General features: G+C 55.0%; 67 protein-coding genes (2 of these 67 running past the window's edge). 27 read left to right on the top strand and 40 right to left on the bottom strand.

The window, feature by feature from the left end:
• The 3 genes in view from GGR95_RS01465 to parC are tightly spaced (at most 31 nt apart) and all read right to left on the bottom strand, a layout consistent with a single transcriptional unit that may run on beyond the window.
• Positions 1–374: the 5' end (the start) of a M48 family metallopeptidase gene (locus GGR95_RS01465; RefSeq protein ID WP_246423249.1), read on the bottom strand. The gene continues 781 nt to the left of window position 1, outside the view; only the first 374 of its 1,155 coding nucleotides appear in the window; it begins with the start codon at positions 372–374; its stop codon lies off the left edge, out of view.
• Positions 371–1,636 carry a DUF898 family protein gene (locus tag GGR95_RS01460; RefSeq protein WP_184562052.1) on the bottom strand — a complete coding sequence of 422 codons (1,266 nt, stop codon included), beginning with the start codon at positions 1,634–1,636 and terminating at the stop codon, positions 371–373. The genes GGR95_RS01465 and GGR95_RS01460 overlap by 4 nt, the downstream gene beginning before the upstream one ends.
• A 31-nt stretch (positions 1,637–1,667) precedes the next feature.
• Positions 1,668–3,971: a DNA topoisomerase IV subunit A gene (parC, locus tag GGR95_RS01455; protein ID WP_184562050.1), complete on the bottom strand. Its 2,304-nt coding sequence runs from the start codon at positions 3,969–3,971 to the stop codon at positions 1,668–1,670.
• Positions 3,972–4,172: 201 nt separating this feature from the next.
• On the opposite strand from parC, the gene GGR95_RS01450 reads away from it, so the two are divergent.
• The 6 genes from GGR95_RS01450 to GGR95_RS01425 all read left to right on the top strand — a co-directional run bounded on the left by GGR95_RS01450 (position 4,173) and on the right by GGR95_RS01425 (position 8,366).
• Positions 4,173–4,745, top strand: coding sequence for an SH3 domain-containing protein (locus GGR95_RS01450; protein ID WP_184562048.1), 573 nt, complete (start codon positions 4,173–4,175; stop codon positions 4,743–4,745).
• Positions 4,746–4,820: 75 nt separating this feature from the next.
• Positions 4,821–5,648 carry an SDR family NAD(P)-dependent oxidoreductase gene (locus GGR95_RS01445; protein WP_184562046.1) on the top strand — a complete coding sequence of 276 codons (828 nt, stop codon included), beginning with the start codon at positions 4,821–4,823 and terminating at the stop codon, positions 5,646–5,648.
• Positions 5,649–5,706: 58 nt separating this feature from the next.
• The gene (locus GGR95_RS01440) at positions 5,707–5,904 is read left to right on the top strand and encodes a twin transmembrane helix small protein (protein WP_184562044.1); all 198 of its coding nucleotides are present in this window, start codon (positions 5,707–5,709) and stop codon (positions 5,902–5,904) included.
• 5 nt (positions 5,905–5,909) lie between these two features.
• The gene (locus tag GGR95_RS01435) at positions 5,910–6,482 is read left to right on the top strand and encodes a cob(I)yrinic acid a,c-diamide adenosyltransferase (RefSeq protein ID WP_184562042.1); all 573 of its coding nucleotides are present in this window, start codon (positions 5,910–5,912) and stop codon (positions 6,480–6,482) included.
• A gap of 199 nt (positions 6,483–6,681) precedes the next feature.
• Positions 6,682–7,440: an electron transfer flavoprotein subunit beta/FixA family protein gene (locus tag GGR95_RS01430; RefSeq protein ID WP_184562040.1), complete on the top strand. Its 759-nt coding sequence runs from the start codon at positions 6,682–6,684 to the stop codon at positions 7,438–7,440.
• A complete protein-coding gene (locus GGR95_RS01425) occupies positions 7,440–8,366 on the top strand; it encodes an electron transfer flavoprotein subunit alpha/FixB family protein (RefSeq protein WP_184562038.1) in 927 nt (308 codons plus the stop codon). The genes GGR95_RS01430 and GGR95_RS01425 overlap by 1 nt, the downstream gene beginning before the upstream one ends.
• 70 nt (positions 8,367–8,436) lie before the next feature.
• Here GGR95_RS01425 and GGR95_RS01420 read toward each other — a convergent pair whose 3' ends face one another.
• Positions 8,437–9,267: a DUF6473 family protein gene (locus tag GGR95_RS01420; RefSeq protein ID WP_184562036.1), complete on the bottom strand. Its 831-nt coding sequence runs from the start codon at positions 9,265–9,267 to the stop codon at positions 8,437–8,439.
• Between the two features lie 156 nt (positions 9,268–9,423).
• Between GGR95_RS01420 and GGR95_RS01415 the strand changes: the two genes are divergently transcribed.
• Complete coding sequence (locus GGR95_RS01415; protein ID WP_184562034.1) at positions 9,424–10,299, top strand: 3-hydroxybutyryl-CoA dehydrogenase; 876 nt, start codon at positions 9,424–9,426, stop codon at positions 10,297–10,299.
• 30 nt (positions 10,300–10,329) lie between these two features.
• Here GGR95_RS01415 and GGR95_RS01410 read toward each other — a convergent pair whose 3' ends face one another.
• From GGR95_RS01410 to GGR95_RS01380, 7 genes are all read right to left on the bottom strand, one after another.
• Positions 10,330–11,199 (bottom strand): lysophospholipid acyltransferase family protein, encoded by an 870-nt coding sequence (locus GGR95_RS01410; protein ID WP_343042045.1) that lies wholly within the window; start codon positions 11,197–11,199, stop codon positions 10,330–10,332.
• 61 nt (positions 11,200–11,260) lie between these two features.
• The gene (locus tag GGR95_RS01405; protein WP_184562030.1) at positions 11,261–11,530 is read right to left on the bottom strand and encodes an HPr family phosphocarrier protein; all 270 of its coding nucleotides are present in this window, start codon (positions 11,528–11,530) and stop codon (positions 11,261–11,263) included.
• Positions 11,531–11,542: 12 nt separating this feature from the next.
• Positions 11,543–11,935, bottom strand: a complete 393-nt coding sequence (locus tag GGR95_RS01400; protein WP_184562028.1) for a PTS sugar transporter subunit IIA domain-containing protein — start codon at positions 11,933–11,935, stop codon at positions 11,543–11,545.
• A complete protein-coding gene (gene rapZ, locus GGR95_RS01395; protein ID WP_184562026.1) occupies positions 11,932–12,828 on the bottom strand; it encodes an RNase adapter RapZ in 897 nt (298 codons plus the stop codon). The genes GGR95_RS01400 and rapZ overlap by 4 nt, the downstream gene beginning before the upstream one ends.
• Complete coding sequence (locus GGR95_RS01390) at positions 12,828–13,256, bottom strand: HPr kinase/phosphorylase (protein ID WP_184562024.1); 429 nt, start codon at positions 13,254–13,256, stop codon at positions 12,828–12,830. The genes rapZ and GGR95_RS01390 overlap by 1 nt, the downstream gene beginning before the upstream one ends.
• Before the next feature lie 3 nt (positions 13,257–13,259).
• A complete protein-coding gene (locus GGR95_RS01385) occupies positions 13,260–14,984 on the bottom strand; it encodes a sensor histidine kinase (protein ID WP_184562022.1) in 1,725 nt (574 codons plus the stop codon).
• A 7-nt stretch (positions 14,985–14,991) separates the two neighbouring features.
• On the bottom strand, positions 14,992–15,693 hold the full coding sequence (locus GGR95_RS01380) for a response regulator transcription factor (protein ID WP_184562020.1): 702 nt from the start codon (positions 15,691–15,693) through the stop codon (positions 14,992–14,994).
• A gap of 390 nt (positions 15,694–16,083) precedes the next feature.
• Here GGR95_RS01380 and GGR95_RS01375 point away from each other — a divergent pair, with 390 nt between their 5' ends.
• Positions 16,084–17,682: a phosphoenolpyruvate carboxykinase gene (locus tag GGR95_RS01375; protein WP_184562018.1), complete on the top strand. Its 1,599-nt coding sequence runs from the start codon at positions 16,084–16,086 to the stop codon at positions 17,680–17,682.
• Positions 17,683–17,810: 128 nt separating this feature from the next.
• Here GGR95_RS01375 and GGR95_RS01370 read toward each other — a convergent pair whose 3' ends face one another.
• Positions 17,811–18,707, bottom strand: a complete 897-nt coding sequence (locus GGR95_RS01370) for a LysR family transcriptional regulator (protein ID WP_184562016.1) — start codon at positions 18,705–18,707, stop codon at positions 17,811–17,813.
• 177 nt (positions 18,708–18,884) lie between these two features.
• Between GGR95_RS01370 and GGR95_RS01365 the strand changes: the two genes are divergently transcribed.
• Entirely contained in the window at positions 18,885–19,253 is a 369-nt protein-coding gene (locus tag GGR95_RS01365) for a helix-turn-helix domain-containing protein (RefSeq protein ID WP_343042025.1), read from the top strand.
• Here GGR95_RS01365 and GGR95_RS01360 read toward each other — a convergent pair whose 3' ends face one another.
• A complete protein-coding gene (locus GGR95_RS01360; protein WP_184562012.1) occupies positions 19,254–20,021 on the bottom strand; it encodes a sulfite exporter TauE/SafE family protein in 768 nt (255 codons plus the stop codon). It lies immediately after the preceding gene.
• 181 nt (positions 20,022–20,202) lie between these two features.
• Between GGR95_RS01360 and GGR95_RS01355 the strand changes: the two genes are divergently transcribed.
• The 3 genes from GGR95_RS01355 (at position 20,203) to GGR95_RS01345 (ending at position 22,832) form a co-directional block, all read left to right on the top strand.
• Entirely contained in the window at positions 20,203–21,852 is a 1,650-nt protein-coding gene (locus GGR95_RS01355) for an acyl-CoA dehydrogenase family protein (protein ID WP_184562010.1), read from the top strand.
• Between the two features lie 63 nt (positions 21,853–21,915).
• Positions 21,916–22,437 carry a TetR/AcrR family transcriptional regulator gene (locus GGR95_RS01350; protein ID WP_184562008.1) on the top strand — a complete coding sequence of 174 codons (522 nt, stop codon included), beginning with the start codon at positions 21,916–21,918 and terminating at the stop codon, positions 22,435–22,437.
• Positions 22,434–22,832, top strand: a complete 399-nt coding sequence (locus GGR95_RS01345) for an META domain-containing protein (protein WP_184562006.1) — start codon at positions 22,434–22,436, stop codon at positions 22,830–22,832. The genes GGR95_RS01350 and GGR95_RS01345 overlap by 4 nt, the downstream gene beginning before the upstream one ends.
• On the opposite strand, the gene recO is transcribed toward GGR95_RS01345, so the two are convergent.
• The 11 genes from recO to folK form a co-directional block, all read right to left on the bottom strand.
• Positions 22,816–23,541 carry a DNA repair protein RecO gene (recO, locus tag GGR95_RS01340; protein ID WP_184562004.1) on the bottom strand — a complete coding sequence of 242 codons (726 nt, stop codon included), beginning with the start codon at positions 23,539–23,541 and terminating at the stop codon, positions 22,816–22,818. The two genes, GGR95_RS01345 and recO, sit on opposite strands and share 17 nt — an antisense overlap.
• The gene (locus GGR95_RS01335; RefSeq protein WP_184562002.1) at positions 23,541–23,870 is read right to left on the bottom strand and encodes a DUF1491 family protein; all 330 of its coding nucleotides are present in this window, start codon (positions 23,868–23,870) and stop codon (positions 23,541–23,543) included. The genes recO and GGR95_RS01335 overlap by 1 nt, the downstream gene beginning before the upstream one ends.
• A 64-nt stretch (positions 23,871–23,934) precedes the next feature.
• On the bottom strand, positions 23,935–24,852 hold the full coding sequence (gene era / locus GGR95_RS01330; protein WP_184562000.1) for a GTPase Era: 918 nt from the start codon (positions 24,850–24,852) through the stop codon (positions 23,935–23,937).
• Positions 24,849–25,535, bottom strand: a complete 687-nt coding sequence (gene rnc, locus GGR95_RS01325) for a ribonuclease III (protein WP_184561998.1) — start codon at positions 25,533–25,535, stop codon at positions 24,849–24,851. Before rnc ends, era begins: the two co-directional genes overlap by 4 nt.
• Complete coding sequence (gene lepB, locus GGR95_RS01320) at positions 25,532–26,368, bottom strand: signal peptidase I (RefSeq protein ID WP_184561996.1); 837 nt, start codon at positions 26,366–26,368, stop codon at positions 25,532–25,534. The genes rnc and lepB overlap by 4 nt, the downstream gene beginning before the upstream one ends.
• A 74-nt stretch (positions 26,369–26,442) precedes the next feature.
• Positions 26,443–26,847 (bottom strand): holo-ACP synthase, encoded by a 405-nt coding sequence (gene acpS / locus GGR95_RS01315; protein WP_184561994.1) that lies wholly within the window; start codon positions 26,845–26,847, stop codon positions 26,443–26,445.
• 28 nt (positions 26,848–26,875) lie between these two features.
• Positions 26,876–27,628: a pyridoxine 5'-phosphate synthase gene (locus tag GGR95_RS01310; RefSeq protein ID WP_184561992.1), complete on the bottom strand. Its 753-nt coding sequence runs from the start codon at positions 27,626–27,628 to the stop codon at positions 26,876–26,878.
• Positions 27,621–28,274, bottom strand: coding sequence for a DUF2062 domain-containing protein (locus tag GGR95_RS01305; protein WP_221384661.1), 654 nt, complete (start codon positions 28,272–28,274; stop codon positions 27,621–27,623). The genes GGR95_RS01310 and GGR95_RS01305 overlap by 8 nt, the downstream gene beginning before the upstream one ends.
• Before the next feature lie 26 nt (positions 28,275–28,300).
• A complete protein-coding gene (locus GGR95_RS01300; protein WP_184561988.1) occupies positions 28,301–30,454 on the bottom strand; it encodes a RelA/SpoT family protein in 2,154 nt (717 codons plus the stop codon).
• A gap of 43 nt (positions 30,455–30,497) precedes the next feature.
• Positions 30,498–30,851 (bottom strand): DNA-directed RNA polymerase subunit omega, encoded by a 354-nt coding sequence (rpoZ, locus tag GGR95_RS01295; protein WP_184561986.1) that lies wholly within the window; start codon positions 30,849–30,851, stop codon positions 30,498–30,500.
• Between the two features lie 70 nt (positions 30,852–30,921).
• Positions 30,922–31,482 carry a 2-amino-4-hydroxy-6-hydroxymethyldihydropteridine diphosphokinase gene (folK, locus tag GGR95_RS01290; protein WP_184561984.1) on the bottom strand — a complete coding sequence of 187 codons (561 nt, stop codon included), beginning with the start codon at positions 31,480–31,482 and terminating at the stop codon, positions 30,922–30,924.
• Between the two features lie 153 nt (positions 31,483–31,635).
• On the opposite strand from folK, the gene GGR95_RS01285 reads away from it, so the two are divergent.
• The 5 genes from GGR95_RS01285 (at position 31,636) to GGR95_RS01265 (ending at position 35,046) form a co-directional block, all read left to right on the top strand.
• Positions 31,636–32,196 (top strand): LabA-like NYN domain-containing protein, encoded by a 561-nt coding sequence (locus GGR95_RS01285; RefSeq protein WP_184561982.1) that lies wholly within the window; start codon positions 31,636–31,638, stop codon positions 32,194–32,196.
• A 227-nt stretch (positions 32,197–32,423) separates the two neighbouring features.
• Entirely contained in the window at positions 32,424–33,374 is a 951-nt protein-coding gene (ispH, locus tag GGR95_RS01280) for a 4-hydroxy-3-methylbut-2-enyl diphosphate reductase (RefSeq protein WP_184561980.1), read from the top strand.
• A 10-nt stretch (positions 33,375–33,384) separates the two neighbouring features.
• Positions 33,385–33,978, top strand: a complete 594-nt coding sequence (locus GGR95_RS01275; protein ID WP_184561978.1) for a class I SAM-dependent methyltransferase — start codon at positions 33,385–33,387, stop codon at positions 33,976–33,978.
• Positions 33,971–34,426: a ribonuclease HI gene (gene rnhA, locus GGR95_RS01270; RefSeq protein ID WP_184561977.1), complete on the top strand. Its 456-nt coding sequence runs from the start codon at positions 33,971–33,973 to the stop codon at positions 34,424–34,426. The genes GGR95_RS01275 and rnhA overlap by 8 nt, the downstream gene beginning before the upstream one ends.
• A complete protein-coding gene (locus tag GGR95_RS01265; protein WP_184561975.1) occupies positions 34,423–35,046 on the top strand; it encodes a trimeric intracellular cation channel family protein in 624 nt (207 codons plus the stop codon). The genes rnhA and GGR95_RS01265 overlap by 4 nt, the downstream gene beginning before the upstream one ends.
• A 2-nt stretch (positions 35,047–35,048) precedes the next feature.
• Here GGR95_RS01265 and GGR95_RS01260 read toward each other — a convergent pair whose 3' ends face one another.
• The 5 genes from GGR95_RS01260 to def (GGR95_RS01240) are packed head-to-tail and all read right to left on the bottom strand — an operon-like array spanning position 35,049 to position 37,712.
• The gene (locus GGR95_RS01260; RefSeq protein WP_184561973.1) at positions 35,049–35,285 is read right to left on the bottom strand and encodes a hypothetical protein; all 237 of its coding nucleotides are present in this window, start codon (positions 35,283–35,285) and stop codon (positions 35,049–35,051) included.
• A gap of 4 nt (positions 35,286–35,289) precedes the next feature.
• Positions 35,290–36,204, bottom strand: a complete 915-nt coding sequence (gene fmt, locus GGR95_RS01255) for a methionyl-tRNA formyltransferase (protein WP_184561971.1) — start codon at positions 36,202–36,204, stop codon at positions 35,290–35,292.
• A 4-nt stretch (positions 36,205–36,208) separates the two neighbouring features.
• Complete coding sequence (gene def / locus GGR95_RS01250) at positions 36,209–36,706, bottom strand: peptide deformylase (RefSeq protein WP_184561969.1); 498 nt, start codon at positions 36,704–36,706, stop codon at positions 36,209–36,211.
• The gene (gene def / locus GGR95_RS01245) at positions 36,703–37,197 is read right to left on the bottom strand and encodes a peptide deformylase (RefSeq protein WP_184561967.1); all 495 of its coding nucleotides are present in this window, start codon (positions 37,195–37,197) and stop codon (positions 36,703–36,705) included. The genes def (GGR95_RS01250) and def (GGR95_RS01245) overlap by 4 nt, the downstream gene beginning before the upstream one ends.
• On the bottom strand, positions 37,194–37,712 hold the full coding sequence (gene def / locus GGR95_RS01240) for a peptide deformylase (RefSeq protein WP_184561966.1): 519 nt from the start codon (positions 37,710–37,712) through the stop codon (positions 37,194–37,196). Before def (GGR95_RS01240) ends, def (GGR95_RS01245) begins: the two co-directional genes overlap by 4 nt.
• Before the next feature lie 97 nt (positions 37,713–37,809).
• On the opposite strand from def (GGR95_RS01240), the gene GGR95_RS01235 reads away from it, so the two are divergent.
• Positions 37,810–38,979: a MalY/PatB family protein gene (locus GGR95_RS01235; RefSeq protein WP_184561964.1), complete on the top strand. Its 1,170-nt coding sequence runs from the start codon at positions 37,810–37,812 to the stop codon at positions 38,977–38,979.
• A gap of 80 nt (positions 38,980–39,059) precedes the next feature.
• Here the strand turns inward: GGR95_RS01235 and GGR95_RS01230 are convergent, their stop codons facing one another.
• A complete protein-coding gene (locus tag GGR95_RS01230; RefSeq protein WP_184561962.1) occupies positions 39,060–39,392 on the bottom strand; it encodes a hypothetical protein in 333 nt (110 codons plus the stop codon).
• Positions 39,393–39,577: 185 nt separating this feature from the next.
• Between GGR95_RS01230 and GGR95_RS01225 the strand changes: the two genes are divergently transcribed.
• From GGR95_RS01225 to GGR95_RS01205, 5 genes are all read left to right on the top strand, one after another.
• The gene (locus GGR95_RS01225) at positions 39,578–40,552 is read left to right on the top strand and encodes a glutathione S-transferase family protein (RefSeq protein WP_184561960.1); all 975 of its coding nucleotides are present in this window, start codon (positions 39,578–39,580) and stop codon (positions 40,550–40,552) included.
• Between the two features lie 97 nt (positions 40,553–40,649).
• Complete coding sequence (cobD, locus tag GGR95_RS01220) at positions 40,650–41,597, top strand: threonine-phosphate decarboxylase CobD (RefSeq protein WP_184561958.1); 948 nt, start codon at positions 40,650–40,652, stop codon at positions 41,595–41,597.
• Complete coding sequence (cbiB, locus tag GGR95_RS01215; RefSeq protein ID WP_184561956.1) at positions 41,594–42,505, top strand: adenosylcobinamide-phosphate synthase CbiB; 912 nt, start codon at positions 41,594–41,596, stop codon at positions 42,503–42,505. The genes cobD and cbiB overlap by 4 nt, the downstream gene beginning before the upstream one ends.
• A gap of 20 nt (positions 42,506–42,525) precedes the next feature.
• Positions 42,526–43,698 carry a lytic murein transglycosylase gene (locus GGR95_RS01210; protein WP_184561954.1) on the top strand — a complete coding sequence of 391 codons (1,173 nt, stop codon included), beginning with the start codon at positions 42,526–42,528 and terminating at the stop codon, positions 43,696–43,698.
• Between the two features lie 9 nt (positions 43,699–43,707).
• Positions 43,708–44,094 (top strand): rhodanese-like domain-containing protein, encoded by a 387-nt coding sequence (locus tag GGR95_RS01205; protein WP_184561952.1) that lies wholly within the window; start codon positions 43,708–43,710, stop codon positions 44,092–44,094.
• 83 nt (positions 44,095–44,177) lie between these two features.
• Here GGR95_RS01205 and GGR95_RS01200 read toward each other — a convergent pair whose 3' ends face one another.
• Positions 44,178–44,639, bottom strand: coding sequence for a hypothetical protein (locus GGR95_RS01200; protein WP_184561950.1), 462 nt, complete (start codon positions 44,637–44,639; stop codon positions 44,178–44,180).
• Between the two features lie 208 nt (positions 44,640–44,847).
• Between GGR95_RS01200 and GGR95_RS01195 the strand changes: the two genes are divergently transcribed.
• Positions 44,848–45,318, top strand: a complete 471-nt coding sequence (locus GGR95_RS01195) for a methyltransferase family protein (protein WP_184561947.1) — start codon at positions 44,848–44,850, stop codon at positions 45,316–45,318.
• 73 nt (positions 45,319–45,391) lie between these two features.
• Here the strand turns inward: GGR95_RS01195 and smc are convergent, their stop codons facing one another.
• Together smc and GGR95_RS01185 are read right to left on the bottom strand one after the other, a co-directional pair.
• Positions 45,392–48,847 (bottom strand): chromosome segregation protein SMC, encoded by a 3,456-nt coding sequence (smc, locus tag GGR95_RS01190; RefSeq protein WP_184561945.1) that lies wholly within the window; start codon positions 48,845–48,847, stop codon positions 45,392–45,394.
• Positions 48,848–49,001: 154 nt separating this feature from the next.
• Complete coding sequence (locus GGR95_RS01185) at positions 49,002–49,298, bottom strand: hypothetical protein (protein WP_184561943.1); 297 nt, start codon at positions 49,296–49,298, stop codon at positions 49,002–49,004.
• Positions 49,299–49,348: 50 nt separating this feature from the next.
• Between GGR95_RS01185 and GGR95_RS01180 the strand changes: the two genes are divergently transcribed.
• The 3 genes from GGR95_RS01180 (at position 49,349) to GGR95_RS01170 (ending at position 50,946) form a co-directional block, all read left to right on the top strand.
• Positions 49,349–49,651, top strand: coding sequence for a hypothetical protein (locus tag GGR95_RS01180; protein WP_184561941.1), 303 nt, complete (start codon positions 49,349–49,351; stop codon positions 49,649–49,651).
• A gap of 72 nt (positions 49,652–49,723) precedes the next feature.
• Positions 49,724–50,485, top strand: a complete 762-nt coding sequence (locus GGR95_RS01175) for a FadR/GntR family transcriptional regulator (RefSeq protein WP_184561939.1) — start codon at positions 49,724–49,726, stop codon at positions 50,483–50,485.
• A 248-nt stretch (positions 50,486–50,733) separates the two neighbouring features.
• Complete coding sequence (locus GGR95_RS01170; RefSeq protein WP_184561937.1) at positions 50,734–50,946, top strand: hypothetical protein; 213 nt, start codon at positions 50,734–50,736, stop codon at positions 50,944–50,946.
• Here GGR95_RS01170 and GGR95_RS01165 read toward each other — a convergent pair.
• From GGR95_RS01165 to GGR95_RS01135, 7 genes are all read right to left on the bottom strand, one after another.
• Positions 50,943–51,437 (bottom strand): DUF2867 domain-containing protein, encoded by a 495-nt coding sequence (locus GGR95_RS01165; RefSeq protein WP_184561935.1) that lies wholly within the window; start codon positions 51,435–51,437, stop codon positions 50,943–50,945. The two genes, GGR95_RS01170 and GGR95_RS01165, sit on opposite strands and share 4 nt — an antisense overlap.
• A 74-nt stretch (positions 51,438–51,511) precedes the next feature.
• Positions 51,512–52,072, bottom strand: coding sequence for a F0F1 ATP synthase subunit B (locus GGR95_RS01160; RefSeq protein ID WP_184561933.1), 561 nt, complete (start codon positions 52,070–52,072; stop codon positions 51,512–51,514).
• A gap of 4 nt (positions 52,073–52,076) precedes the next feature.
• Positions 52,077–52,637, bottom strand: coding sequence for a F0F1 ATP synthase subunit B' (locus GGR95_RS01155; RefSeq protein ID WP_184561931.1), 561 nt, complete (start codon positions 52,635–52,637; stop codon positions 52,077–52,079).
• A gap of 86 nt (positions 52,638–52,723) precedes the next feature.
• On the bottom strand, positions 52,724–52,948 hold the full coding sequence (locus GGR95_RS01150) for a F0F1 ATP synthase subunit C (RefSeq protein WP_025059377.1): 225 nt from the start codon (positions 52,946–52,948) through the stop codon (positions 52,724–52,726).
• A gap of 59 nt (positions 52,949–53,007) precedes the next feature.
• Positions 53,008–53,757, bottom strand: coding sequence for a F0F1 ATP synthase subunit A (locus GGR95_RS01145; protein ID WP_184561929.1), 750 nt, complete (start codon positions 53,755–53,757; stop codon positions 53,008–53,010).
• Between the two features lie 61 nt (positions 53,758–53,818).
• Positions 53,819–54,163: an AtpZ/AtpI family protein gene (locus tag GGR95_RS01140; protein WP_343042024.1), complete on the bottom strand. Its 345-nt coding sequence runs from the start codon at positions 54,161–54,163 to the stop codon at positions 53,819–53,821.
• A 172-nt stretch (positions 54,164–54,335) separates the two neighbouring features.
• Positions 54,336–54,653 carry the 3' portion of a LysR family transcriptional regulator gene (locus tag GGR95_RS01135; RefSeq protein ID WP_184561928.1) on the bottom strand. Its footprint extends 594 nt past the window's final position, so 318 of the gene's 912 nt are visible here — the last part of the coding sequence; its start codon lies off the right edge, out of view; it ends in the stop codon at positions 54,336–54,338.

Here is a 54,653-nt window from a genome sequence, read left to right as displayed (position 1 = left end):
GCGAAGGCCCATGCCGCCAGCCGCCCGCGCCCTTTGGGGGGTGCGCCCCGCTTCAGATGGGGCATGTGCTGGAGGATGTATGGATCAGCCAGATGTAACCGCGCCAGCGGATCGCCCATCCAACGCAGGATCACACCTTCCTGCCCTGCAGTGTCTTCTAGTTGGCGAATCTCATCCAGAGACCAACACACGCCAGCAACAGCACTGCCCGGCAGGCCAATCTCTAACACCTGTGCAGCGTGATCAACCATCAGCGTGACCGTTTGAGGCACAGGCGTATCGCCGTCGAAATAGGTGCTATCAATGCCGCTAAAGAGCTGTCTCATTGGTCGCGGCCCTGCGACATGGCTCTCAAGATCGGGTGGCATGCTCATATTGCAGCCCCCAGATCCAGTGCTTCGGCAAATCCTTCGGCCTCGGCAAATTCATCACGGGCCCGTTGGCTAACCTGTGCCAGCCCGGCAACGTTAAGCAAACTCAAGGTCAACGCCATATGGCGCATCAACGGATAGGTGACAAAAGCATGATGCAACACGCCCCAGAACAAAAACACCGATAGATACAATGCCGCCAAAACCCCGATCGACAACCAGCGCGGTAAATCTCCCAAGGGATCACTGGTGCCCAGCTGCGATTGCACCAGTGCCTCGGACCCCATCAAAGCAAATGCAACACCTGCAATCGCCATAATGCCAACAACCAGAATCGCGTAAGCAATCGTTGTGCCCAGCACATAGATCATGGAAACACGCAACGCATTTAGGCTCGAGTTAAGCTGAACACCTGCGCTGTGTTTATGATTAGCCAAGATGCGCTTGCTTGCGAAACGATAATGCACAGCGCCGTAAATCATCATCAAGAGTACGGGTAATATCAGGAACAGCCGGAAGGGGCGCTGCCAATCAAGGATGTCAAACATCAAATCAATATCTGCTTCAAATCCCCCGACAACCTCCTCAAAAGATTTGGCCCCTTGGGGCACCAAAGGCTCAAGCCAAACCAACCAGAACACCAGAAGCGCTGCCAATCCCACAGCCAAGGCAAATGGCCCCGTTGCACGGTACAGCATCGTCCACCGCCCGCCCTGCATCAGTGTGGCCGAGCCAAAATAGGTGCGGTCGGTTTTGTATTTTTCGAGATAGAAGGTCATCCGAGGCCAGAGCAGCCCCAGCGTGCAGATCGTGATGACCCAATGCAGCAAAGCACGCCACGCATAGCCCCACGCCCCTTTTTCCAGACCAAACCGCACGCCACGCCAGCGCGTTCGCCCCAAGACGTAGCGCCGCGCGCGGTATTGCGCATAAAACCAGATGGGAATGACGCCAAGAAAACTAGAAAAATACCCTATGAACGAGCTTTGAAAGACGGAAAAGCTGACAAACATCAGCGCAAGGTTCACGATGCCGATGTAGAAGGTGAGAATAACGACGGCGATGAAAAAGCCGAGAAGCTTCTCCCATGGGTCGCCCACATATTCCAGAGGATGCCCCCCCGGCCTGATCGATGACCAATACCAGCGCCGCAGCCTTGTTTTCATCCAGAAACGGTAGAAACCCAGCGTCAGAACTGTCCAAAAGCCCGATTTCAGGGCGAGCCAAAACAGCGCCGAGCGCCCCCCGACAAACCACACGTCCATCCCCTGTTTAGGGATGGGCGGTGGTGCGTTATCAGTTAAATTTATTGTCACGCGGGAAACCACGAGGCGCCATGCGGCCAGTGCCTGCGCGCTTTCCAGTCCATTCTTCCAGCTCGGTCTCGGTCCGCGTACGGCCGGCAGGATCAAGCCAGCTCAGGCCTTCGGCGCGGGCGAAGGTCGTAGCATCAGACAGGCCGCCGTCCTTGTACTTTTGCAAACGCACCCCTTTACCGCGGGTCATCTCTGGCAGTTCTTCCAATGCAAATACCAGAACTTTGCGGTTTTCACCCACTGCCGCCACGGCATCCCCTGTCACGGTTTTACAGACCAAGGCCCGTACTTCACCGCGCACGTTGAGGACTTGTTTGCCCGAACGTGTTTGCGCCACGACATCTGCCTCTGGCACGATGAAACCATCCCCCGCTGAGGACGCCAGCAATAATTTGCCTTCGGGCTTGTGAATAAACAGGTCAACAATTTGCACTTCGTTCGGCAGATCAACGATCAAGCGTAACGGTTCACCCATGCCGCGCCCACCGGGCAGGTTAGCGGCTGAGATGGTATAGAAACGGCCATTGCTGCCAAAGGCCAGCAGGCGATCAGTTGTTTCAGCATGGAACACAAAGCGCGATGCGTCGCCGTCTTTGAATTTCAATTCCCGCGTCAGATCAATGTGGCCAGTCATCGCCCTGATCCACCCCATTTGCGAACAAACCACGGTGATTGGTTCACGGTCGATCATGGCCTCCAGCGGTACATCCTCAATCACGCCTGCCTCGGCAAATGTGCTGCGGCGCGCGCCGCCTGCGTATTCCTTGCCGAATTGTTTTTTCGTCTCACGCAACTGGTCGGTGATGCTATCCCATTGCAGGTGTTCGTTTTCCAGCAAATCTTCAAGGCCCGCACGCTCTTCCATCAATTCGGATTGCTCGCGCAGCAACTCAAGTTCTTCCAGACGGCGCAAGCTGCGCAGGCGCATGTTCAGGATCGCTTCGGCCTGCACCTCGGAGAGTTCACCCTCCCCTTCGGCAGGCGGAACATAGTCTTTCTCGTCCATCGCACGGACGTGGCTGATGCCCCAATCCTCACGCATCAAAGCGGCTTTGGGTTCGTCATCATAGCGAATAATGTCGATCACACGGTCCAGATTGAGGAAAGCAATGATAAAGCCTTCCAAAACCTCCAAACGATGGTCAATTTTCTCAAGACGGTGACGCGAACGGCGTTCAAGTACGTCGCGGCGGTGATCAAGGAACGCCCGCAGCACTTCCTTCATCGAGCACACTTTGGGTGTCACGCCATCAATCAACACGTTCATGTTGAGCGAGAATCGTACTTCCAGATCGGAAGAGCGGAACATCATGCCCATCAGTACTTCGGGGTCTACGTTTTTGGAACGCGGCTCCAGCACCATACGCACATCTTCGGCGCTTTCATCGCGCACATCGGCGAGAATCGGTATTTTCTTGGTCTGGATGGCCTCGGCGATTTTTTCGATCAGCTTGGACTTTTGAACCTGATAGGGAATTTCGGTGATCACAATCTGCCACTGGCCGCGACCAAGGTCTTCGACCTCCCAACGACAACGCAGACGGAATCCGCCTTTGCCTGTGCGGTAGGCCTGCGCGATATTCTCAGGCGGCTCTACAATCACACCGCCTGTGGGAAAATCAGGGCCGGGCACATATTTGAGCAGCGTATCATCGCGTGCATCAGGTGTTTTGATCAGATGGATACAGGCGTCGCATAGCTCAGAAATATTATGCGGCGGGATATTTGTCGCCATCCCCACAGCAATCCCGCTAGAACCATTGGCCAACAGGTTTGGAAATTGTGCGGGCAAAACAGATGGTTCTGTCAAACGGCCGTCATAGTTATCGCGGAAATCCACGACATTCTCGGACAGCCCTTCCAGCATCGCCTCGGCAACCAATGTCATGCGGGCTTCGGTGTATCGGCTGGCAGCGGGGTTATCGCCGTCAATGTTGCCAAAGTTACCCTGACCATCAACCAGCGGATAACGGACGTTAAAATCCTGCGCCAGACGCGCCATCGCATCATAAATCGCGGCGTCGCCGTGCGGGTGGAAATCACCCATCGTGTCGCCGCTGATCTTGGCGGACTTCAGAAAGCCCCCTGTTGAGTTCAGCCGCAAACGGCTCATCGCGTATAGAATTCGGCGGTGCACAGGCTTCAGCCCGTCGCGCGCATCCGGCAGCGCGCGGTGCATGATCGTGCTCAGCGCATAGGTCAGATAGCGATCCCCTAACGCACGGCGCAAAGGTTCGGAGGTTTCCTCAAAGCGAGGCGGGACTGGTTTTTTGATATCTGACATAAGCGCTGTCTAGCGACATCAGAGATAGGCGACAAGCGTGTGCTTTTCGAATCCACACCCATGCAGAATAAATCGTGGCATTCCTGTGACGCGCAGGTTTTCTTAACTTTTCCCCCTAAAACGGAATCAACAGACTTGCTATGAAGGCAGCGGGGGAAGCTGGACCAACAGCTTCAAAGACATTCTGCTGGAGCTGCCACAATGAAAACATTTATCCTTTTGACCTTTGGCTTCCTGACGTTTGCCTTTTACCAACTCAGCGGTGGTGCCGATTTCGAACCCGCCAGCGCGCAAATTGCCGAAGAGACTGAAGCCCCTGCCGTCCAAACGCGCCCCGTAGTTGAACCCGTCATCGCAGCCGCGGCCATTGACACTGCGGTCATCGCGGCACTGGAAGACAGTGATGCGACAGTTACCCGCGTTTCCATGGACCTGACCAATGTGGAGGCTGCAGCCGCCACACAACAGACACAGCCCAGCAGCACCGCACAAATCATAGACAGTTCCGATACGCCGCAGATCATTCTGCCCAGCCTTATCGCAACAACAAACACCAGCGCCCCCGCAGCAAATGACAGCAATGTGCGCTTGGTTTCAGGAAACCGCGTAAATGTACGCGGCGGCCCTTCCACTGACTACGGCGTTATCAGCCGGTTGAACCGCGGTGACGAAGTCCGCATCCTTGAGGACAACGGCAATGGTTGGGTTCTGATGCAGCCCCTAGATGGCGGTGAATCGGGCTGGATGGCCGATTTCTTGCTCACCTCGGGCTGATACCCCTGAGAGAGATTGTCAATTCAGTAAAAAAGGCGCATTTGGTCGCAGCTAATCAGTGAGGCTACCTTCATGATGACCAAACGCACAATTCTGATCACAGGCTGTTCATCCGGAATCGGCTATGCCGCAGCTTATGGGCTGCGCGAACGGGGCTGGCATGTCTACGCCGCCTGCCGTCAGGAACTGGATTGTGCCCGCATGCGCGATGAGGGTTTTGACAGCCCGCGCATAGATTACACCGACCCCGATAGTATTATCATCGCCCTTGCCGATATTCTTGAGGACACGGGAGGCACCTTGGATGCCGTATTTAACAACGGTGCACATGCAACACCCGGCGCGGTAGAAGACCTGCCCACCGAAGCGCTGCGCGAGATATTTGAAGCCAACTTCTTTGGCTGGCACACCCTGACACGTGAACTGATCCCAGTGATGCGCGCACAGGGCCATGGCCGCATTGTTCAATGCTCCTCGGTGCTGGGGCTTGTCGCGCTGCCATGGCGGGGCGCGTATAATTCGACCAAGTTTGCGCTAGAAGGTTTAACAGACACGCTGCGCCTTGAGATGCGCGGCACAGGTGTTTACCCCATCCTGATTGAACCCGGCCCGATCACATCAAAAATTCGTGCCAACTCAATCCCTCACTTTGAGCGGTGGATTGATTGGGAAAATTCTGCCCGAGCTGAACAATATGAATCCGATCTGGGTGTACGCCTGTACGCCGAAAACGGGCCCGACAAGTTTGAACTACCGCCCACAGCCGTGGTCAAAAAACTGATCCATGCGCTGGAATCCAAGCGCCCACGTGCGCGGTATTATGTCACAACCCCCACCTATCTGGCTGGTATTTTACGTCGTATCCTGCCAACGCGTTTACTAGACCGCGTCATGAGTCGCTAACAGGTGGCGGGGGCCGCCTTTTGCGCTACCTCATCTGTCTGAACGAAAGGGAGAGTCCATGTCTGATCCGTTTTTCACTCTGATCATCATCGCCGTCATCGCCGTCGTCATCGTCCTGATGATGGGCCTCGGCGGATTTGCCAGCGGCGGTGCCTTTAACAAGGCCAATTCGAACCGGTTGATGCGTTACCGCATTATCGCGCAATTTATCGCTGTGATGTTAATTGTCGTCTATGTTACGTTCTTCAAAGGATAAGCGGCATGGTTGTTCTCAATAAAATCTACACCCGCACGGGTGATAAAGGTGACACCGCTTTGGGCAATGGCGCACGTGTTGCCAAACATGACGTACGGGTAGAAGCCTATGGCACCTCGGACGAGTTGAATTGTTTTGTTGGCGTCGCGCGCCTACATGCCAGCGCCGAAACCGATACTGCACTGTCCTTGATCCAAAACGATCTTTTTGATTTGGGCGCAGACCTGTGCCGCCCCGATATGGAAAAAGACGCCACCGCCGAATACCCGCCCCTGCGCATGACCCCCGCACAAGTTGAACGGCTGGAGGCGGAAATTGACGTAATGACCGCCACGCTGGAACCCTTGCGCAGCTTTATCCTGCCCGGAGGAACGGAATTGGCCGCGCATTTGCACGTGTGCCGCACAGTTGCCCGCCGCGCGGAACGTCTGGCGACCCAGCTTGCCACACAAGAAACCGTCAATGATGCTGTAGTACGCTACCTCAATCGCCTGAGTGACTGGTTCTTTGTGGCTGCCCGCATGGCCAACAACGCAGGCAAAGACGATGTCTTGTGGGTGCCCGGCGCAAACCGCTAAGCTGCTTCGCAGTTCCACAGAGCGAGACACCGCGAAATATAATTGCGAAAATCCAGCCAAAAACTATATAACGTGACGTGCCCAACGACCCATGATGCGATTTTACCCTGTTTCACAGCGGAGTGCTTCGTTAGACATGGCTTAGATTCATTGACTGGCCCACTCTGGGCCTGAGTCGCAACCAAGGAGATAATCGCTCATGAAGGTGCTCGTACCTGTCAAACGCGTGATCGACTATAACGTGAAAGTGCGCGTAAAAGCGGACGGTTCCGGTGTCGATCTTGCCAACGTCAAAATGTCCATGAACCCATTTGACGAGATTTCAGTTGAACAGGCGATCCGCCTGAAAGAAGCAGGTCAGGCGGACGAAGTCGTCGTTGTTTCTATCGGCGTAAAGCAAGCCCAAGAAACCCTGCGCACAGCGCTGGCGATGGGTGCGGACCGTGCGATCCTTGTGGTTGCGACAGATGATGTCCACAACGACATCGAACCGCTGACCGTTGCGAAAATCCTGAAAGGGATCGTCGACGAAGAGCAGCCGGGCCTTGTGCTCTGCGGCAAGCAAGCGATCGACAACGATATGAACGCAACGGGCCAAATGCTGTCCGCGCTTCTGGGCTGGTCACAAGCGACATTCGCTTCTGAAGTTGGCATTGAAGGCGACAAAGCTGTTGTCACACGCGAAGTTGACGGTGGTTTGCAAACCATCAAGGTGAACATGCCAACTGTTGTCACAGTTGACCTGCGCCTGAACGAGCCACGTTACGCATCGCTGCCGAACATCATGAAGGCAAAGAAAAAGCCACTGGATGAAAAGACACCTGCCGATTACGGCGTGGAAGTGTCTAACCGTCTGGAAATCATCAAAACGGTTGAGCCAGCAGCACGTGCAGCGGGTATCACAGTTGCGTCGGTTGATGAACTGGTCGCAAAACTCAAAGAAGCGGGGGCTGTGTAATGGCTGTTCTACTCCTTGCAGAAGTTAACAATGGCGAATTGGCAATGGACGCCACAGCAAAAGCTGTGACCGCTGCCAAAGCATTGGGTGATGTGGTTGTACTGGCCTGTGGCGGTTCTGCTGCTGCCGCTGGTGAAGCTGCCGCCAAAATTGACGGTGTGTCCAAGGTTCTTGTGGCCGAAGACGATTCACTGAGCCACCGCTTGGCCGAATCCACTGCCGCGCTGATAGTATCTCTGGCCGGTGATTACGATCACATCGTAGCGCCTTCTACCACAGATGCGAAAAACGTTATGGCACGGGTCGCAGGCCTGCTGGACGTTATGATCATCTCTGATGCAACAGCCGTCGTTGACGCAGATACATTCGAACGCCCGATTTATGCGGGTAACGCGATGCAAACTGTCAAATCTTCGGATTCGAAAAAGGTCATCACCTTCCGTACGTCAACATTTGACGCTGCTGGTGAAGGCGGCTCTGCCTCGGTTGAGACGGTTTCGGCTGCTGCAAACCCTGGTTTGTCCGAATGGGTCGAAGACAAGGTCGCAGAAAGCGACCGCCCCGAGTTGACATCGGCCGGTGTTGTTGTTTCCGGTGGTCGTGGCGTTGGATCGGAAGAGAGCTTTGCCTTGATCGAGCAGCTGGCAGATAAACTGGGTGCCGCAGTTGGCGCATCCCGTGCTGCTGTTGACTCAGGCTATGCGCCAAACGACTGGCAAGTTGGCCAGACGGGCAAAGTTGTTGCGCCGAACCTTTATGTTGCTGTTGGTATCTCCGGTGCGATCCAGCACTTGGCCGGTATGAAAGACAGTAAGATCATTGTCGCCATCAACAAAGACGAAGAAGCACCTATCTTTCAGGTTGCCGACTTCGGTTTGGTTGCCGACCTGTTCGAAGCAGTACCAGACCTGATTTCCAAGCTCTGACCCCTAAACGGGAACAGCTTGAGCTGATGACACTTAAAGGCCCGCCTCTTACGGCGGGCCTTTTGCATATCTACATCAGTCTGTCCAAGACGGGGAGCAATGCGCGCGCGGCAGCATTGTGAACTTGCGGAGGCGCCACCGCCCGCGCCGCTTCTATTTCAAGCTCACCAAAACCCATGCCCGACACCGAAAAACCGCCCCCCCCTATCTCCATCGGGACATGAACAATCGCACTAACTACGTCATGCAAGCTGTCGACCATAGCATCCGTCACTAAAACCGGCTCCCCTTTTACACCAATCAGTCTGTTCTGATCTAAATCATGATCTGGCGCCGCGACCTTTAACAACACCGTTTTAGTGTCTAGTTTTTTCAAATATGAACGCATCTTGCGCACCCATGTACGTTGCAGGTTCCGCCGCACAACGGAAAATCGGTCCTCGTCTGCCAAATACAAATGCGACAACAAGTGCCGTGTGAAATTGAATTGCGTGAAGTCTATCTCAGGATACAACCTGAGCAGTTCGGCTGTGCAGCGCATCAATCTATCGTTCCGACGCGCATGAACTGTGAAAAGACGATTGGTCAAATTAGCAGCCCCAAGCACCTCTACCACAGCAACACGCGCTTTGCGTGCCGCATCCGATACAACAGCATCCTTAGAGAACACATCAATTCCGGCATTTACCTGCCCGAAGTTGACAGATGGCAGCCCCGTCAGATGCTCCACCTTCAAGGGGAAAGGTTGTTCGATGAACTTGCCAAACGTTAATGTCCCCCCAATGAAGGCCACATATGGCGACGTCAAATCGCGCCTTGGCCCGCGAAATAGCAAATCAGAAGTGCCATAGCGACACGGAAAATAGTCCAGAGCCCCCGGCCCCAGTGTATCGTAACTCATTATACTCACCTTTTTCTCACCCAAGACGAATATGCAAATTGCCCAGTTACGATTCGTTTAATGCGCAGCTTTGCGTTTATTTTTCCGCAAAAGCGGCCCTTGCGGCGCACCGACACTCCACTTTAAAGTACCGCAACTTCATCAAAGGAACGCATCATGGATATCCAGACAATCGGCATCGTCGGCGCAGGGCAAATGGGCAATGGTATTGCACATGTTATGGCAATGGCAGGATATGACGTGATGCTGAATGACATCAGTCAGGACGCGCTAAACAACGCCATGGAAATCATGCGCGGGAATATGTCCCGTCAAGTTGGCCGTGGTAAAATCAGCGAAGCGGACATGGAAAGCGCATTGGCGCGGATCACAACCACAACAACCCTGACAGACCTCGGCCCCTCTGATCTGATCATCGAGGCGGCGACCGAACGTGAAACGATCAAGCAAGCCATCTTTGAAGACCTGATCCCACATCTGAAACCCACAACGATCCTGACGTCGAATACGTCTTCAATCTCGATCACCCGTCTGGCCAGCCGCACAGACCGCCCTGAGAAATTCATGGGTTTCCACTTTATGAACCCCGTTCCGGTGATGCAGCTGGTTGAACTGATCCGTGGGATCGCCACCGATGAAGAGACTTTCGCCGCCTGCAAAGCAGTGGTTGACCGTCTTGATAAAACCGCTGCCACAGCAGAAGATTTTCCAGCCTTCATTGTGAACCGTATCCTGATGCCGATGATCAACGAGGCGGTCTACACGCTCTATGAAGGCGTGGGGAACGTACAGTCTATCGACAGCTCTCTCAAGTTGGGTGCGAACCATCCTATGGGTCCGCTGGAACTGGCGGATTTCATCGGCTTGGATACATGTCTGGCAATTATGAATGTGCTGCACGACGGGCTGGCTGATACCAAATACCGCCCCTGCCCGCTGCTGACTAAATATGTCGAAGCAGGTTGGCTGGGCCGCAAAACCCAACGCGGGTTTTATGACTATCGTGGGGATGTTCCCGTCGCAACACGCTAACCCTATGGGTTAGCGGCCTAAGGCGGCCGGCTATGCGTCCAATGACAAAGTGTGTTCGCGCAGCCATTCCATAAAGCCGCGTGGATCACCCTCACGTGCTTCGATCTCGGACTTGGGGATCGGCGCACCGACAATCGGAGCTTGCGGCTTGTTACAGCTGTGCACGATTTCATGCAGCAGCAATCCCTGCCGCAACATCGGCGACAGCTTGTTTGCAATCTGATAGGCGCGGCTGTTTGCACCTGGGAATTTCATTGGCACAACCTGCGCCCCTGAACGGCGGATCATCTTGGCTGTGAAAACATTCCATTCCGCCTCTACGGCAGGCCCCCAATAGGTTTCCGACGTGGCGACAACACCCGACGGAAACAGGGCAACAACGCCCCCATCTTTCAAATGCGCCATCGCTTTGGCCCGCATTTCAACGCCTTTGCGCTGCGCATCGGGATCATGCGGGAAAGGCACGGGAATCATGTAACTGCCTGCAACCTCATCAATCGAGGTCAACAAAGAGCGGGTCAAAATACGGTAATCAGGGCGCACCCGACCGATCAGGTCGGCAAAAATCATGCCATCAACCATGCCATGCGGATGGTTTGCCACAACGATAACAGGGCCTTCCTTGGGGATCAGATCAAGCTGCTCTTGCGGCGTGGTCAGGTCGATCCCCATCGTATCAAGGGCTGCACGCCAAAAGGCTTGGCCGCTGGGCGTACCACGCTTTTCGAACTTGCGGATCATGCGCAGGATTTTCAGCTTGCCTGTCAGTAATTCCATCGCCGAGATCATCCGCGATTTCCACGGATCGTCAAAGGTTGACGCGTAGGACAAGCTGCTACGGTCATAATGGTGAAAGCTCACCTGTTCCGTCTCACTTGTGGTGGAAGAACTAGAAGCAATTTCTTGCGTATTATCTGGCACGCGCGGCGACCTCGCTTAAACTCAGTGTATGGCGGGCGGCCTACATGCCCTCGCCAAATTTGTCTGCCACCAAAGCTGTGAGAGCGCTCGCAAGCGCTTCTGCGTCTGGTCCGGACGTTTCGATGTCAATAAAGCTTCCAATGCTTGCTGCCAACATCAAAAGACCCATGATGCTGTCACCCGATGCATTCATGCCATCCTTCGATACTTCGGCGCTGGCATCAAAGCCTTCGACCACTTCAACCAGTTTGGCTGAAGCACGGGCATGCAAACCTTTAACGTTCACGATTTCTAGAGTGATTTTGGTCATCTGCTGGCCTTGCTATTCTTTGCTGACGTTTTGAGCGTCGATATATTTCTTTCCCGCCTCAAGCGCTGCGCGAACAGCATCGGGGACAGGTTTATGACGGCTTTTGGCCAGTTTAATAAGCATGGGCAGGTTCGCCCCATATACGATCCGGCGGCCCGCTGGTTGACAGGCCATCAGGCTAAGATTGGATGGAGACCCCCCAAAAAGGTCCGTCACCACAACCACCCCCTGCCCCGTATCCACAGCGTCTGCAGCTTCGCAAATCTCGGATTGTTTCGCAGTGCGGTCATGATCGGCATAGATTTCAATTGCGCGGACGCCGTTTTGCGACCCGACAACATGCTCAATGGCCGCGAGATACTCGCGCGCCAGCCCACCATGTGCGACAATCACAATCCCAATCACGTCGTTTGCGTCCCTATCCGTTGCCGAGCGTTAATCTCTCGGTGTCTAATTGACACTTGCCAGCCCTGCTCTGCAAGCTGCAAAGCATGGCTTTCCGCCAGAGTAACGGAACGGTGTTGCCCTCCCGTACACCCGAAAGCAATGGAAAAGTGACTTTTCCCTTCTTCGCGGCATGCAGGTAAAACAAGAAGGCTCAGGTCTAGGACCTTTTGCGAGAAGTCGGCAAATCGCGGATCGGTAGCAACATGGGCCGCCACCTGCTCATCCATTCCATTCAGCTCGCGCAGGGCAGGCTCCCAGTAAGGGTTCTTCAAAAAGCGGCAATCATACACCATGTCGACCGATCGCGGCAGACCCCGTTTGTAGGAAAAGGATTGTACCGTCACTGTTAATTTTCGTTTACCTTCGGGCGCAAACCAATGCTCTACCTCGGCACGTAATTCATGCACGTTGAGATCAGTCGTATCGATCAACACATCTGCACGCGCGCGCAAAGGGTCCAGTAAATCCTGCTCTGCCTGAACGCCATCAGCAGGGCGGTCTGCCGGCGCCATCGGGTGGCGGCGGCGCGTTTCCGAGAAGCGGCGCAAAAGCACTTCGGTGCTGCAATCAAGGAACAGCATCTCGGCCACTGTCCCGGGGCGGGTGGCCAAAGCTCCCAACAGGTCGATAACCGTGTTGGTGGAAAAATCACGGTTCCGCGCATCAATCCCCAGCGCAAGCGGGCGTGTCTGTTCCGTTTCGCTAAACAGCATGGGCAGTAACCGCATTGGCAGATTGTCGATCACCTCAAAGCCCGCATCCTCTAACACATTCAAAGCCGAAGACCGTCCCGCACCTGAGGGGCCTGTAACAAAAACAATGCGGCGGAGCGGGTAATCAGGGTCAGACATCATGCCTCTTGTGCTTGGCCAGTAAGATAGGCGTGTATTGCCGCAGGAAAATACGGCGCTTCAACCTTGTGCAGAGATGGCAGGGATATGTCCAGCATTGTAATGCTGTGCCGCAGCGGAAGCCGCTCGGCCTCCTTGCGGGACATATCCACACAAAGCACCAAAGGCACCTTAGCGACATGTCGAACGGGCAATATCCCCACGCCGCGCGCCTCAATCAGCCCCTTGATGGCAGCGGGAGGCGAAGCAATCAGCCGTCCCTCCTCCACCGAAAGAATAGTTCTGTCATCCGCAACGAGTATAGCCCCCAGCGCAATGAGTTGAAGCGCCAGTCCCGATTTCCCACTGCCCGAAGGGCCGATGATCAGCACACCCTGCCCAGCAAGAGAAACACAGGTCGCGTGAACAGTCTCGCTATAATCTGTCATAGCTTAAAGCGGTAAACCCACAACAAATCGCGCGCCCAGCGGATCGGACGTGATATCAGCGTCTGTCGGGCGAATGTTTTCTGCCCAGATCACCCCGCCATGCGCCTCTACAATTTGCTTTGAAATCGCAAGGCCGAGGCCGGAGTTATTGCCAAAGTGCTTTTCGGGACGTTCCGAATAGAAACGCTTAAACACCTTGCTCAGTGCTTGGTCAGGAATACCCGGCCCTGTGTCTTCGACAACAACTAGAACACGATTCTCACGTTTACGCGCCCAGACACGGATCGCATCACCATCTTCACAGAATGAAATCGCATTGGTAATCAGGTTTACAAACACCTGCGCCAGACGGGCCTCAAGGCCCTGAACGACAATAGGATCAGGCGGTAAATCGACGATAAAATCGATACCTTTACCCTTGGCATCCTCACCCAGATACTGCCCAAGGTTACCGATCATATGCATTAGATTGAACGGCTCTTCCTCTTCCTTCACCAACTCACTGTCGAGCCGTGAGGCATTGGAAATATCGCTTACCAATCGGTCGAGACGTCGAACATCGTGTTCAATCACATCCAACAGCTTTGCACGCTGGTCGTCACGTTTTATCACCCGCAACGTACCAACAGCAGACCGCAACGAAGCGAGCGGATTTTTGATTTCATGGGCAACATCTGCGGCGAATTGTTCATTGCCCTCGATACGATTGTAAAGCGCGGAAACCATCCCGCGCAGGGCACCGGACAAGCGGCCAATTTCATCAGGGCGGGCCGTAAGATCAGGGATACGGATGCGGCCAGGGTTCATTTTGCGCGCATCTTTATCACGACCAAGTTCGGCAGCAGCGGCCAAATCGGCCAGCGGATTAGCAATGGTTGACGCCAGAACGAGGCTCAACCCAATCGATACCAGCGTGGCAATGATGAACATTTGCAAAACACGCTCACGCTCTGCACGGACAAGCCTGTCAATTTCACCATCAACACTTACAATAGCCACCACACCAACAGCAGTGCCATCATGTTCAATGGGCGTCGCAACAGACAGCAGGGTGGTCCCTTCATCGTCGCGTTCTTCTTTGCTTTGGGTGCCAATTACCAGCGCTGCAGAAACGATAGCCTTAAGCCGGTCATCTATTTTCGTAGGCTCAGTATGACGATGAAACGGCGAAGACACCATATTCCACAGCCAATCCAGCCCGTCCGTGAGAACAGTCCTCTTACCAGTGCTATTGTCTGCACCCCGACCAACCGGCCGTATGCCAGTGGCGCCATCCAATTGTGAAATTAGTACACCGTCTGTATCAAATACATAGACTTGAATGCCGCTGCGCAAATCCAGACCAGCAAGAGTTTTCGGAACATCAACACCTTCACCGACAGACAGATCAATTGTCTGACCTTCAGGCAGCTGCGCTTCCAACACATCTGCAGTCAGCTCGACCTCTGCCATCAAGGAAGCCGTGCGCTGCACAGCCAAGCTTTCTCGTGAGGAATTTAGATACAAAATACCTGCGACCAACACATTCAACGCAATCAGGTTGAACGTGATGATCTTGCGCGTAAGGGGCGAAGCACGCAACGAGAATAGGCCACGCTTTTCACGGCGGGCTCTAAGCTCGTTAGGTGCGGCACTGTCTGGCGCGACCCAATCGTCACCCAGAACAACATCACCGTCACGTCTATTGGGGGTCGACTCGCGCACGAAGTTCCTCTCAACAACCGCCATTTAGCGATTAATCTTCATTATAGCGGTAGCCAATCCCGTAAAGTGTCTCAATTGCTGAGAACTCATCATCTGCGGTGCGCATTTTTTTGCGCAGGCGTTTGATGTGGCTGTCGATTGTGCGGTCATCAACATAAACCTGATCATCATACGCCACGTCCATCAGTTGGTCGCGCGACTTAACAAAACCCGGGCGTTGGGCCAATGCCTGCAGCAACAAAAATTCAGTGACGGTAAGAGAGACATCTTTCCCCTTCCATGCAACAGCATGGCGCAACGGGTCCATCCGCAGATCCCCGCGCTCCATCACTTTGGTCTCTTCGGTCTCTCCCACTTCATCCGTGGCCACCGCATCCTGACGGCGCAGCAAGGCGCGGATACGCTCAACCAAAAGGCGCTGAGAAAACGGTTTCTTCACGTAGTCGTCCGCGCCCATGCGCAAACCCAGCACTTCATCAATCTCGTCATCTTTCGACGTAAGGAAGATCACAGGCATAGCCGATTTTTGGCGCAGGCGCTGGAGAAGGTCCATCCCGTCCATACGCGGCATCTTGATATCCAGAACCGCCATATCCGGCATCCGCTTGTTAAAAGCGTCCAATGCTGCCTGACCGTCATTATATGTTTCCACCTCAAAGCCCTCGGCTTCGAGTGTCATCGAGACCGACGTCAGGATATTCCTGTCGTCATCTACCAATGCAATTTTAGACATTGCCTGTTTCCTTGTGCTGCTCAACGTGTTTTTAGTTTTTCATACATTGATCACTCCTTGTGCAGTCGAATCAATCCCTAACTGCGAATCTGCAGTGCCTACAGTCTCATTTCAGCCATAATTTGTTTACGAATGGCTAAATTGCCTCACATTCCTCCCTAAAACGCCATTTCAAATCGCCTAATGCGAAACAATCCGTGCAACAAAGTGCCATTCCAAAACCTGCTGCTGCAATTGGTCTTGTGGTGGCGCTAACTATAGAAACACGGCTGTTCAAGCCACAAATCATCGTGCTAAGAGGCCAATATTCCACATATGCCCGCGCGCATTCTGTCTCGGGCATTTCCCATTTCGCTGTGTCATTCGCGCAGTTTCCAAAGGAGTCATTGCATGCAAACCGGACGGGTCAACCCGAACTTCAGCCTCGACGATCAAGGGATCAAAGGGCTGGGCAATGTATATTACAACCAAATGGAGCCTGCGCTGATTGAAGCGGCGCTCAAACGTGACGAAGGCTCTTTGGGCAAAGGCGGCTCATTCCTTGTTACCACCGGGAAATTCACCGGACGGTCCCCAAAGGACAAACATGTCGTCATGTCCGATAGTGTCAAAGACACGATCTGGTGGGAAAACAACGCTCAAATGTCCGAAGAGGGCTTTGACGCCTTATACAATGACATGCTGACCCACATGGAGGGCGGCGACTATTTCGTTCAGGACCTCGTCGGCGGCGCAGACCCTAAACACGCGATTAACGTACGTTTCGTAACCGAGCTTGCTTGGCATGGCCTGTTCATCCGCAACATGATGCGTCGCCCCGACCGCGACCAACTGGATGACTTCATCGCCGACTTTACGGTTATCAACTGCCCTAAATTCCAAGCTGACCCTAAAAAGCACGATTGCCGTTCCGAAACCGTCATCGCGATGAATTTTGATCGCAAGATGATCCTGATCGGCGGCACCGAGTATGCTGGCGAAAACAAAAAATCCGTTTTCTCGCTGCTGAACTACTTGCTGCCAGAAAAAGGCGTGATGCCGATGCACTGCTCGGCCAACCACGCTGTTGGCAATCCCGTAGACACCGCGATCTTCTTTGGTCTGTCAGGCACGGGTAAAACGACACTGTCTGCTGATCCGGAACGCACTTTGATCGGCGATGACGAGCACGGCTGGTCAGACACAGGTACCTTCAACTTTGAGGGCGGCTGTTATGCTAAAACAATCAACCTCAGCGAAGAAGCTGAACCAGAGATTTACGCCACAACCGAGAAATTCGGCACTGTGATCGAAAACATGGTCTATGATGAAGAAACCAAAGATCTGGATTTCGATGACGATAGCCTGACAGCCAATATGCGCTGCGCCTATCCACTGCACTACATCTCTAACGCCTCCAAGAAGGCCGTTGGCGGGCACCCCAAGAACATCATCATGTTGACATGTGATGCTTTCGGCACGCTACCTCCCATCGCCAAACTGACCCCAGCACAAGCGATGTATCACTTCTTGTCCGGCTTCACTTCCAAAGTGGCTGGCACAGAGCGTGGCGTAACTGAGCCAGAGCCCACATTCTCCACATGCTTTGGCGCGCCTTTCATGCCGCGCCGTCCAGAAGTTTACGGCAACCTGCTGCGCGAAAAAATCGCCCAGCACGGCGCAACCTGCTGGTTGGTGAACACCGGCTGGACTGGTGGCGCTTATGGCACGGGATCACGTATGCCGATCCGCGCCACACGCTCGCTGCTCACAGCTGCGCTTGACGGGTCCCTTCTTGCTGGCAAGTTCCGCACCGACGAAAATTTTGGCTTCGAAGTACCCGTTGCTGTAGCCGGCGTTGCTGACATCTTGCTTGATCCGCGCCGCACATGGGACAATCCAGAAGCCTATGACCGTCAGGTTGCAAAGCTGGTTGCCATGTTCGCTGAGAACTTTGAGCAATATATGCCCCACATCGACGATGAAGTAAAAGCAGCCAAAATCGGCTAAATTGCCAACGTCGCCAAGATTTAGGGCCGCCGCATTGTAATGCAGCGGCCCTAATTTTTTGCAAAACCTATGCGGCGCTAAGGAGGTCCCAGCCGACGCAACAGTAAACCTTGATTGCAGATTTGCGATCAGCGCGTCAGCCTGAAATCAACCCAGAGTTTATCGGGAATTTCATTGATCAGATTTGCATCCAACGCATCGATCTTCATTTCGGTGGGGCGATCACATACCGAAATGATCGCAGGCGTGCCATCCGGCATCTGCACCCCCATCAACAATCGGTCGTACAGCAGACATTCGAGCGGATCGTCAGCATTTTTGCGTATCCACATCGCAGTCTGATCCAGCCGGACCCCCTGCCCCGCTTCAACATCCCTGAAAGACGAATCCGCAATGCTCGAAAATTCCTGAGTGAAGGCGAATTCGCTCAGATTTCGCCCTACGCTGCTTCTGGCATTGGCCCAGCCGAACCAGTTTGAATAGAGCGACTTTTCGCCTACCTCCATACAGATCAAATCGTCCTTTGCTGCACGGAATGCCAAAATGTAAGGGCGAATATCCTTGTTGTAGAGGCTTTCCAATTTCCCTTCGCTCAAAGTCCATGCCTTTAGTGCCGCACGCAACAGGTCGGACTTACCTGACCAAACACCAGACATAGGGATTTGCTGTTGGTAAAAAGCCGCCCCCGCGGGCCCCTCATAAGAGATGCGGGACATGCCGTCTATGCTCTGGAAGTTCCCTTGGTGCCAAACACCCCCCTTGGTTAACAACCATTGCGCGGGGCCAACGGCCCGTGCTCCCTGATCTGTCAAAGTATAGCGGCGCTGTTCAACAGCAAACAACTTACACCCCATCGCGTCTTCCAGCTGGCCGATATGGCGCCGGACTGTCTGCCGCGTACTGCCCAGCTCCTCAACAGCCACGCTCAAATTCAGGGTTTTCGCCAGTACCGTGAACGATCGCATCATCTCAAAGAGAAGCGCTGGGACCTCGGTAGATCGAGCCAGAGGTGCATCCGTGTTCACATTTTGATCCATAACCATTACCCACCACAAATCATACACTGAAGTTAAATCAATCACTCACTCAATGGTCAATAATCGTTTCTAAACTGCAAACAATTATTTCAAAAGTAAAAATGGGTTTGCAGTTGATCAAATGTCGAAATTTTCGCAAAACTTCAGCCACACAACCTAAGGTTAATGATTATGGCACACCCTGTTGACGTCCATGTTGGACAAAAGCTTAAACAAATCCGAACTCTTCGCAGACATTCTCAGACTGATATTGCACAGCGGCTTGGCTTGTCCTTTCAGCAAATCCAAAAGTACGAGATCGGCTCAAACAGAATTGCGGCCAGCCGCTTGTTCGAACTGGCCCAGATTTTTGATGTTTCGCCCGCCTATTTCTTTGAGGGCGTAAACGGAGCTAACGACTCAGAAGTAACTCCGTGCAACACAAGTACTACAATTTCAAAGGCTCTGGCTGCCATCGAAGACGAAACGGTCAAAACCAGAATCGTGACGTTTATCGAAGATATTTCGGGGATGGCAGTCGGGCGTCAGGGGTAATCACCCCATCCACGCCCGCCGGATCAAATTAAGTCCGGCCACCAACAACACAAATAGTGTAGCGCGCTTAAAGACGATTTGATTTATTCGATCCATGGCAGACAGACCAATCCGCATACCCAAGTAGGCGGTCGGCACCAACGCCAGTGAAAATCCAATCGTCTCAGCGCGCAGCACACCAGAACCAATATGTGCAAACAGCAGCACAACAGCACCAAGGCCGTAAATAACGCCTTGTATCCTAATTTGGTCATGCTTAGGCGTGTTTAATGCTGTCAGATAGGCAACCGTAGGTGGCCCCCAAATACCAGACACGCCCCCCAGCCCGCCTGCGATTGCCCCTGCAACAACTTCTATGCTGCGACTACGGCCGGACAATTGAAACTGATGACCGCCAAGTTGCAGCAATGCGAAAAATGTAACGGGCACGCCAATCACAGCCATCATCACCTGATCGGGAAACACCCGCACCATTTGCGCGGTTGCAAGTAAGGCCAACAGCCCCGCCAACAGAAACACCTTAAAATCCACCACAGATTTTCTTGCCGCGGGGATTCCTTGGCGCAAAGCCTGATGCGCATTGGTGATCACAGTAGGGACAATCAACCCTGCGAGCGCAAGCTCTGGCGACATAAAGGTCGTAAGGCCGGACACCAGCACCAAAGGCATGGCAAAGCCCACCACCCCCTTAACGAAGCCCGCCAGAACGGCGATCAGGCATGCAATCAAAAGTTCATTCGGGGTGAGCAGCGGGAAAATTATGTCCATGCTGCTTCATAACAAACGAAAAGAAAGTAGCACGTCAAATCTGGTTTTCAACCTGCACGAAAACAGTGCGGCCACGCCTCCGAGAAATTTTAAACCAAATCTAAACAACCAAACGTATCTTTGTTGCGCTGCACCTGCAAAGTGATTATGCTTTCCGCCAAGTTATAAAGGATTTTGATAGATGGCACTTCTGGACAATCTTCTGGAGCAAACGGCAGCAACTCTTGCGCCGGTCGAGGCAATTTTAACGCGAGCAACGGACACAGTCCGCGCCATGGTCACCGACAGTGGCCGCGTCTCCAATCCGCTGGTAGAAGCAAACCAAACAGCCGCGCATGGGCTGGCATGGCTTGCCACTTACGCCCAAGCACTGCGCCAGATGCAATCTTGGGCAGAAGCCCTGCAAAGCGAAGGTAAGTTCGGCGAGACCGAAGCCTTGATCCACCAGATCGCCTTTGGTGAATACCTGTGGCAGATCTACGGCGGCATCCAGATGAACCAAGGCGAAATCGTACGCCTTCAGGACCTCGGCCTATCCCAAGACGACCAGCGCGGCCTGATGGAGCCTGCAATTCAGGCTCTAACGCAAGGCGGCAACACCCAAGCTGCCCGCACCCGCTTGGTTGAGTTGATGCAAGAACACTCCGCCAATGTCACAGTCGGTGCGACCGGCCTCGACGAAGAGTTGGAGATGATCCGCGAGCAGTTCCGCCGCTATGCTGTGGAAAAGGTAGAGCCCTTCGCCCATGAATGGCACCTCAAGGATGAGCTGATCCCGATCGAGATCATCAACGAACTGGCAGAAATGGGTGTGTTCGGCCTGACCATCCCAGAAGAATTCGGCGGCCTCGGCCTGTCCAAAGCATCCATGTGTGTTGTTTCCGAAGAGCTCTCACGCGGCTACATCGGCGTCGGGTCTCTCGGCACGCGCTCCGAGATCGCGGCGGAACTGATCATCGCCGGTGGCACAGATGAGCAAAAACAAAAATGGCTGCCCAGAATCGCCTCTGCTGAAACCCTGCCCACAGCGGTATTCACAGAACCAAACACAGGTTCCGATCTGGGGTCGCTGCGCACGCGTGCGGTGAAAGAAGGCGAAACATATAAGGTCACGGGCAACAAAACATGGATCACCCATGCCGCACGTACCCATGTCATGACCCTGCTGGCCCGCACCGATCCGGCAACGTCGGACTACAAAGGCCTGTCCATGTTCTTGGCCGAAAAAACGCCCGGCGACGATGAAAATCCCTTCCCAACTGACGGCATGACGGGCGGCGAGATCGAAGTTCTCGGCTACCGTGGCATGAAGGAATATGAATTGGCATTTGACGGCTTTGAGGTCAAAGGCGAAAACCTGCTGGGCGGAAAAGAGGGCAAAGGCTTTAAACAGCTGATGGAAACCTTTGAGAGCGCACGCATCCAAACCGCCGCACGCGCCATTGGTGTGGCCCAATGCGCCCTCGACATATCGATGCAATACGCGATCGACCGCAAGCAGTTCGGCAAATCCCTCATCAACTTCCCACGTGTATCTTCCAAACTGGCGATGATGGCAGTGGAAATCATGGTTGCCCGCCAGTTGACCTACTTCTCTGCAGCGCAGAAGGACGGCGGTCGTCGTTGTGACGTAGAAGCGGGCATGGCGAAATTGCTGGGTGCACGCGTGGCATGGGCCGCTGCTGATAACGGCTTGCAAATCCACGGCGGCAACGGCTTTGCGCTGGAATATAAGATCAGCCGTGTGCTGTGTGATGCGCGTATTCTCAACATCTTTGAGGGGGCGGCTGAAATTCAGGCCCAAGTCATCGCCCGCCGCATACTGGGCTAAACTTCGCCGACATGGACGGGGCGCGCCTTGCAGTGCACCCCGTCTGCGCTTAGCTGTTTTGCCATGAGCACAACACGCCTTTCTCCCGAAAAATGGATCGACGCTGGGTTTTCGGCGCTATGTAGCGATGGGCCTGCCAGCCTCGCCGCAGAACCTTTGGCCCGCCGCCTTGGCACAACCAAAGGCTCCTTTTACTGGCACTTCAAAGACGTCCCTGCGTATCATGCGGCACTCACCCGCCAGTGGCACTCAAACGCATTAGCCGACGTTGTAGAACAGCTCACAACCGAGGGTGCTCCCGATACGCGCCTACGGACCTTTGGCCACAATATACTAAAGTCACCAACAGAATCAGCCCTGCGGATCTGGGCGCAATCCGAACCATCAGTTGCCGCCAGCATGGCAGAGGTCGACGCCGAACGGCTGACATATTTGCAGCACCTGCTAAACCACTTTGGCCTGCGCAACCCCGCTTTTGCACATGCCATTCTTGCCACATTGATCGGCCTGCCCCAGTCTCACACAACGACAGACCCACAGGCAGCATTTGACGCATTAGTAGATACGATTCTGGCGCTCTCATGAAGACAGTATTGATTCCGCTCCTCATTGCCCTGTCGCTAACCGCCGCCTGCCGGAAAGACGAAACAGTCAGCGCCTATGGTGGGGCTGATCACGTCTGGACCCTGAAAACCCTGAATGGAAATATCTTCCCAGCCCCTGCCACGCTGACCTTTCCCGAAGTAGGTCAGATCGCGGGCAACGGACCTTGCAACAGCTATTTTGGCGCAATGGATGCCCCCTATCCGTGGTTCCAAGCCGGTCCTATCGGCAGCACCCGCCGCGCCTGCCCTGACATGCGTGCCGAGACTGTGTTCTTAGACTCTCTCAAAGCAGCAACTTTAATCGAAGTTGTCGATGACACACTCATCTTGTCCAATCCAGAAGGTCTGGAAATGATCTTCAAAGCGACCGAATAAGCGCTTCAACAAACCGCGCCCGTGCCTGCGGCAAAGGCCTACTGCCCAAACCTGCCGCCAGGTGATGCGTCAGGAAATATCCGGTTGTCTGCAACCCTCGCACAATCTGCGCATCTTCTGCCTGCCCCTCACCGCGTAACACCGCAGGCAAAGGCAACAGCCGCGCCGCCCATTCCCCTGCCCCAGTTCGCGACACCGCACGTCCCGATTTAGGCGAGACATAGGCCAAATCCTCGGTTGCGCCTGTCACAGCACAACTGGTCAGATCAAGCCCATAGCCCAACTCTTCCAAAAGGCTTAGCTCCCAACGCAAATAGGCCAAGGGCCAAATCTCGTCTTGGCCCAACAAATCCAAAACAGCCTCGGTTCGGTGATAGAGAGGCAGATGGACTTCACGTTCGGGGAGCGAGAACGCTGCCAGCCCCGTCACGGCATTTAACCCCGCAAGCGCAAGCCGCCCCCCCATTGCAATCGCCGCGCGGCTTCGCACAGGTTCAACCGTGAAAGCGCCAATGTGATCCTCTAACCGCGCACGCCAGGTCACGTCCAACTGCGCACCGGGCTGCAATATCGGTGCGATCTTTCGGCTGGTCCCGCCGCGCACAATCCCTGCGTGGCGGCCATGCTCTGGAGTGAACACTTCTATGATGGTGGAGGTTTCGCCGTGGCGGCGCGCGCTCAGTAGTATCCCCTGATCGCGCCATTCCATCAGCCCAAGCCCTCTTGATCCAGCAAATGCCGCCCCGCACGATCTTCTACTTCGATCACCCAAATATCCGGATCAAATCCTCGTTGGCGCGTGATTGCATCATCTACATCGCGCTCTGGCCCCGCCGATAGCTCGACCCAGACCCGCTCGCCGCTCATCAAATCAAACGACCGTTGAAACACGATGGCATTGCCATCCAAGGTAGCCAGCTTCACCAATACAGCGCCGCCAGTGTCATCCCCATGCGCCACAACAAATGCGGGGATATCGAACATCCTCAACCGCGCCAGATAGGCATCGACCCAGAAACGGGCCGTTAGACGGGGCACGACATCCCCGCCTTCATTTTGTTAGCAAACTTAATCCTACAACAACCGCAGGCATTGCGGCCTGTCATTGGTTGCCGTCCTTAAACTCCAACCCCATTTCGGAGTAACGCTCGGATTCTTCCAACCAATTCGGGCGCACTTTAACCTGCAAAAACAGATGCACCTTGCGCCCTAGAAACTCTTCCATTTCCTCGCGTGCAGCTTTGCCCACCGCTTTGATGGTTTCGCCCTTCGAGCCAAGGATAATGCCTTTATGCCCATCGCGCACCACATAGATCAGCTGGTCAATCTTGGCTGATCCATCTTTGCGCTCCTCCCAATTTTCCGTCTCAACGGTCAATTGGTAAGGCAGTTCTTGGTGCAGACGCAGGGTCAATTTCTCGCGGGTCATCTCTGCCGCAATCATGCGCATTGGCAGATCCGCAATCTGATCATCAGGATACAACCATGGGCCTTCAGGTACTTCCCCAGCCAGCCAGTTGCGCAAGACTTCGACGCCATGGCCTTTCTCGGCGGAAATCATAAATGTTTCTGCAAATGGATAGGCGTCGTTCAGTTTTTGGCTCAACCCGAGCAAAACAGGCGCTTCGACGCGGTCGATCTTGTTGATCGCCAGCGCCACACGCGCATTTGAACCGATCTCGTTCAGGCGCTCCAGAATTTTTTCGACGCCTTCGGTCACACCGCGCTGCGCCTCAACCAGCAACACCACCAAGTCCGCATCCGCGGCACCGCCCCAAGCGGCAGCAACCATCGCGCGGTCCAAACGGCGTTTGGGCTGGAACAATCCGGGCGTGTCCACAAACACAATCTGGCTATCACCCGCCATCGCCACACCGCGAATACGCGCACGTGTGGTTTGCACCTTATGCGTCACGATCGAGACCTTGGCACCAACCATACGGTTCAAAAGAGTAGACTTGCCCGCGTTCGGTTCGCCAATCAGGGCAACAAAGCCTGCGCGTGTTGTTGGTGTGGTCATATCTCTTGCTCCAATTGCGCCAACAGCGATGCTGCGGCGTCTTGTTCTGCGGCGCGTTTCGCGCCTGCTGTCGCACTGGCAGTCTGTCCTGTGGACAGGCGTGCGGCTATTGTAAAGATCGGTGCGTGGTCTGGGCCGCTACGTTTTTCCAACACATATTGTGGCGGCTCCAGCCCGCGCGCCTGCGCCCATTCTTGCAATGATGTTTTGGCATCACGGGCATCTTCTTTCACCGAAGTTGTCCGCGTGCCCCACAGCCGGATGATCATGTCGCGGGCGGCGTCAAACCCGCCATCCACATAGACCGCCGCAATCACAGCTTCCATCGCATCGCCCAGCAGTGCTTGCTTGCGCCGCCCCCCCGATAGCATCTCAGAGCGGCCCAAACGCAGAACCGCACCAATATCAATCTCGCGGGCGACATCAGCACAGGCTTCTTTGCGCACCAAGGCGTTAAAGCGCGGGGCCAATTGGCCCTCTGATGCGCCAGTATCGAGGTTCAGGAGGGCTTCGGCCATAACCAAGCCTAGCACCCTATCACCCAGAAACTCCAACCTTTGGTTATCGTCACGGTTGGGTGTCGTCATCGACGCATGGGTTACAGCTTCGTTCAGCAGTTTAGGCTTTTCAAACTGATAGCCCAGTCGCCCTTCGAACGCTTTGAGTTCCGCCGATAACTTCACTTGATTGCTTTGAAGAAGCGGTCGCTGCGCCACGTCCAAAAGTACAACATCGACCGGCCACCCGAGCTGAATACAATCCGGTCGGCACGACCAATGATGTTTTCAAACGGTACAAAGCCTACACCACCTGCAGTTTGGGCAAGGCGACTGTCCGCGGAATTGTCGCGGTTGTCGCCCATGAAGAAGTACTCCCCTTCCGGCACCGTATACACGCCAGTCCGGTCAGAAGCCTGAGGTCCGATATTCAAGACAGGGTGGCTCACGCCATTTGGAAGCGTCTCGATGGCGCGGTCTTTGATACACATCCCACCCTGACCGACGGCACCGTTTGCACAACGCGGGCGCAGCCCTTGCGGGCCTTGCAGTTCCATCAGTTCTTCGAATTCTCCGTCGGCTACTTGCCCTGCGGCTTCGCCGTTAATTTGCACAATACCATCTGTAACCTGAATCCGATCCCCTGGCAGACCGATCAAACGCTTGATGTAATCATGGCCTGATGTCGGGTGACGAAACACAACAACGTCGCCGCGCTCTGGTTCACTGCCAAACAAGCGGGTGTTGTCGCCGTCAAAAACGCCACACATTTTTTTCGCGTCAAGGTTGATCCCCACGCTGGGCACAATCACACTCGGACAGGAGGCATAAGAATACCCATAAGCCATTTTGTTCACGAATAAGAAATCACCGATGAGAAGCGTTGGCTTCATCGAACCGGAGGGAATCCAAAAAGGTTGGAAGAACAGCGTGCGGAACACACCTGCAATCAGCAGGGCATAGACAATAGTCTTGATTGTCTCGACAATCGGATTGCCCGTCTTATCCGTCTTGGCCATGCGGCGCTCCTATTGGATTTTCTTTCTGGTTACATGCGCAGCAGGGCGCACAGTGTCAAGGTAAACAGGGCTTATCACCCCTGTATTGGCCTTGCTTCGATCACAACAAACGCCTGCGCCCAAGGGTGATCATCGGTGAGGGTCACATGAATGATCGCTTCCTGGCCCTCTGGGGTCATCGCCGCCAAACGTTCCGCAGCCCAGCCAGTGACCTCCATCACCGGCTGACCGGTCGCAAGGTTACTCACCGCCATGTCACGCCAACTGATCCCCATACGCAATCCAGTGCCAAGCGCCTTGGAGCAGGCTTCTTTTGCGGCCCAGCGTTTGGCATATGTACCCGCCACATCTTTGCGCCGGTTTGCTTTGGCTTGCTCGACTTCGGTGAACACACGATTGCGAAAACGGTCACCAAAGCGGTCCAAGGTTCCCTGAATACGCTCAATATTGGCAAGGTCCGTACCGATCCCCAAAATCATGGCTGCCCCCAAAGGCCAGAAACCGCCATCAAATGCCCCGCGCTTGATCCATCAAGCGGCGCATCTCACGCATTGCAGGTTCCAATCCGATAAAGATGGCTTCGCCGATCAGGAAATGGCCGATGTTCAGCTCCGTTACCTCAGGAAATGCCGCAACAGGAGACACAGTATCATAGGTCAGACCGTGCCCCACATGCATTTCAAGCCCCAAGCTATGGCCAAACGTCGCCATTTCGCGCAGCTTGGCCAGCTCTAAATCAGCCTCGTCAAAACGCGCCTCGTGATAGGCATCACAATAAGCGCCCGAGTGCAATTCAACAACTTGCGCACCAATCCGGTGCGCCGCCTCAATCTGGCGCTGTTCAGCGGCGATAAATATCGACACACGGCTTCCCGCCTCACGCAGCGGCGCAATGAAATGCGCCAGACGGTTTTCCTCACGCGCCACTTCCAAACCACCTTCGGTTGTGCGTTCTTCGCGCTTTTCAGGAACAATACAAACGGCGTGCGGCTTGTGACGCAGTGCAATTTTCTGCATCTCTTCGGTCGCTGCCATCTCAAAGTTCAAAGGCACCGTCAGGATATCCATCAATCCTTCGATATCCGCATCCGAGATGTGGCGTCGGTCTTCGCGTAGATGTGCCGTAATGCCATCCGCGCCCGCGTCCTGCGCAATTTGCGCCGCACGCAGCGGGTCAGGTGTGGTGCCACCACGTGCGTTACGCACTGTCGCCACATGATCAATGTTTACACCCAGCCGAAGTTTGCCTTGATCAGCCATTTGTCTGTTCCTTTTTATCTTTCACTGCCTGCTTTTTCTCGTTCGCTTTGGCAGCAGATTTTGCCTTAATCGCTTCAAACTTGGCCTTTATGAGCCCCTTACGACGATGCTGATAAGCCCGTAAAACCGGCACAGCCAAATAGTAGGCTATTGTCGCAAAGAAGATACCCGCCAAGATCCCGCCAATCAAATACGGAAAGAACACATCTCTTGAGAAAATCGCCAGTCCGGACCAGTCCATTTCCTCGGGAGTGAAAATTGCCCAAGCATTGTGCCACAGGTCAATCCCTGCATCGGCGAACTTGCGGCTCAACATGCGCAATTCGCCGTGCTCCAGCTTGGTCCCCAGTATCCAATGTCCCGACTTCAAAGATGCCAAAGTAATGAAGACAAATGTCAGCGGATTCCCCACAAACGTCGCCATTAATGACGCCAGAATATTCCCCTTCATTGCCTTAGCAATCATCACGGCGCCTAAAAAATGGAACCCGAACAAGGGCGTGAACGACATAAAGACACCTGCCCAAATCCCACGCGCAATCCGCTCGGGGCTATCGGGCAGACGTCGAACACGGTGTTTGACATAATGGAACGCCCGCGCCCAGCCGCCGCGCGGCCATAGGAATTCAGCCACTGAACGCCCCATCGTTTTAGGATCACGGCGTTTGAAAATCACGGCGCTTGCCTTTCAGAGTGCTTAACGTCAGTTGGCGCGGATAGGTCGCGATATCTACTCAGCGCAGCGATATCTCCCTCGGCCTCCAAGGTCAGCATCAGGGAATGCAGCTGCGCTATGTCGCGGAATTCGGCATGCACCAACAGGCGAAAGAAATCCGGTTTACGCTCAACAAAGTTCAGGTCCGCGATATTGGCGCCTGCTTCTCCGATCAAGGTACAAATACGGCCAAGCACACCACGATCATTTGCGACCGTCAATTCAATTGTCGCTCCGTAAACCGCCGGATGGCTGCCTTCGTGCCAACGCAGATCAATCCATCGCTCGGGCTGTTCTTCGTAATCCCCCAAACGATTGCAATCAATTGCGTGCAGCGTAACGCCTTTGCCGCGAAAGGTGATGCCGACGATCCGTTCACCTGGCAGCGGTTCGCAACAGGTTGCGCGCTCAAACGATTGCCCCGCTTCAAGGCCGATGATGGCACGCTTGCGGTCCACCTCTTCGCCGGGCTTTGCACCCAATTCGGGATAGACCGAACTGACAACCTCACGGCCCGTCATTTCTGCGCTGCCCAGCCGCTCTAACACGTCATCCACACCCTTCAGCCGCAATGTACGCGCAGCCGTTGCCAGCACTTTATCCGTGGCCTGTTTACCAACATGTTCAAAAGCGGATCGCGCCAACTCACGACCCAGCTTGATAAATCTAACGCGGTCTACCTCACGCAAGGATCGCCGGATAGCGGTCTTGGCCTTACCAGTAGTGGCAATATCCAGCCATGTGTTTTGTGGTGTTTGCCCTTCAGCGGTGATGATCTCAACCGATTGACCATTCCTGATCCGCGTCCACAGCGGCACACGCAACCCGTCAACTTTAGCCCCGACACAAGCCGAGCCGATGCGCGTGTGAATCGCGTAAGCAAAGTCAATCGGAGTGGCCCCACGTGGCAGCTTGATCACCTCGCCTTTTGGCGTAAAACAGAACACTTTATCGGTATACATCTCAAGCTTGACAGCTTCGAGAAACGATTCATGATCATCCTCTCCGTCAAACTGTTCGGTCAACTGGGACACCCAATTAACCGAATCCACTGCAAACGGGTTCTGCGACCTCACCCCGTCACGGTAAGACCAATGCGCGGCAACACCTGTTTCCGCCACATCATGCATCTGCCGCGTGCGAATTTGTACTTCTACGCGTTTGCCATCACGCCCCGAAACCGTTGCGTGAATTGAGCGGTACCCATTTGTTTTAGGTTGGCTGATATAGTCTTTGAAGCGCCCGGGCACAGCGCGCCAACGGCGGTGGATTGCGCCCAGCGCCCGGTAACAATCTTCTTCGCTCTCGGTGATCACCCGAAAACCATAGATGTCCGACAGACGTGAGAAAGACTGCTCTTTCTCCTCCATCTTGCGCCAAACTGAATATGGTTTTTTGGCACGGCCAAAGACTTCTGCTTCCACACCGGCCTCGGCCAGCTCCTTGCGCATATCTGTGGTGATCCGCGCAATCACGTCGCCCGTTTCTTTTTGCAGCGTAATAAACCGCCGCATCAGCGAATGGCGGGCGTCAGGATTTAGCACCCGAAACGCCAGATCTTCCAGCTCTTCGCGCATCCACTGCATACCCATCCGGCCTGCAAGCGGGGCGAAAATATCCATCGTTTCGCGGGCTTTTTGCACCTGCTTGTCAGGGCGCATTGCCTTGATCGTCCGCATGTTGTGCAAACGATCCGACAGCTTAACCAGAATAACGCGCAAATCTTTGGACATCGCCATAAACAGTTTGCGGAAATTTTCGGCTTGTTTCGTCTTGGAGGACGTCAACTGCAAGTTGGTAAGCTTGGTTACCCCATCGACAAGTTCGGCAACGTCTTTGCCAAACAGCTCCTGCACTTCGGCATAAGACGCATCGGTATCTTCGATGGTATCGTGCAGCAATGCGGTGATGATGGTTGCATCATCCAGTTGCTGCGCCGCCAAGATGGCCGCTACAGCAACTGGATGTGTAAAATAGGGTTCACCTGAATGACGAACCTGACCTTCGTGCATACGTTCACCGTAAGCATAGGCCGCGCGAATAAGCGCTTCGTTTGTCTTGGGGTTAAACCCCCGCACCAATGTGACAAGATCATCGGCAGTCGTTGTCATTATCTGCCCCGGATCCAGTGCGGAACGCTCATCTTCAGCGTTCTCACCCCTGCCCTTGCGCCGCCATCAGCTGCCGCAAAAGCATTTCCTCGGACATGCCGTCGTCTTCTGGCTTGTCCTGCTCGGCGCCCATAAGAATCGCCATGGCGTCTTCTTCTGGTTCATCAACTTCGATTTGATGCTGGTTATTCTCGATCAGGCGTTCGCGCAGATCATCAGCGGATTGTGTCTCGTCAGCGATTTCACGCAGGGACACAACTGGGTTTTTATCGTTGTCACGATCAACAGTTACTGCTGAACCTGCAGAAATCTCACGCGCACGGTGAGCCGCAAGCATGACCAGTTCAAACCGGTTTGGGACTTTATCAACACAATCTTCAACGGTGACGCGGGCCATTGGACACTCCAATAAATTATAAGCTAGAAAAAGTTACCTAGGCGCGTTTGGCCTGATTTACAAGCAGGTATTATAGCGCAACCACCTCTTGTCGCAGGGCCTCTGGCAAGGCGTCATGCATCTGGCGAATGGTCAAACCCGTTGTCGGATGGCACCAATCAGGTGCCACATCCATAACCGGAACCAGAACAAAACCCCGCTCGGCAAGACGCGGATGAGGGATCACCAATTCACGCGGTGCCATTGTTTTTTGCTGCGCCAAGGGCAACTGACGCCAGTATTGCTGTGTTTTCGCATCAGGCAGCACAAGTGAACCCATGCCAATCAAATCCAGATCAAGCGTGCGTGCCCCCCAACGTTGCACCCGCTGGCGACCGAATTCGGCTTCGACCGCATGGAGATGGCCAAGGATTTGCTCTCCGTCACACGCGCTCTCCAATTCAATCGCAGCATTCACAAAATCAGGGCCGGCCCCCGCGGGAAATGCTGGCGTTTGATAGAATCGGCTCACAGCCCGAATCACAAAACCTCGCTCTTCTAGGCGAATTATCGCGCGTTCCAACAATTCCGCTGGGCCTTTTCCAGCCAAACCCATGTTTGAACCTAAGGCAACTAAGCATGTTTGTCGCATTGCTCGCGCTTCTGTGTCCGTTTTCCCCATAGCCCCACCTTGCGCCAAATGTTAATTTGTTTAAACGGTTTACTAAATAGCTCAAACATTACTTGACGCACATACGCCAAAAATAATTTTAGCCAATAGCGCGCTCTATTTCGAGGACACAACATGTTTTACAAAGACGAGCGCCTAGCGCTTTTTATCGATGGGTCCAATCTCTACGCGGCGGGTAAAACACTCGGCTTTGATATCGACTACAAACTCTTGCGATCAGAGTTCATGCGCCGTGGCAAATTGCTGCGCGCTTTCTACTACACGGCACTGCTCGAGAATGATGAATACTCCCCCATCCGTCCGCTTGTAGATTGGCTGAACTACAACGGCTATTCGATGGTGACCAAAACGGCAAAAGAGTACACGGACAGCATGGGCCGCCGTAAGGTCAAAGGAAACATGGACATTGAGCTGGCCGTGAACGCAATGGAGCTTGCGCCTCACGTCGACCATATCGTGATTTTCTCAGGCGATGGTGACTTTCGCCCGCTTGTAGAGAGCCTGCAACGTCAAGGCGTCCGCGTCTCAGTAGTTTCAACCGTGCGCAGCCAGCCCCCGATGATCTCGGACGAATTGCGACGCCAAGCAGATAACTTCATTGAACTAGACGATCTGCGTGATGTTATAGGCCGTCCGCCACGCGAAGCGGCGGAAACCACCACACACAACGAATAACATACATCATGCCTTAAGATGGATAGGACCTCTGGCACGGCCCTATCCCTTTTCGAAACGTTACAAAACAGGCATAAGCTCTGCGATGTGACATGCAGGATCTCTGGCGAGAAACCGTTTCTAAAACATCGTTGCGCTGCCAAGCGAACCAACACGTCAGTGCTTCATTCAAGACTGGACCTGCGGCCCCCGCGCCCTTACCTCTACTACCAAGCACGGAGACAGCCATGACAAACCCGCCCCTCACCCTCTACCTCGCCGCGCCACGTGGCTTTTGCGCTGGCGTTGACCGCGCAATCAAGATCGTCGAGATGGCGATCACCAAATGGGGTGCGCCCGTCTATGTCCGCCATGAAATCGTACATAATAAATTCGTTGTGGATGGCTTGCGCGAAAAAGGGGCCGTATTTGTCGAAGAACTCTCTGAATGCCCTGATGACCGCCCAGTGATCTTCTCGGCCCATGGCGTACCAAAATCAGTGCCGAACGCCGCCCAAGCCCGTAACATGGTCTATGTTGATGCCACCTGCCCGCTGGTCAGCAAAGTCCACATTGAGGCCCAGCGCCACGCCGACGCCGGGTTGCAAATGATCATGATCGGCCATGAAGGCCACCCCGAAACTGTCGGCACCATGGGCCAACTGCCCGAAGGTGAAGTTCTGTTGGTTGAGACCCCCGAGGACGTGGCCCATGTCAGCGTGCGCGATCCTTCCAAGCTGGCTTATGTCACCCAAACGACGCTGAGCATTGATGACACCGCAGGCATCGTCGCCGCTTTGCAGGCGCGCTTTCCTGCCATTGTCGGCCCGCACAAAGAAGACATCTGTTATGCGACCACCAACCGCCAAGAAGCGGTAAAGGCAATGGCCCCCAAATGTGACGCTATGCTGGTTGTCGGGGCGCCAAATTCCTCCAACTCCAAACGTCTGGTTGAAGTTGGGTCGCGTGCAGGCTGCGCCTATGCGCAACTGGTTCAACGCGCCACCGACATCGACTGGCGTGCGCTGGAGGGCATCACCAGCATTGGCATCACCGCAGGTGCATCCGCACCCGAAGTCCTGATCAACGAAGTGATCAACGCCTTCAAAGCACGCTATGACGTGACCGAAGAAATGGTGGAAACTGCCGTAGAGAACGTAGAGTTCAAAGTGCCGCGTGTATTGCGTGAAACAGCTTAGCAGCAACCGCATGAGTGATCCAGAAACCCTCGCCGTCTATGCCGCCCAAGCGCGGCGTTATGCCGCGTACAACCAAGCCGTAAATGAAAGCGACCCAAGGCTTGCCGCCTTTATCGCAGCCCTCCCAGCGGCGGGTGATGTGCTTGATCTGGGCTGCGGGCCAGGCCATAGTGCGCGCGTGATGGCCGCTGCTGGCCTCAACGTATTGGCGGTCGATGCGGTGGCCGAAATGATCACCCTCGCCGCGCAGCATCCAGGTGTTACCGCACAACAGCAAACCTTTGACGATATCAAAGGCAGCGACTTTTATGATGGCATCTGGGCCAACTTCAGCCTCCTGCACGCCCCGCGCAGCGACCTACCCCGCATCCTTAAATCTTTGCACACTGCTCTGCGCGCAGGTGGCCGCTTTCACATCGCGATGAAGCTGGGCACAGACACCAAACGTGACACAATCGGCCGTGCATATACCTATGTCACCCAAGACGAACTCTATAACCTCCTGTCCACCGCAGGCTTTAACATCACAAAAACCACCACTGGGCGCGATAAGGGACTAGACGGCACCTATGCCGATTGGATAGCAGTCGCCGCATATGGCTAAACTTTACGCATACACAGACGGCGCCTGTTCAGGCAATCCCGGCCCCGGCGGCTGGGGCGCTTTGATGCAGGCAATGGATGGTGACAAGGTGGTTAAGGAACGCGAGCTGAAAGGCGGCGAAGCCAACACCACCAACAACCGAATGGAGCTGCTGGCCGCTATTCACGCGCTCGAAGCGCTGGACCGTGATACAGAGATCACCGTGGTCACTGACAGTAACTATGTCAAAAACGGCATCACGGGGTGGATTTTCGGCTGGAAGAAAAATGGCTGGAAAAACGCAGCCAAGAAACCGGTGAAAAACGCCGAGCTGTGGCAACGCCTTGATGCGGCCAATGCCCGTCACCGCGTGACATGGGAATGGGTCAAAGGCCATGCAGGCCACCCCGAAAACGAACGCGCCGATGCGTTGGCACGCGCAGGCATGGCCCCGTTCAAACCTAAATGAACCTGATCAGCTTTCTCGATTATGCTTCTGTGATTGTCTTTGCCATCACAGGCGCGCTTGTGGCCAGCCGCGCCCAATTGGATCTGGTCGGATTTGTCTTTATTGCCTGCCTGACAGCCGTGGGCGGCGGCACCATTCGTGATTTGCTATTGGATCGCAACCCGATCTTCTGGATTGCCGAACCAACTTATCTGGGCACTGCCGCAACCGCTGCTATGATCACATTTTTCACGGCCCACCTTCTGGAGAGCCGCATGCGTGCGCTTATCTGGCTCGATAGTTTTGCGCTAGCGGTGGCGGTGGCTGCTGGTGCGGGTGTTGCGATCAACCTAGAACAAGCGCCAGTGATTGTTGTACTGATGGGCATTGTCACCAGCTGTATGGGCGGGTTGATGCGCGATGTGGTGGTGGGGGATGTTCCCGTTGTGCTTAAACAGGGCGAGCTATATGTAACAGCCGCGTTTGCAGGGGCCACGACCACTGTGATGCTCAACAGTTATCTGCCCGATGTGCCCTATCCGCTTATCATCGGCGCTGCGGTGACTTGGGTGCTACGCGCAGGGTCTATCCAGTTCGGGTGGAACCTGCCCGTCTACAAAAGCACCCCACCCAAAAGCTAAGGTCATTTACGCCAGTGAAACGGCACAATAACCAACGCGCCAATGGATGACGCAATCGCATTCATGCCTGCTGATGAAAATCCAATGCCAAACATCAGCCGCACAAAATAGAACATAAATGCGCCGCCAATACAGATGATCATGCTGGCCAAAACACCGTTGTGGGTGAATTCTGTCTTTTCAGCCAGATAACCAACGATCCCCGCGATCACCACCGTACCAATCATCGTAGGAAACATGGGCCTATCCTTCGTTCAAGTTGGCGCCAACGGCGATCTGCATGCCGCGTTGAAACACCTCAACATCCTGCGCCCCTTTGCCCGCCTTTTGCAAGCGGGTCAGTGCAACCGCCCCCTCGCCGCAGGCCACATGCAGCGCCTCGTCCAGCACAATGCCAGCCGCGCCCGCACCTGTTACCAACCGCGACCCCAGTACTTTGACGCGAACACCGCCGTGTTCAAACCACGCCCCCGGAAATGGCGACAATCCACGGATCATGCGATCTACTTGCCCAGCAGGTAGGTGCCAGTCAATCCGCGCCTCGGCTTTGTCGATCTTGGCGGCATAAGTCACGCCCTCTTCGGGCTGAACCTGTGGCGTCAAATCGTCCAAACTCGCCAACGCCTCAACGATAGCCGCCGCGCCCAGAATGCTCAGGCGGTCATGCAATTGCGCCGTTGTTTCTTCAGCGCCGATATCCAGATTTTCACACAACAAAACAGGGCCCGTATCCAGCCCTGCCTCCATCTGCATGATGCACACACCCGTTTGCGCATCCCCCGCCATAATAGCACGGTGAATGGGGGCGGCCCCCCGCCAACGCGGCAGCAGGCTGGCGTGAATATTCAAACAGCCCTGTGCGGGCGCATCCAGAATGGCTTGGGGCAGAATCAGGCCATAAGCCACAACAACGGCCACATCCGCCGTCAGCGCGGAAAACTCTGCTAGCGCCTCGGGGGTCTTGAGCGAAACTGGCGTACGCACCTCCAGACCCAAGGCTTCGGCACGCGCGTGAACCGGCGTCGGGCGGTCCTTTTTTCCGCGCCCGGCAGGACGCGGGGGCTGCGAATAAACGGCCGCAATCTCGTGACCTGCCTCAACCAGCGCATCCAGTACCGTCACCGAAAACTCCGGTGTGCCCATAAACACAATCCGCATCGGCTTATCCGTTCATCTTGCGTGCACGGCGCAGCAGCATGTCGCGTTTTACTTTGCTCAAACGGTCAAAGTACATTTTACCCGCTAAATGGTCGATCTGATGCTGCACACTTGTGGCATCCAACCCGACAAAATCTTTCTCAACCACAGCGCCAGTTTCATCCATATAGCGCACACGTACACCGCGCGGGCGACTGATTTTGGCCGATACACCCGATAGGCAAGGCGAGGCTTCTTCATGCACATTCATGATCGCCGAGGCGTCAATCACCTCAGGGTTTGCCAGCAAAATCCGCTTGTTCCGCGCCTCGGAGGTATCCACCACCGCTAACCGCTGCAACACACCAATTTGCGGGGCGCCAAGGCCAACACCGGGCATAGCGTCCATTGTATCAACCATATCACGCCATATCGCGCGCACCTCGTCTGTCACCTCGGCAATATCCTGCGTCGCTGTGCGCAAGCGTTTGTCTGGCCATGTCAAAATTTTGCGTACAGTCATGCGTTATACTCCGCTTCCAGTTTTGTCCGTGTCTCGGCGTCGAGGTGATCAAAGGTCACGACACCGTCCAGATGATCCAATTCATGCTGGACACAAGCGGCGGCGAAACCTGTAAAACTTTGCACGTACCGTCCACCATTCAAGCCCATCCAAACCAACTGCACCTGCGCAGGCCGCGAGATATCGGCACTCACTCCTGGAATGCTCAGGCAGCCTTCGCTGTTGGTCGCGCGGTCTTCGCTGACTTCTTGCAGCATTGGATTGATGAAAACCAAAGGGTCGGATTTCCCTTCTTTCCACCCCACATCTATCACAAAAATCCGCGCCATCGCGCCCACTTGCGGCCCTGCCAGCCCACGGCCCGGTGCCGCGTACATTGTCTCCAGCATATCCGCCGCCAAGGTCTCAACCTCGGGCGTTATCGCTTCTATATGCGGGCAAATCTCCATCAGGCGCGGATCGGGCCATTGGAGGATTTCCAGCACGCTCATCCGCGGGCCAGTTCGCGTTTAAACTTTACCATCTTGCGGGTAATCATCTGACGCTTGAGCGGTTTAAGATAATCAATGAACAGCTTGCCTTCTAGGTGGTCGATTTCATGCTGAACACAAGTGGCCCACAGCCCCTTCATGCCCTCGCGCTGTTCGTTCCCATCGCGGTCAATCCACGTGACTTCAACCTCGGCGGGGCGCGTCACATCAGCGAATTGCTCAGGGATGCTCAGGCAACCCTCTTCATAGGTGTTCAATTCTTCTGACGCGGCCACAATTTGCGGGTTGAACATGATCAAGGGGCGCGGCTTTTCGCCATCCTCTTTCACGCAGTCCAGCACAACAAGGCGGCTCAGCACCCCGATCTGTGGGGCGGCAAGCCCTACACCGGGGGCCTCATACATAGTCGCCAGCATATCATCAGCCAATTGGCGCAGATCATCTGTCAGATCATCTACGGCAGTACAGGCTTTTTTCAGGCGCGGGTCGGGGTGATAAAGAATTGGGCGTTTCATGGGAACTCATGTAGGGCATGCCCCCTGTTGCCGCAAGCAGGGCTTGCAGATAAGTCTGGTAAGAGTACGGTTTGCGTAAATACAAAGGAGATACCAGATGAGCTTTGACACCCCGATTGAACGGCGCGGCACCCATTGTGCGAAATGGGACGGGATGGAGAGTATCTATGGCGTCTCTGCCGATACAGGGATTCCCATGTGGGTCGCTGATATGGATTTCGCCACAGCCCCCGTTGTGCAAGACGCGATCAAGGCGATGTCTGATCATGGCGTTTACGGCTATTTCGGCGATGAAAGCAAATACCGTGCCGCGATCCAGTGGTGGATGAAAGAGCGCCATGGCTGGGATCTGGACCCCGCGCATATTTTCACGACACACGGCCTCGTTAACGGCACAGCCATGTGTGTGGATGCCTTTACAGATGCAGGCGACGGCGTTGTGTTGTTCACCCCTGTTTATCATGCCTTTGCCAAAGTGATCAAAGCCGCTGGCCGTCAGGTGGTAGAATGCCAACTGGTACAAGATCAGGGCCGCTACCGCATGGATTTTGACGCTTATGATGCGCAAATGACCGGCAATGAAAAAATGGTTGTGCTGTGTTCACCGCATAATCCGGGCGGCTGTGTCTGGACCCGCGAAGAGCTGCAACAGGTTGCCGACTTTGCCAAACGTCATGATCTGGTGTTGGTTTCCGATGAAATCCACCACGATTTGGTGATGCCCGGCCACACGCATACCCCGATGACGCTGATTGAGGGTGTTGAAGACCGCTTGGTAATGATGACCGCGACGACCAAAACTTTTAACATCGCGGGCAGCCATTCAGGCAATGTCATCATCGCCGATCCGATCCTGCGTGAAAAATTCGGGGCGCGTATGATGGCTTTGGGCTTGTCGCCCAACAGCTTTGGTTTGTTCATGGCCACCGCCGCCTATTCCCCTGAAGGGGCCGCATGGGTGGATGATCTAATCGCCTATCTGGATGGCAACCGCCGCCTGTTTGACGATGCTATCAATGCCATACCCGGCCTAAAGTCCATGCCGTTGCAATCAACCTATCTGGCGTGGGTCGATTTCACAGACACAGGGATGAGCAGCGAAGAATTCACCAAACGCGTAGAGCAAGGTGCAAACATCGCGGCCAACCATGGCGACACGTTTGGTACAGGTGGTGAATCCTATCTGCGCTTCAACATCGCTACACCACGTGCTCGTGTTCAAGAAGCATGCACACGGTTGGCGGAAGCCTTCAAAGACCTTCAATAAAGAGACGGCTATCGGTCGTGACTTTGAGAAATTTCTCTCAAAAAAGGGCGCCTTCACATGGCGCCCTTTTGCACATCTGATCAGGCTGACGCCTGAGCCATACTTTCAAATTCCGTTGCGCAGGCATAATTGAAGGGTGTCGCCCGCTTGATGGTAAACACCAGTTCGCCTTCAAGGTTCTGGCAATTCATAATCAAGCAGTCGGCCGCTTTTTCCGCACCATCATACAGCGCCACCACACCTTTCAGGTGTGGCACCTCTGAAGCAGATACAGCAAACCCTGTGTCCCAGCGCCGCGATACCGGATAGCGTGTGCCACCCGCCTGCACAGACATCTGCGATGCACGTTTCGCGCCGTGTGTTTTGCCGCGTCCCACACCCGCCACAAAACCCTGAGGTAAAAATACGTCCATGATTCTCTCCTGCTCCCTGACCTAAATTTGCAACCATACCGATAATCTGACAACTGATTTTATGTATTTAGGTCAGAATTCTCTTTTAACCTGTGTATTTACGCAGACCTCCTGCGCGCCAAACTCTCTTCGACAACTATCCCAAGTTTGTTACGTTCCCGTTAAACCAGAAAAAGGAGCCCACCATGGGACTACTCATTGACGGCACATGGCATGACAGCTGGTATGATACAAAAGACACTGGCGGCGCGTTTAAACGGCAGGAATCCAATTTCCGCAATTGGATCACGACCACTGGCGAGGCTGGCCCAAGCGGTGAAGCAGGCTTCAAGGCAGAGCCGAGCCGCTATCACCTTTATGTAAGCCACGCCTGCCCTTGGGCACATCGCACGATGATTTTCCGCGCGCTCAAGGGGCTTGCTCCCCTGATCGACATATCTGTTGTGCATCCTGAGATGCTCGGCGAGGGCTGGACATTTGACACCGGATTTGACGGCGCGACAGGTGATTGCCAGTTCAACCTGCCATTTGCCCGCGATATTTACACCAAAGCTGTGCCTGATTTCACTGGCCGCGTGACGGTGCCCATCCTCTGGGACAAACAACGTGGCACGATTGTCTCAAACGAATCGTCCGAGATTATCCGAATGATGAACAGTGCCTTTGACGGGATCACGGGCAACACAGATGACTATTGGCCAACCCAACTACGCCCGCAGATTGAAGCGCTCAACTCCCGCATCTACGACACGTTAAACAATGGCGTGTATAAATCCGGCTTTGCAACAACGCAGCAAGCCTATGACGCCGCTGTGCATCCTTTGTTTGAGACGCTGGACTGGCTGGAGGGCATTCTCTCCCGCAACCGCTATCTCACAGGTCCACAGATCACCGAGGCCGATTGGCGGCTGTTCACCACACTTGTCCGCTTTGATTGCGTGTATCACCAGCACTTCAAATGCAACCGCCGCCGCATCGTGGATTACCCTAATCTATGGGCCTACACCCGCGAGTTGTTCCAGTGGGAAGGCGTGGCCAAAACCGTGCATTTTGACCACATCGTGCGGCATTATCACTTTAGCCATGACACGATTAACCCAAACAGGATCATCCCGATCAACCCCGTCATAGATTGGCATGCCCCTCATGGCCGTGGATAATCCCGCAACCAGCTATTGAACATCAGCCAAAACTCCGCATTGTCACACTTCCAAGATCGGCCAAGTACGGTCGGAATATAACGATCAGGTAGATGAGTTGGCTGAAGATAAAAGAGACCATGGCGGCGGCGTTGATGCCGCGGCGGCAGAGTTCGGCGGAGTGCGTGAAAACTGGATTGATTTGTCGACAGGCATCAATCCTGTGCCTTATCCACTGGGCCAGATTTCAAACGGCGCATGGGCCACCCTGCCCGACCAAACGGCGCAATCCGCTCTGATCCGCGCGGCGCGGCCGTTTTGGAATGTGCCTGATGGGGCCGCTGTTTTGCCAACACCGGGTGCCTCCGCCCCGATTGCGATGATTCCACGTCTGATGCAGGCGGGACGCGTCCACATTTCCGCGCCCACTTATAACGAACACGCCGCTTCTTTTGCTGCTGCGGGCTGGGTGCAGGCATCGCAGCCAAATGAAGCAGATGCACAGGTAATTGTGCACCCCAACAACCCTGACGGACGCCTGTTCACCAGCGCCGATCTGCACGCACCCCTGCGGGTCATCGACGAGAGTTTCTGCGATGTGATGCCAGATGCTTCTCTCATGGGGCAATCCACCACAGAGGGCACCCTGATCCTTAAAAGCTTCGGCAAATTTTGGGGGCTTGCGGGTGTGCGGCTGGGTTTTGTCATCGGTGATCCCGCATTGATCGCACAGCTACAGCAGATGTTGGGGCCGTGGCCTGTCGCTGGCCCCGCGCTCGAGATCGCCACTCGGGCGCTGCAAGACCCGCAATGGGCCAGCCAGACCCGCCAACGTCTGACCACTGATGCCACCCATCTGGACAACCTGTTCCAAGGCGCTGGCGCGCAGCTGTTGGGGGGCACCACATTGTTCCGCCTGTTTGAAATCCCTGACGCTGCGGAGTGGCAATCCCGTCTTGCTCGTCACCAGATTTGGAGCCGCGTTTTCCCGTACAATCCCCGCTGGCTGCGCCTTGGTCTACCTGCCCCCGATCAATGGGACAGACTAGAGGCCGCCCTGACATGAGCACCGCCACGATCCTGTTTTTCGCCATGCTGCTGGATGCCGCCATGGGAGAGCCGAAATGGCTCTGGAACCGTGTGCCCCACCCCGCTGTGCTGATGGGCCGTGCAGTTGGCTATATGGACCGTAGCCTAAACCGGGACAGAGGTAGTATTTTGCTGGGCGCACTGGCACTAGCGGTGCTGATCACTGGCGCATATCTGCTGGGCTTGGGGCTAAGCCAGCTGGGCGGTATCGTGCAAATTATCGTAACTGCAATCCTGCTTGCCCAACGCTCGCTTACGCAGCATGTGGGTGCCGTGGCGGACGGGTTGCGCGTGTCGCTGGGTGAAGGCCGCCGCGCTGTGGCAATGATCGTCAGCCGAGACACAGACGCCATGGACCCATCCGCTGTTTCACGCTCCGCTATAGAAAGCGCTGCCGAAAACCTGTCTGATGGTGTGATTGCCCCTGCCTTCTGGTTTTTGGTCGGTGGCCTGCCTGCCTTGATGGTTTATAAAATCATCAACACCGCAGACAGCATGATCGCCTACCGCACCCCTCAATATGAGCGCTTTGGCAAAGCCGCCGCCTATGCGGATGACGCGATGAACCTGATACCTGCCCGCCTCACCTGCTTCCTGATTGCGCTGCCGTCAGGTGTGATCAGGAAAATGGCCGACATTGCCCGCGATGCAAACAGGCACCGCTCGCCCAATGCGGGATGGCCAGAGGCAGCTATGTCGCGTGCCATAAATGTAGCTTTGGCAGGGCCGCGCGCCTATGATGGCAAGATGCAGGATTTCGCATGGGTTGGCCCTGAGGGCGCACGCACCATTGGCCCACCCGCGATTGATGCTGCCATACGCCAGCTTTGGCAGGCGTGGGGCTTTATGTTGGGGCTGGTGTTTTTACTGGCTCTTTTCGGTTGATATTTATGCATAGGTATTTCATGCGCTCACATTTCTTCGCGGCCCTTATCGCCTTCACACCGCTGCCCCTCTTGGCCCAGACCTCCTGTGGCGGCGCGTTCAGCACCTTCCTCGATGGTCTCGCCGCCGAAGCGCCCACCCACGGCATCGACACAGATACCGCCAAGACATTCCTGCGCTCGGTACGCAGCGATCCCGCGGTGCTGCGTGCGGATGGCTCCCAAGGCGTTTTCCAGCGCCCCTTTGTTGATTTTTCCCGCCGCCTGATCTCCAATGACCGCATTGATCGCGGCCGCAGAAACGCACAGCAGTATGATTCAACCTTCGATATTATCGAAGGGGAATACGGCGTAGACCGCAACGTATTGCTGGCGTTCTGGGCCTTTGAAACGGATTACGGCACGTTTCAGGGTGATTTCAACACCGCCAATGCCTTGGTGACCCTCGCCCATGATTGCCGCCGCCCAGAACTGTTCCGGCCCCAAATTTTTGCCGCTATGGAGCTGTTTAAACGCGGCGATTTTGATCCTGTAACAACCACAGGCGCATGGGCTGGCGAAATAGGCATGGTCCAAATGCTACCGCGTGACATCCTCGAGAATGGCACCGACGGCGATGGCGATGGCCATGTCTCGCTCAGAACCTCCGCACCCGATGCGCTGATGTCTGGCGCCAAGATGCTCTCGTCTTTGGGATGGCGTGCTGGCGAACCATGGATTGACGAAGTCAAAGTACCTGCGGATTTCAACTGGTCGCTCAGCGGCTTGGAAACCCAGAAAACCGCCGCTGAATGGGCCGCTTTGGGTGTCACTGCCCGTAACGGCAGCTTGGCTGATAACCTGACGGCATCCCTGATCCTGCCCCAAGGGCGCAATGGGCCTGCCTTTCTCACCTATCCCAACTTCAACGTCTATTTTGAGTGGAACCAGAGCTTTACCTATGTTCTGACAGCCGCCTATTTTGCCACCCGTCTAGCTGGTGGTAAAATCTATGATGCGGGCACGCCAGACACTGGACTGGATGGAAACCAGATGAAGCAACTGCAATCCAAGCTGCAAACACGCGGGTATGACGTGGGCGATATTGACGGCATCTTGGGCGCACGCACCCGCATCGCCGTTCAGCAAGAACAGCAGCGCCTTGGCCTGCCCGCAGATGCGTGGCCCACACCTGCCCTTCTGTCGAAACTCTAGGAGGCCCACATGGCCCTTAAAATCACCGCCGCCGAAATGGTCGCAAATGCCCGCGCCCGCATCGAAGAAATCGCCGCCGCCGATGCCATTGCGATGGTCAACGATCCCGCCGTGCAGATCGTCGATCTACGTGACCCGCGTGAACGCGAGCGCACAGGCTTTATCCCAAACAGTTTCCATTGCCCCCGTGGCATGCTGGAATTCTGGGTTGATCCCGATAGCCCCTATTTCAAAGACGTTTTTGCCAGCGACAAGAAATTCGTCTTCCACTGCGCCTCTGGCTGGCGCTCGGCCATTTCTGTGGCCACGTTGCAGGACATGGGATTTGATGCAGCGCACATCACCGAAGGTTTCGGCGGCTGGGAAAAGGCAGGTGGCCCAATCAAACAGGTCTGAAATGTCGCAGTAGCTGTCGATCAACAAACGGTCCTTTTTGGGAGGAGGTGCAGATGCATCTGACGGCAGCAGGGAGTCCTAACCTACTTCGACAGACCAAACATAGATGCCCAGTTTGAGGCAGTCATTCCTTCGCGATAGTCCTTCTGCATTTCGGCATCGAGCAATTCCACAAGCAGTCGGTTTTCAAGCCAAACTTCGACGCACTCAAAAGGACCACGGTTGCAGATGCGCGAGGTCCATCCTTTTGATGAAGCGAGGCCGATGATCTCCACGCGACTTAGCTTTGAGCAGACAGCAGCGTGAACGAATGTTGAAGTTGTATCGCGGGATTTGATTTCACAGGATATTTGTTCAGGACCGGCCTCAAGCACATGCGTAGTCGGATAGACCTCGATAGCTGTTCCATCATCTTCGGCGCTGAAAGCAATCCAACAGTCTGGAAAAGGTGGAAACGGCATCGCAATACCGCCCATGACTGCGGCAAGAAAACTCGCTACATTTTCAGGATCGTTGGCGCTGATAGACAGGTGCAAAAGGCTCATTTGACTATGATATCAAGATTCTTTGAGATGTCTGTAAAGTTCCGCGCACCAGTCCTTCTGTAGTTTCCCAAAACCCTCGTTTGTGAACGTTCAGAAACGGTCTTTTTGACGGAAACTAGACGGTCTTGTGGAAATCGCCTCGCCACACTTGAAGCTACAGCCCCTTAAGGAATTACGATTGTGAAGAATCAAATATGGAAGCTTCTTCATGAACATACCCCCCCTTGTACAACTGGCCCTTTGCATGGTTATCGCAAGCCTACTTGCGGCTTTCATCCCGCTGGCGACATTTGACACACCCGCAGTTTTGGTTGCCGCAACTGCAACAATTGGGGCGGTATTCCTGCTGCCCGCCGTGATGAGCTTTTTACTTCACAAGACGACTGTGAACCCGACGTCACCTGAAATGGCAACGACACTTGTGACGAACGGCATCTACAGCATAACGCGAAACCCTATGTATGTGGGAATGCTGATAATTCTGATGGCCTTTGCTCTGTGGCTTGGTGCGTTAAGTGCAGTCTTGATGGCTGCCCTATTCTTCATGACAATTGATCGGTTTCAAATTAGAGGCGAAGAACGGGCCTTGGCTCAGACATTCGGAAAACCCTTTGAGGACTATGCCGCGCGTGTCCCGCGCTGGCTTTTCATTCGCTCAAAAGCCGCCTTGCAGGATTAATGATGTCAGGCCGGTTTGTGACGCAAAGGAAAAAGCCTCTAACGTTCAACAACAGGTCAAACCCAAAGCCAGATCAGGCGACCAGTATCTCGGCCTTCTTCAGATCGACCGAGACCAGTTGGCTGACGCCTTGTTCCGCCATTGTCACACCAAACAAGCGATCCATACGCGCCATCGTCACCGCATGGTGCGTGATGATCAAGAAGCGTGTGTTGGTCTGGCGGCACATCTCGTCCAGCAGATCACAGAACCGCGTCACATTGGCGTCGTCCAACGGCGCGTCAACTTCGTCCAGCACACAAATCGGTGCAGGGTTGGCAAGGAACACCGCAAAGATCAGCGCCATCGCGGTCAGTGTTTGCTCCCCCCCGGACAACAGGCTCAGCGTGCTGAGTTTCTTACCGGGCGGTTGACACATGATCTCTAGTCCCGCCTCCAGCGGGTCATCGGATTCCACCATCACCAGACTGGCCTCACCACCGCCAAACAGATGCGTGAACAACAAAGAGAAGTTGGAGTTCACCTGTTCAAACGCCGTCAACAGACGCTCGCGCCCTTCGCGGTTCAGGCTTGCGATGCCCGAGCGGAGTGTTTTAATCGCCTCTTCCAGATCAGCCTTTTCGCTGACCAAGCCGCCATGCTCTTCTTCGACTTCTTTGGCGTCTTCTGCTGCCCGAAGGTTCACCGCGCCCAGTGAATCGCGTTGACGTTTTAGGCGGTTCACATCTGCCTCTAACTTATCAACGCCAGGCATATCGTCAGGGTCCACATCCAACTGCGCCAACAGTTGTGCAGGCGTCAACTCTTGATCCTCTGCAATACGCTCGGCGGCGGCGGCAACAGTTTCTTTGGCGGCATCGCTACGCGCCTCAAACCGCGCCCGCGCTTCACGCGCCTCGGATGCGGTGCGTTCGGCTTCGCGCTCTTCCAGAGTGGCTTCGCGCAGAGTTGTTTCGGCTGTTGCCAACGTGTCCATGGCTGCTGCACGGCGCTCGTTGGCATTTTCGATTTGCGCATCCAGCTCATCACGTTTGCCTGCGATCTCTGCTGGGACAGCAAGTGCTTCCAACAGCTCTACCTCGGAGGCCTCTTTGCGCTCAACCAGATCGGCGCTGTGCTTCTCGGCCGTCTCCAATCGATGCCGCCAGCCGCTTAATTCCTTGGTGACTTCTTGCGCACGTTTCAAACGGGCTTCGCCGCTACGGCGCAATTCATCGTGGTTTGAACGGCGTGACATCATCGTGATCCGCGCCGCTTCAACCGTCATGCGGATGTCATCGACCTCGGCACGTGCCTCGCTAAGATCGCCCAGATCAGCCAGTGCACGTTCTGCTTCCAGCACCCGCGTCCGTGCACCCATCGCTTCTTCTTCGTGCCGCGTCACAGCCAAGCCGAGGCTCTCTAACCGCCCTGCCGCAAGGTTGCGATCCGCCTCAACACGGCTGAGCGCACGACCGGCATCCGCCACGGCGCGGTCCGCTTCACGGCGTGCTTCACGTGCACGTTTATCCGCTTCGGTCTGTGACGCCAGCCGCATGGTCAGGCTTTCATGCGCAGCCCGTGCGGCTTCTGCACGGTTGTTCGCTTGCTCCAACGCCTGCTTTAGCACCTCAAGACGGTTCAACTGCTGCAACCGCAAAGCCGCAGCAGAAGGCGCATCCTCAGCCCATGCGCGGAACCCGTCCCAACGCCACAGATCACCCTCTGTCGAGACAAGCCGCTGCCCCGGTTGCAAAGACGCCTGCAATCGCTGCCCGTCATCCGCATCCACCAACCCGATCTGGCCCATGCGGCGGCCCAGAACATCCGGGCAAGACACGTGATTTGTCAAAGGCGTCACACCTGACGGCAAGGACTGTACCTGCGTGTATTCTGGCAGGCTGGACCAACCCGACGGCCCATCGGTATCAACCTCAGGCGCACGTAGATCATCGGCCAAAGCCGCACCCAACGCTTTTTCAAACCCATGCTCGACTTGCAGACGGTCCAATATCTGACCCCCTTCTGCGGTATCCCGTTCCAGCAGCTTTGCCAGCGCGGTTGTTTCCGCACGAAGGGCGTTCATCTCACCTTCCGCTTCCGAGCGTTCGCCGCGCGCCTCTGCCTCCAGTGACAGCGTCTCGGCACGCTCCTCCTCGGCTGCAATCAAGGCGGCTTCAGCGGCTTCAGCCCCCGTAACAGCGGCTGTTGACGCCACGGTCGCCGCCTCAAAATCACTGGCGGTTTGTGCCAATGCCGCTTCGCTGGCTGCCACCGCTTCGCGGGCGCGGGTCGCTTCTGTTTCTGATTTGGCCAGCGTCTTGCGGCTGTCATCCAGCAGTCGCTCTGCCGATCCATACCGCGCAGCCAGACGCGCAACATCTTCGGTGCGCTGGCTTAGATCACCCTCACGCTCGTGCAACACATCTGCCGCTTCTTGCGCCGCGTCTGACGCGGCCTCCAACACCTCGTCATGACCTTCACTGGCTTTCGCCAGCTCACGCGCTTCCCACTCCAGCCGCTCGATCGTATCTACGGCATCGCGGTTTAACCCGCCTTCGCGGTCAATATCGCGGATCATCTGGGCCACACGCCCCTGTAGCGTATCTATCAACGCCGTCGCACGGGATTCCTGATCGCTCAGCGTATCCTTTTGCACCATCAACCGCTGCACAACCGCAGCCGCAATGGCATCCTCTTCGCGCAGCGCTGGCAAAGCGTCTTCAGCTTCCTGACGGGCTTTGGCACTACTGCGCACAAACCCTTCAGCCTGCGCCGCCGCAGTCAGCCGTGCACGCAGTTCTTCTTCGGCACGCGCCCGCGCATCATCCGCTTCGCGCCACCGGCGGTACAGCAACGTACCCTCCGTCTGCCGCAACTGATCCGCGATCTCGCGGTAGCGGGCGGCCTGACGGGCCTGACGGGCCAGTTGCGCCAGTTGTGTCGCCAACTGCTCAACCACATCATCGACACGGGCCAAATTAGCCTCGGCACCGTTTAGCTTTAGCTCGGCCTCATGACGCCGCGCATAGAGGCCAGAAATCCCCGCCGCTTCTTCCAGAATACGACGGCGGCTTTTTGGTTTTGCGTTGATCAATTCGCTGATCTGCCCCTGCCGCACCAGCGCAGGTGAATGCGACCCGGTAGAAGCATCGGCAAACAGCATCTGCACATCGCGGGCACGCACGTCTTTGCCTGCCGCCTTATAGGCGCTGCCCACATCGCGTGTAATCCGACGCACGATTTCCAGATTGTCATTGTCGTTGAACCCCGCAGGGGCCAGCCGCCCGCTGTTATCAATTTGGAGTGAAACTTCGGCAAAGTTGCGTGCAGGTCGCGTTGCCGCACCCGCAAAAATCACATCTTCCATCCCCCCGCCCCGCATCGCAGTCGGACGGTTTTCCCCCATCACCCAGCGCAATGCTTCCAGCAAATTCGATTTACCACAGCCGTTTGGCCCCACAACACCCGTCAAACCATCCGCGATGATCAGATCAGTGGGGTCAACAAAGCTTTTAAAGCCCGTTAGCTTGAGTTTCGAAAAGCGCATATGCCGCCTGATTGGTGATTCCGGAACGAACAGCCAAGTGACTGCTTTGCGCCCAAGCTGTCAACCATGCGCCCGTGCGCAAAGCAGCATTCAGAGAGTTATCCACAGGTTATCGCAATGGGCACACCCTAAGGTGGTGCCACACCATGTTGGCTCAAGGACACTTGAGCAGCCCCGTCGCCTGTGCCTGATCCCCCCGCACTTCTTTTACTTCACACCCGCTTACCATCGCCATCGCACGGCCCGCCCGTTCCCTTATCGCCCCAAAGCGTGGCGCGTATTCACTGTTGGTGCGAATGGCTTCGGCCATGTCACCCCGTACGCGCACGTCAAAAGTGGACCCCTCTACCGTCACAGTTGTGGCGGGAAGCCCGCGAAAATGGGGGCCTGCCGTGTTACAGGCAGTGAATGCCAAAGCCAGAGCAGCCCAGTAAAATTTTATGCTTTTCATACCATCAGCCTGCCCGACTGTTGGTTAACATCAAGTAAACAAACCCATTATTGTTCAAAATTTATTGGTCGGCGGTTTTCCGTGGGCAAGAAACCCTGCCTGTACGCGCCTTTGGCGTTGGCAGTGATAACACCAGCAAAGAGCTGTCTGGTGTGGGATGCACGCTTGACGGGCAAAGCGGCTCAACCACTGTCACTGCATTCAATGCCACAACACAACAACGGATGAATGGCGCTGCGGGCGGTGGCATATTGGGCGTTATTGTTGTTGGCGCCATCACCGCCGCAAACGTCGATAATGAAAAAGACGAATTCAAATACCCGCCTGTTACTGTCCAAATGAAAAAGAAGTAAACGGCCTTTGGCGCTGTTGCTTGCTCCGCCCTTTGGTTGGTCATATTATTTGACCAACCAAAGGAACACCCCATGCCCTTCCGCCCCGTCATTCCAGAAAAGCTGTCGACTGCCGTTGTGCGACAGGTCGAGCAACTGATCCTGCGCGGCATCCTGAAGCCTGAGAAACAACTTCCCCCAGAACGTGAGCTGGCAGAGCGTCTCGGTGTATCGCGGCCCTCATTGCGCGACGCAATTGCCCAGCTCCAAGAAGCAGGTCTGCTCATTTCAAAACCCGGCGCAGGGGTGTTTGTGGCTGATGTCCTCGGCTCTGCGTTCTCACCAGCCTTGATGGCCCTATTTGCACGCCACGACGAAGCGGCAATGGACTATCTCTCCTTCCGCCGCGACATGGAGGGCTTGGCAGCCGAACGCGCAGCGCGGCTTGGTTCTGACACCGATCTTGCCGTGATCAGTGCAATCTTTGCCAAGATGGAAACCGCCCACGACAACCCCGAAGAAGAAGCCACCTTAGACGCGCAATTCCACATGAGTATTGTCGAAGCGAGCCACAATGTGGTGATGCTCCATATGATGCGTTCGATGTACGATCTGCTGCGCGGCGGTGTGTTCTATAACCGCCAGATGATGTTCAAACAACAAACCAAACGGGCCGTTCTGCTGGACCAACATCGCGAAATCCACGATGCACTTCTTGCACGCGATTCAGTAGCCGCCCGCACCGCTGTAGACGCCCATCTGACCTATGTTGAACGCGCCCTGCTGGACCAACAACGCGCAGAGCGACACGAAGATGTGGCGCTGCAACGTCTTGACCATGCAAGAGGTCATTGATGTTCATTGCTCACGTTCCTGCCGCCTATCTTCTGTCTCGCAGCTTACGAGACCCACAGGCGCAAATTGCACTGTTGATAGGTTCGGTGGCTCCGGACCTTGATCTCACCCGGTTCTACTTTCTCGACGGCCAAAGCATCCACCATCACGAATACCTCACGCACCGCCCGCTTTTGTAGGCTTGCATCGGGATCGCGGCCTTATTGTTCTGGCGTCTCAGAGCTGCCAAAATTATGGGATGGTTTTCCATGGGTGCGCTGCTCCACATGGTATTGGATACGTTTCTAGGCAAGATCAACTGGACCTGGCCATGGGGTGAATTTGGCGGCCCACTGACTGTGGTCCCAGCCTCGCAGTCGCATTGGATATTGTCGTTTCTCCTGCATTGGACCTTTCTGACAGAAATCGTGATTTGTGCCGCCGCACTTTGGCTCTATCTGCGCAGACGCAGGCATCCCTAGCCCAATTTGCGCACAAGCCGCCGTAGCATAATGCAAACAATCAATTTATGCGCTGGAGCAACAGGCAACATATAGATGCGGCCAAACCTGTTGTGCACTTTTACAGACGAGGTAATCGTCAGTGTTTTTTCCACGCAGGTCACACAGGTCAACACATCCAAATGTTTATCCCGCTCAGACAGAGACAAAGTTGTGTCGCTCAAACTTTCGACTAGAAAAAAGTCGAGCTTGTCTCCGACTTGGACAAAACCGGGCGTTTTATCACTGAACCCACCAATCCGTTTCACCCCAAACCGGGCAGCAATTGCATCCCGCAATTTGAAGGCTGTCGCCATAAACGGCAGGGGGTCCGCCATCATCATGGTCCATGCCTCTAACGGAGTCAGCTGGAGAGGAAGGCCTACAGAGTGCTGGTGAAAGAATGCCAACTCGCTGCGCGGGGCAACCAATTCTATCTGCGCTGGTTGAATCTTTTGGATTTCGTTACTCATGACGACTGTCCCCTTTGAAACGAAAAAAGCCCCGCCAAGTTGGCAGGGCTTTTCTAATCTAAGTCGCCAACTGCTTAGTGCAGTTTTGCGTCAACTTGGGCGATGCCTTCGTCGATCAGCTTGTTGCCATCAGCAGCAGTCATTTGCTTGCCGATGATGTCACGTGATGCGGCAATAGCGATAAGAACTGCTTGGTCACGCACTTCTTTGATTGCGGCAGCTTCGGCAGAACCGATTTGCTCTTCCGCAGCGGCCAGACGGCGCTCTACGGATTTGGCAAGATCAGCTTTCGCCAATTCACCAGCAGCAGCAGCTTCTTGCTTGGCAGACGCAACGATGCGATCCGCCTGTTCTTGGACTTCTTTTTGCTTACGCTCGTAAGAGGCCAGCAGAGATTGTGCATCTTCGCGCAGCTTGCGTGCTTCTTCGATCTCGTTTTTGATGCTTTCGGCGCGACCGTCCAGCATTTTGCCCATCATCGCTGGTACTTTAAAATAGACCAGAATTGCGATGAACAACAAAAACGCCAGCAGAACTACAAAGTCAGTGTTGCCCAGCGAGAAGAACGGTCCAGAAGCAGCAAACGCAGGGTTTGCGACAATCAGGGCCAATACGGATGTGAGTGTGAAACGCATGAAGTTATCCTTTCATCCGTGCTGTGACTGCGGCGGTGACGGTTTTGGCATCGGCCTTACCACCCATCGCTGCAACGATTTCTTTAACGGTATCTTTAGCAACCGCCTTAACGCTTTCCACGGCACCGGCACGAATTTCCGAAATCGCTTTTTCGGATTCGGCAGATTTTGCGGCGATCTGTGTATCGGCCTTTGCGATGGCTGCATCCAGATCGGCTTGCATATCAGCTTTGGCCGCTGCGATGATGCGTTGTGCTTCCGCACGGGCATCCACCAGCGCTTGGTCATACGCAGCTTCAGCAGCATCTGCTTTGTTTGTCAAATCTTCTGCGGCTGCGATGTCGTTTGTGATAGTGCCCTGACGCTCTGCCAGAACCGCCGCGATGCGTGGCAATGCCACACGCGACAAAATTAGGTAGATTGCGATCAGCGCAAGCGCCAGCCAGAACATCTGGTTTCCCCAATGGGTGAAATCCAGTTGCGGCATGCCTGTGCTTCCGCCAGAATGCTCTGCCACGCCAATAGCGTCCGCCAGACCATCGCCTTGTGTAGTTTCGGTTGCCATGGTGGCCTCCTGTCAGAACACTGATATTCAAAAGGGCGGCGCAGCGTGCCGCACCGCCCCAAGCGTCGGAATAATCCGTAAGTCGCTTATACAGCGAACATCAGCAGAAGAGCTACGAGGAACGAGAAGATCCCCAGAGCTTCGGCGAACGCGATACCGATGAACAGTGTAGCAGTCTGTGCTGCAGCTGCGGATGGGTTACGCAGAGCGCCGCCCAAGAAGCTTGCTGCAACGTTACCAACACCGATGGCTGCGATGCCCGTGCCGAGTGCTGCGATACCTGCGCCGATGTGTGCGAGTTGACCTTCCATGAGAATTCTCCTGTGAATTGGAAGTGGATAGATGAGGCGGCTATTACCCCGCCGATTGTTCAGTGACTTGGGTGCAATGCATCTTTCAGATACACGCATGTAAGGATCGTAAAGACGTAGGCCTGAATGAAGGACACGAGGACCTCCAGACCGTACATCGCCGTGATGCCAAGAATGGCAACTGGTGACACGATGGTAAGCGCAGCAAAACCTGCGAACACTTTGATCACCGCGTGACCCGCCATGACGTTACCGGCAAGACGAATGGAGTGGCTGACAGGACGTACGAAGTACGAGATCAGCTCGATCAGGGCCAGAGCGGGGCGCAGCGCTAGTGGCGCTGATGAAACCCAGAAAAGACCCAGAAAAGATGCGCCGTTTTTCACAAAACCCAAGATGGTCACACCAAGGAACACCAGCAAAGCCAGCGGAATGGTGACCGCAAAATGCGACGTGGGCGTGAAGGCTGTGGGGATAAGACCAAGGAAGTTGGCGCAAACGATAAACATGAACAGCGTCATGATGTAGGGGAAGTACTTAACGCCTTCTTTGCCGCAGATGTCTTCGACCATCTTGTAAATGAAGCCGTAAGCCAGCTCTGCAACCGATTGCATACGGCCCGGAACAACAGCGCGCTTGGATGTACCAACGACCAACAAGATGAACACAACCGCAACAGCAAAGCTGGTCCAGAGTGCGGCATTTGTGAATGTGAACCAGTTTACAACACCGTCACCACCCAAAGGCTTGACCTGAAACTGAGCCATCGGGTCAAATGACAGACCGCCCTCTGCTGATTGTGCTGCCATGTTCCGGCCCCTTCACTCATCACCCCAAAGGGGCGGTTTCACCATGACCCCTTGCGGGGCGTTATTCTTTTGCGGTGTCTTCGGCAGTTTCTGCCGCGCTCTCCACTTCAATCTTTTCGTCCTGCATTTCCTGCGCAGATCGGAGCATCGTCTTCACTCCAGCCGCGAGGCCTAACAAAACAAACAGCACCATAAATATGGGCAGCGTTCCAAAGAACAAATCCAGCCCGTACCCGATGCCGAAACCGATCCCAAGACCGGCCACTAGCTCAATCACCATCCGCCAGGCCATCTGCGCCTGAGAATAATGTTCATCCATGCGAGGTGCCGGTTCTTGCAAACCTTTGGCCGCTGCGATCCGCGCCGCAATCGCCGCCTTTTCCGCTGTGCGATCTTGGTCGTTCACTGGCTGCCCCCGTTGGGATGTCTTGCACGTTAGGTACTTTGCAGACCACGCCGAGTCAACGGCCTAGATGCAGCCATCAACCAACTGATAACAAACAGAATTACAACCACCCCCTCGTGAGAGGTTGAGGTAACCCGTATCTTTTCCATCGATTCAAGGGGGCCTTCGTTATTCAACCATTCGGTTGACTGTCATAAGCAACAGACCGCCAACAGGCAGTTTGTGCGAACAACCAATCCCGAAAGACGCGCACAGGTTTACGACGCAACGCGCCATCTGCATGCAGCTCAAAATACCCACCATCCCTAAATCCGATGTCAGACAGAGCATTCAAGCGGCCTGCCGCAACATCGCAGGCAGCTACCTCATCTGTAACCAAGATCACGCCCTGCCCTGCCAGCGCCGCCTCATACGACAATTCCGCGCTCATCCGCCACGCGGGCGCAGGCAGGTCTATTGGCGCGCCGTTATTGGACAATTGAAACCACCT

The organism is Sulfitobacter undariae (assembly GCF_014196805.1).
Lineage (GTDB): Bacteria > Pseudomonadota > Alphaproteobacteria > Rhodobacterales > Rhodobacteraceae > Sulfitobacter > Sulfitobacter undariae.
Note: the sequence above shows the minus strand (reverse complement) of the source record. Positions and strands in the feature narration are given on the sequence as shown.

Excerpts from the sequence above, each read along its gene's own strand:
- def (WP_184561966.1), bottom strand. The coding sequence starts at position 37,712 with ATGAAACGCCCAATTCTTTATCACCCCGACCCGCGCCTGAAAAAAGCC.
- GGR95_RS01235 (WP_184561964.1), top strand. The coding sequence starts at position 37,810 with ATGAGCTTTGACACCCCGATTGAACGGCGCGGCACCCATTGTGCGAAA.
- GGR95_RS01450 (WP_184562048.1), top strand. The coding sequence starts at position 4,173 with ATGAAAACATTTATCCTTTTGACCTTTGGCTTCCTGACGTTTGCCTTT.
- GGR95_RS01205 (WP_184561952.1), top strand. The coding sequence starts at position 43,708 with ATGGCCCTTAAAATCACCGCCGCCGAAATGGTCGCAAATGCCCGCGCC.
- GGR95_RS01300 (WP_184561988.1), bottom strand. The coding sequence starts at position 30,454 with ATGACAACGACTGCCGATGATCTTGTCACATTGGTGCGGGGGTTTAAC.
- folK (WP_184561984.1), bottom strand. The coding sequence starts at position 31,482 with ATGCGACAAACATGCTTAGTTGCCTTAGGTTCAAACATGGGTTTGGCT.
- GGR95_RS01170 (WP_184561937.1), top strand. The coding sequence starts at position 50,734 with ATGGGTGCGCTGCTCCACATGGTATTGGATACGTTTCTAGGCAAGATC.
- GGR95_RS01430 (WP_184562040.1), top strand. The coding sequence starts at position 6,682 with ATGAAGGTGCTCGTACCTGTCAAACGCGTGATCGACTATAACGTGAAA.
- acpS (WP_184561994.1), bottom strand. The coding sequence starts at position 26,847 with ATGATTTTGGGGATCGGTACGGACCTTGCCAATATTGAGCGTATTCAG.
- ispH (WP_184561980.1), top strand. The coding sequence starts at position 32,424 with ATGACAAACCCGCCCCTCACCCTCTACCTCGCCGCGCCACGTGGCTTT.
- GGR95_RS01165 (WP_184561935.1), bottom strand. The coding sequence starts at position 51,437 with ATGAGTAACGAAATCCAAAAGATTCAACCAGCGCAGATAGAATTGGTT.
- GGR95_RS01230 (WP_184561962.1), bottom strand. The coding sequence starts at position 39,392 with ATGGACGTATTTTTACCTCAGGGTTTTGTGGCGGGTGTGGGACGCGGC.
- GGR95_RS01420 (WP_184562036.1), bottom strand. The coding sequence starts at position 9,267 with ATGAGTTACGATACACTGGGGCCGGGGGCTCTGGACTATTTTCCGTGT.
- GGR95_RS01310 (WP_184561992.1), bottom strand. The coding sequence starts at position 27,628 with ATGGCTGATCAAGGCAAACTTCGGCTGGGTGTAAACATTGATCATGTG.
- GGR95_RS01175 (WP_184561939.1), top strand. The coding sequence starts at position 49,724 with ATGCCCTTCCGCCCCGTCATTCCAGAAAAGCTGTCGACTGCCGTTGTG.
- GGR95_RS01380 (WP_184562020.1), bottom strand. The coding sequence starts at position 15,693 with ATGTCTAAAATTGCATTGGTAGATGACGACAGGAATATCCTGACGTCG.
- era (WP_184562000.1), bottom strand. The coding sequence starts at position 24,852 with ATGACCACACCAACAACACGCGCAGGCTTTGTTGCCCTGATTGGCGAA.
- GGR95_RS01390 (WP_184562024.1), bottom strand. The coding sequence starts at position 13,256 with ATGACAGATTATAGCGAGACTGTTCACGCGACCTGTGTTTCTCTTGCT.
- GGR95_RS01440 (WP_184562044.1), top strand. The coding sequence starts at position 5,707 with ATGTCTGATCCGTTTTTCACTCTGATCATCATCGCCGTCATCGCCGTC.
- GGR95_RS01355 (WP_184562010.1), top strand. The coding sequence starts at position 20,203 with ATGGCACTTCTGGACAATCTTCTGGAGCAAACGGCAGCAACTCTTGCG.
- smc (WP_184561945.1), bottom strand. The coding sequence starts at position 48,847 with ATGCGCTTTTCGAAACTCAAGCTAACGGGCTTTAAAAGCTTTGTTGAC.
- GGR95_RS01445 (WP_184562046.1), top strand. The coding sequence starts at position 4,821 with ATGACCAAACGCACAATTCTGATCACAGGCTGTTCATCCGGAATCGGC.
- GGR95_RS01425 (WP_184562038.1), top strand. The coding sequence starts at position 7,440 with ATGGCTGTTCTACTCCTTGCAGAAGTTAACAATGGCGAATTGGCAATG.
- GGR95_RS01415 (WP_184562034.1), top strand. The coding sequence starts at position 9,424 with ATGGATATCCAGACAATCGGCATCGTCGGCGCAGGGCAAATGGGCAAT.
- GGR95_RS01200 (WP_184561950.1), bottom strand. The coding sequence starts at position 44,639 with ATGAGCCTTTTGCACCTGTCTATCAGCGCCAACGATCCTGAAAATGTA.
- GGR95_RS01155 (WP_184561931.1), bottom strand. The coding sequence starts at position 52,637 with ATGGCAACCGAAACTACACAAGGCGATGGTCTGGCGGACGCTATTGGC.
- cbiB (WP_184561956.1), top strand. The coding sequence starts at position 41,594 with ATGAGCACCGCCACGATCCTGTTTTTCGCCATGCTGCTGGATGCCGCC.
- GGR95_RS01305 (WP_221384661.1), bottom strand. The coding sequence starts at position 28,274 with ATGGGGCGTTCAGTGGCTGAATTCCTATGGCCGCGCGGCGGCTGGGCG.
- GGR95_RS01360 (WP_184562012.1), bottom strand. The coding sequence starts at position 20,021 with ATGGACATAATTTTCCCGCTGCTCACCCCGAATGAACTTTTGATTGCA.
- GGR95_RS01350 (WP_184562008.1), top strand. The coding sequence starts at position 21,916 with ATGAGCACAACACGCCTTTCTCCCGAAAAATGGATCGACGCTGGGTTT.
- GGR95_RS01185 (WP_184561943.1), bottom strand. The coding sequence starts at position 49,298 with ATGAAAAGCATAAAATTTTACTGGGCTGCTCTGGCTTTGGCATTCACT.
- GGR95_RS01225 (WP_184561960.1), top strand. The coding sequence starts at position 39,578 with ATGGGACTACTCATTGACGGCACATGGCATGACAGCTGGTATGATACA.
- GGR95_RS01210 (WP_184561954.1), top strand. The coding sequence starts at position 42,526 with ATGCGCTCACATTTCTTCGCGGCCCTTATCGCCTTCACACCGCTGCCC.
- def (WP_184561967.1), bottom strand. The coding sequence starts at position 37,197 with ATGAGCGTGCTGGAAATCCTCCAATGGCCCGATCCGCGCCTGATGGAG.
- def (WP_184561969.1), bottom strand. The coding sequence starts at position 36,706 with ATGACTGTACGCAAAATTTTGACATGGCCAGACAAACGCTTGCGCACA.
- GGR95_RS01435 (WP_184562042.1), top strand. The coding sequence starts at position 5,910 with ATGGTTGTTCTCAATAAAATCTACACCCGCACGGGTGATAAAGGTGAC.
- lepB (WP_184561996.1), bottom strand. The coding sequence starts at position 26,368 with ATGGCCAAGACGGATAAGACGGGCAATCCGATTGTCGAGACAATCAAG.
- GGR95_RS01150 (WP_025059377.1), bottom strand. The coding sequence starts at position 52,948 with ATGGAAGGTCAACTCGCACACATCGGCGCAGGTATCGCAGCACTCGGC.
- GGR95_RS01195 (WP_184561947.1), top strand. The coding sequence starts at position 44,848 with ATGAACATACCCCCCCTTGTACAACTGGCCCTTTGCATGGTTATCGCA.
- GGR95_RS01405 (WP_184562030.1), bottom strand. The coding sequence starts at position 11,530 with ATGACCAAAATCACTCTAGAAATCGTGAACGTTAAAGGTTTGCATGCC.
- parC (WP_184562050.1), bottom strand. The coding sequence starts at position 3,971 with ATGTCAGATATCAAAAAACCAGTCCCGCCTCGCTTTGAGGAAACCTCC.
- GGR95_RS01285 (WP_184561982.1), top strand. The coding sequence starts at position 31,636 with ATGTTTTACAAAGACGAGCGCCTAGCGCTTTTTATCGATGGGTCCAAT.
- GGR95_RS01265 (WP_184561975.1), top strand. The coding sequence starts at position 34,423 with ATGAACCTGATCAGCTTTCTCGATTATGCTTCTGTGATTGTCTTTGCC.
- GGR95_RS01385 (WP_184562022.1), bottom strand. The coding sequence starts at position 14,984 with ATGGCGGTTGTTGAGAGGAACTTCGTGCGCGAGTCGACCCCCAATAGA.
- GGR95_RS01260 (WP_184561973.1), bottom strand. The coding sequence starts at position 35,285 with ATGTTTCCTACGATGATTGGTACGGTGGTGATCGCGGGGATCGTTGGT.
- GGR95_RS01160 (WP_184561933.1), bottom strand. The coding sequence starts at position 52,072 with ATGCGTTTCACACTCACATCCGTATTGGCCCTGATTGTCGCAAACCCT.
- rnhA (WP_184561977.1), top strand. The coding sequence starts at position 33,971 with ATGGCTAAACTTTACGCATACACAGACGGCGCCTGTTCAGGCAATCCC.
- recO (WP_184562004.1), bottom strand. The coding sequence starts at position 23,541 with ATGGAATGGCGCGATCAGGGGATACTACTGAGCGCGCGCCGCCACGGC.
- GGR95_RS01460 (WP_184562052.1), bottom strand. The coding sequence starts at position 1,636 with ATGGACGTGTGGTTTGTCGGGGGGCGCTCGGCGCTGTTTTGGCTCGCC.
- GGR95_RS01275 (WP_184561978.1), top strand. The coding sequence starts at position 33,385 with ATGAGTGATCCAGAAACCCTCGCCGTCTATGCCGCCCAAGCGCGGCGT.
- rapZ (WP_184562026.1), bottom strand. The coding sequence starts at position 12,828 with ATGTCTGACCCTGATTACCCGCTCCGCCGCATTGTTTTTGTTACAGGC.
- GGR95_RS01375 (WP_184562018.1), top strand. The coding sequence starts at position 16,084 with ATGCAAACCGGACGGGTCAACCCGAACTTCAGCCTCGACGATCAAGGG.
- GGR95_RS01145 (WP_184561929.1), bottom strand. The coding sequence starts at position 53,757 with ATGGCAGCACAATCAGCAGAGGGCGGTCTGTCATTTGACCCGATGGCT.
- GGR95_RS01365 (WP_343042025.1), top strand. The coding sequence starts at position 18,885 with ATGATTATGGCACACCCTGTTGACGTCCATGTTGGACAAAAGCTTAAA.
- rpoZ (WP_184561986.1), bottom strand. The coding sequence starts at position 30,851 with ATGGCCCGCGTCACCGTTGAAGATTGTGTTGATAAAGTCCCAAACCGG.
- GGR95_RS01345 (WP_184562006.1), top strand. The coding sequence starts at position 22,434 with ATGAAGACAGTATTGATTCCGCTCCTCATTGCCCTGTCGCTAACCGCC.
- fmt (WP_184561971.1), bottom strand. The coding sequence starts at position 36,204 with ATGCGGATTGTGTTTATGGGCACACCGGAGTTTTCGGTGACGGTACTG.